Origin of the sequence: Streptomyces sp. NRRL F-2580, from assembly GCF_000720115.1 — a bacterium.
Taxonomy (GTDB): domain Bacteria; phylum Actinomycetota; class Actinomycetes; order Streptomycetales; family Streptomycetaceae; genus Streptomyces.
The window spans coordinates 172,134-228,483 of sequence record NZ_JOIR01000014.1 but is presented as its reverse complement, the minus strand read 5'-3'; the positions used below and the strand labels follow the sequence as shown (position 1 = coordinate 228,483).

At 72.3% G+C, this 56,350-nt stretch carries 54 protein-coding genes and 1 pseudogene (2 of these 55 only partly in view); 34 read left to right on the top strand and 21 right to left on the bottom strand.

Annotated elements, in window-relative coordinates; genetic code table 11:
• From IF88_RS40500 to IF88_RS0118480, 4 genes are all read left to right on the top strand, one after another.
• Positions 1-89, top strand: the end of a protein-coding gene (locus tag IF88_RS40500) for a hypothetical protein (RefSeq protein WP_158754449.1). It extends 430 nt beyond the left edge of the window; only the last 89 of its 519 coding nucleotides appear in the window; the start codon falls outside the window, past its left edge; its stop codon occupies positions 87-89.
• A gap of 184 nt (positions 90-273) precedes the next feature.
• Complete coding sequence (locus tag IF88_RS0118490) at positions 274-786, top strand: MarR family winged helix-turn-helix transcriptional regulator (RefSeq protein WP_051837103.1); 513 nt, start codon at positions 274-276, stop codon at positions 784-786.
• Positions 783-1,634 (top strand): alpha/beta fold hydrolase, encoded by an 852-nt coding sequence (locus IF88_RS0118485; RefSeq protein WP_037806229.1) that lies wholly within the window; start codon positions 783-785, stop codon positions 1,632-1,634. Before IF88_RS0118490 ends, IF88_RS0118485 begins: the two co-directional genes overlap by 4 nt.
• A 96-nt stretch (positions 1,635-1,730) precedes the next feature.
• Positions 1,731-2,012: an alpha/beta hydrolase gene (locus IF88_RS0118480; protein ID WP_158754447.1), complete on the top strand. Its 282-nt coding sequence runs from the start codon at positions 1,731-1,733 to the stop codon at positions 2,010-2,012.
• A gap of 12 nt (positions 2,013-2,024) precedes the next feature.
• Here the strand turns inward: IF88_RS0118480 and IF88_RS0118475 are convergent, their stop codons facing one another.
• Entirely contained in the window at positions 2,025-2,456 is a 432-nt protein-coding gene (locus IF88_RS0118475) for a TetR family transcriptional regulator C-terminal domain-containing protein (protein WP_158754445.1), read from the bottom strand.
• A 171-nt stretch (positions 2,457-2,627) separates the two neighbouring features.
• Between IF88_RS0118475 and IF88_RS0118470 the strand changes: the two genes are divergently transcribed.
• Positions 2,628-2,873: a WhiB family transcriptional regulator gene (locus IF88_RS0118470; RefSeq protein WP_030712993.1), complete on the top strand. Its 246-nt coding sequence runs from the start codon at positions 2,628-2,630 to the stop codon at positions 2,871-2,873.
• Here IF88_RS0118470 and IF88_RS0118465 read toward each other — a convergent pair whose 3' ends face one another.
• From IF88_RS0118465 to IF88_RS0118435, 7 genes are all read right to left on the bottom strand, one after another.
• The gene (locus tag IF88_RS0118465) at positions 2,874-3,452 is read right to left on the bottom strand and encodes a hypothetical protein (RefSeq protein ID WP_030712990.1); all 579 of its coding nucleotides are present in this window, start codon (positions 3,450-3,452) and stop codon (positions 2,874-2,876) included.
• Complete coding sequence (locus IF88_RS0118460) at positions 3,449-4,078, bottom strand: hypothetical protein (RefSeq protein ID WP_030712987.1); 630 nt, start codon at positions 4,076-4,078, stop codon at positions 3,449-3,451. The genes IF88_RS0118465 and IF88_RS0118460 overlap by 4 nt, the downstream gene beginning before the upstream one ends.
• Positions 4,078-5,211, bottom strand: a complete 1,134-nt coding sequence (locus tag IF88_RS0118455; protein WP_030712983.1) for a hypothetical protein — start codon at positions 5,209-5,211, stop codon at positions 4,078-4,080. The genes IF88_RS0118460 and IF88_RS0118455 overlap by 1 nt, the downstream gene beginning before the upstream one ends.
• A complete protein-coding gene (locus IF88_RS0118450) occupies positions 5,204-5,506 on the bottom strand; it encodes a hypothetical protein (protein ID WP_030712980.1) in 303 nt (100 codons plus the stop codon). The genes IF88_RS0118455 and IF88_RS0118450 overlap by 8 nt, the downstream gene beginning before the upstream one ends.
• A gap of 84 nt (positions 5,507-5,590) precedes the next feature.
• On the bottom strand, positions 5,591-6,562 hold the full coding sequence (locus IF88_RS0118445; RefSeq protein ID WP_030712977.1) for an acyl-ACP desaturase: 972 nt from the start codon (positions 6,560-6,562) through the stop codon (positions 5,591-5,593).
• 275 nt (positions 6,563-6,837) lie between these two features.
• Positions 6,838-8,478, bottom strand: coding sequence for an ABC-F family ATP-binding cassette domain-containing protein (locus tag IF88_RS0118440; protein WP_030712974.1), 1,641 nt, complete (start codon positions 8,476-8,478; stop codon positions 6,838-6,840).
• 205 nt (positions 8,479-8,683) lie between these two features.
• Positions 8,684-9,100: an SsgA family sporulation/cell division regulator gene (locus IF88_RS0118435; protein ID WP_030712971.1), complete on the bottom strand. Its 417-nt coding sequence runs from the start codon at positions 9,098-9,100 to the stop codon at positions 8,684-8,686.
• 428 nt (positions 9,101-9,528) lie between these two features.
• On the opposite strand from IF88_RS0118435, the gene IF88_RS0118430 reads away from it, so the two are divergent.
• On the top strand, positions 9,529-10,662 hold the full coding sequence (locus tag IF88_RS0118430) for a WD40/YVTN/BNR-like repeat-containing protein (RefSeq protein ID WP_030712967.1): 1,134 nt from the start codon (positions 9,529-9,531) through the stop codon (positions 10,660-10,662).
• Positions 10,663-10,919: 257 nt separating this feature from the next.
• Here the strand turns inward: IF88_RS0118430 and IF88_RS0118425 are convergent, their stop codons facing one another.
• Positions 10,920-11,219, bottom strand: coding sequence for a YciI family protein (locus IF88_RS0118425; RefSeq protein ID WP_030712964.1), 300 nt, complete (start codon positions 11,217-11,219; stop codon positions 10,920-10,922).
• A 26-nt stretch (positions 11,220-11,245) separates the two neighbouring features.
• On the opposite strand from IF88_RS0118425, the gene IF88_RS0118420 reads away from it, so the two are divergent.
• Positions 11,246-11,926 carry an endonuclease V gene (locus tag IF88_RS0118420; RefSeq protein ID WP_030712962.1) on the top strand — a complete coding sequence of 227 codons (681 nt, stop codon included), beginning with the start codon at positions 11,246-11,248 and terminating at the stop codon, positions 11,924-11,926.
• A gap of 24 nt (positions 11,927-11,950) precedes the next feature.
• On the opposite strand, the gene IF88_RS0118415 is transcribed toward IF88_RS0118420, so the two are convergent.
• Together IF88_RS0118415 and IF88_RS42145 are read right to left on the bottom strand one after the other, a co-directional pair.
• A complete protein-coding gene (locus tag IF88_RS0118415; protein ID WP_030712960.1) occupies positions 11,951-13,150 on the bottom strand; it encodes a saccharopine dehydrogenase family protein in 1,200 nt (399 codons plus the stop codon).
• 225 nt (positions 13,151-13,375) lie between these two features.
• The gene (locus tag IF88_RS42145) at positions 13,376-14,989 is read right to left on the bottom strand and encodes a PKD domain-containing protein (protein WP_051837100.1); all 1,614 of its coding nucleotides are present in this window, start codon (positions 14,987-14,989) and stop codon (positions 13,376-13,378) included.
• A gap of 349 nt (positions 14,990-15,338) precedes the next feature.
• Here IF88_RS42145 and IF88_RS0118400 point away from each other — a divergent pair, with 349 nt between their 5' ends.
• Genes IF88_RS0118400 through IF88_RS0118380 form a run of 5 tightly spaced genes read left to right on the top strand, consistent with a single transcriptional unit; the run spans position 15,339 to position 22,156 of the window.
• Positions 15,339-16,490, top strand: a complete 1,152-nt coding sequence (locus tag IF88_RS0118400) for a CaiB/BaiF CoA transferase family protein (protein ID WP_051837099.1) — start codon at positions 15,339-15,341, stop codon at positions 16,488-16,490.
• Positions 16,490-17,515, top strand: a complete 1,026-nt coding sequence (locus tag IF88_RS0118395; RefSeq protein WP_030712955.1) for an LLM class F420-dependent oxidoreductase — start codon at positions 16,490-16,492, stop codon at positions 17,513-17,515. Before IF88_RS0118400 ends, IF88_RS0118395 begins: the two co-directional genes overlap by 1 nt.
• An 11-nt stretch (positions 17,516-17,526) precedes the next feature.
• A complete protein-coding gene (locus IF88_RS0118390; protein WP_030712946.1) occupies positions 17,527-18,669 on the top strand; it encodes an acyl-CoA dehydrogenase family protein in 1,143 nt (380 codons plus the stop codon).
• 47 nt (positions 18,670-18,716) lie between these two features.
• Positions 18,717-19,931, top strand: coding sequence for an acetyl-CoA C-acetyltransferase (locus IF88_RS0118385; protein ID WP_030712943.1), 1,215 nt, complete (start codon positions 18,717-18,719; stop codon positions 19,929-19,931).
• 53 nt (positions 19,932-19,984) lie between these two features.
• Positions 19,985-22,156 (top strand): 3-hydroxyacyl-CoA dehydrogenase NAD-binding domain-containing protein, encoded by a 2,172-nt coding sequence (locus IF88_RS0118380; protein ID WP_030712940.1) that lies wholly within the window; start codon positions 19,985-19,987, stop codon positions 22,154-22,156.
• 49 nt (positions 22,157-22,205) lie between these two features.
• Here the strand turns inward: IF88_RS0118380 and IF88_RS0118375 are convergent, their stop codons facing one another.
• Both IF88_RS0118375 and IF88_RS0118370 read right to left on the bottom strand, forming a co-directional pair.
• The gene (locus IF88_RS0118375) at positions 22,206-22,880 is read right to left on the bottom strand and encodes a maltokinase N-terminal cap-like domain-containing protein (protein WP_030712938.1); all 675 of its coding nucleotides are present in this window, start codon (positions 22,878-22,880) and stop codon (positions 22,206-22,208) included.
• An 11-nt stretch (positions 22,881-22,891) separates the two neighbouring features.
• A complete protein-coding gene (locus IF88_RS0118370) occupies positions 22,892-23,620 on the bottom strand; it encodes a MerR family transcriptional regulator (protein ID WP_030712935.1) in 729 nt (242 codons plus the stop codon).
• An 85-nt stretch (positions 23,621-23,705) separates the two neighbouring features.
• Here IF88_RS0118370 and IF88_RS0118365 point away from each other — a divergent pair, with 85 nt between their 5' ends.
• Complete coding sequence (locus IF88_RS0118365; protein WP_030712933.1) at positions 23,706-25,547, top strand: AMP-dependent synthetase/ligase; 1,842 nt, start codon at positions 23,706-23,708, stop codon at positions 25,545-25,547.
• A 56-nt stretch (positions 25,548-25,603) separates the two neighbouring features.
• Here the strand turns inward: IF88_RS0118365 and sph are convergent, their stop codons facing one another.
• Positions 25,604-26,593, bottom strand: a complete 990-nt coding sequence (sph, locus tag IF88_RS0118360; protein WP_030712931.1) for a sphingomyelin phosphodiesterase — start codon at positions 26,591-26,593, stop codon at positions 25,604-25,606.
• Positions 26,594-26,721: 128 nt separating this feature from the next.
• Here sph and IF88_RS0118355 point away from each other — a divergent pair, with 128 nt between their 5' ends.
• Positions 26,722-27,618: an oxygenase MpaB family protein gene (locus tag IF88_RS0118355; protein ID WP_030712929.1), complete on the top strand. Its 897-nt coding sequence runs from the start codon at positions 26,722-26,724 to the stop codon at positions 27,616-27,618.
• A 6-nt stretch (positions 27,619-27,624) separates the two neighbouring features.
• Here IF88_RS0118355 and IF88_RS0118350 read toward each other — a convergent pair whose 3' ends face one another.
• The 3 genes from IF88_RS0118350 to IF88_RS0118340 form a co-directional block, all read right to left on the bottom strand.
• Complete coding sequence (locus IF88_RS0118350; protein ID WP_030712923.1) at positions 27,625-29,160, bottom strand: M1 family metallopeptidase; 1,536 nt, start codon at positions 29,158-29,160, stop codon at positions 27,625-27,627.
• A gap of 397 nt (positions 29,161-29,557) precedes the next feature.
• On the bottom strand, positions 29,558-31,183 hold the full coding sequence (locus IF88_RS0118345) for a PQQ-binding-like beta-propeller repeat protein (RefSeq protein ID WP_030712921.1): 1,626 nt from the start codon (positions 31,181-31,183) through the stop codon (positions 29,558-29,560).
• Positions 31,184-31,309: 126 nt separating this feature from the next.
• Positions 31,310-32,344 carry a PucR family transcriptional regulator gene (locus IF88_RS0118340; RefSeq protein WP_030712919.1) on the bottom strand — a complete coding sequence of 345 codons (1,035 nt, stop codon included), beginning with the start codon at positions 32,342-32,344 and terminating at the stop codon, positions 31,310-31,312.
• Positions 32,345-32,452: 108 nt separating this feature from the next.
• Here IF88_RS0118340 and IF88_RS0118335 point away from each other — a divergent pair, with 108 nt between their 5' ends.
• The 8 genes from IF88_RS0118335 (at position 32,453) to IF88_RS46570 (ending at position 41,404) form a co-directional block, all read left to right on the top strand.
• Positions 32,453-33,349 carry an alpha/beta hydrolase gene (locus tag IF88_RS0118335; RefSeq protein ID WP_030712917.1) on the top strand — a complete coding sequence of 299 codons (897 nt, stop codon included), beginning with the start codon at positions 32,453-32,455 and terminating at the stop codon, positions 33,347-33,349.
• A gap of 41 nt (positions 33,350-33,390) precedes the next feature.
• On the top strand, positions 33,391-34,626 hold the full coding sequence (locus IF88_RS0118330) for a serine hydrolase domain-containing protein (protein WP_420710986.1): 1,236 nt from the start codon (positions 33,391-33,393) through the stop codon (positions 34,624-34,626).
• A gap of 60 nt (positions 34,627-34,686) precedes the next feature.
• The gene (locus IF88_RS0118325; RefSeq protein ID WP_030712913.1) at positions 34,687-35,550 is read left to right on the top strand and encodes an SCO6745 family protein; all 864 of its coding nucleotides are present in this window, start codon (positions 34,687-34,689) and stop codon (positions 35,548-35,550) included.
• 84 nt (positions 35,551-35,634) lie between these two features.
• Positions 35,635-38,124, top strand: coding sequence for a Tex family protein (locus tag IF88_RS0118320; RefSeq protein WP_030712911.1), 2,490 nt, complete (start codon positions 35,635-35,637; stop codon positions 38,122-38,124).
• A 271-nt stretch (positions 38,125-38,395) separates the two neighbouring features.
• On the top strand, positions 38,396-38,896 hold the full coding sequence (locus IF88_RS0118315; protein ID WP_030712909.1) for an ImmA/IrrE family metallo-endopeptidase: 501 nt from the start codon (positions 38,396-38,398) through the stop codon (positions 38,894-38,896).
• Complete coding sequence (locus tag IF88_RS0118310) at positions 38,886-40,076, top strand: MAB_1171c family putative transporter (protein WP_030712903.1); 1,191 nt, start codon at positions 38,886-38,888, stop codon at positions 40,074-40,076. The genes IF88_RS0118315 and IF88_RS0118310 overlap by 11 nt, the downstream gene beginning before the upstream one ends.
• A gap of 7 nt (positions 40,077-40,083) precedes the next feature.
• Complete coding sequence (locus tag IF88_RS0118305; RefSeq protein WP_037806222.1) at positions 40,084-40,875, top strand: SDR family NAD(P)-dependent oxidoreductase; 792 nt, start codon at positions 40,084-40,086, stop codon at positions 40,873-40,875.
• Positions 40,876-40,882: 7 nt separating this feature from the next.
• The gene (locus IF88_RS46570) at positions 40,883-41,404 is read left to right on the top strand and encodes a hypothetical protein (RefSeq protein WP_030712899.1); all 522 of its coding nucleotides are present in this window, start codon (positions 40,883-40,885) and stop codon (positions 41,402-41,404) included.
• On the opposite strand, the gene IF88_RS0118295 is transcribed toward IF88_RS46570, so the two are convergent.
• Positions 41,391-43,028, bottom strand: a complete 1,638-nt coding sequence (locus tag IF88_RS0118295) for an ABC-F family ATP-binding cassette domain-containing protein (protein ID WP_030712896.1) — start codon at positions 43,026-43,028, stop codon at positions 41,391-41,393. The two genes, IF88_RS46570 and IF88_RS0118295, sit on opposite strands and share 14 nt — an antisense overlap.
• Positions 43,029-43,129: 101 nt before the next feature.
• Between IF88_RS0118295 and IF88_RS0118290 the strand changes: the two genes are divergently transcribed.
• A complete protein-coding gene (locus IF88_RS0118290; protein ID WP_030712893.1) occupies positions 43,130-44,098 on the top strand; it encodes a GlxA family transcriptional regulator in 969 nt (322 codons plus the stop codon).
• Positions 44,099-44,151: 53 nt separating this feature from the next.
• A complete protein-coding gene (locus IF88_RS0118285) occupies positions 44,152-44,781 on the top strand; it encodes a DJ-1/PfpI family protein (RefSeq protein ID WP_030712890.1) in 630 nt (209 codons plus the stop codon).
• Between the two features lie 17 nt (positions 44,782-44,798).
• On the opposite strand, the gene IF88_RS0118280 is transcribed toward IF88_RS0118285, so the two are convergent.
• Positions 44,799-45,551, bottom strand: coding sequence for an enoyl-CoA hydratase/isomerase family protein (locus IF88_RS0118280; protein WP_030712881.1), 753 nt, complete (start codon positions 45,549-45,551; stop codon positions 44,799-44,801).
• Between the two features lie 189 nt (positions 45,552-45,740).
• Between IF88_RS0118280 and IF88_RS0118275 the strand changes: the two genes are divergently transcribed.
• The gene (locus IF88_RS0118275; RefSeq protein ID WP_051837098.1) at positions 45,741-45,932 is read left to right on the top strand and encodes a hypothetical protein; all 192 of its coding nucleotides are present in this window, start codon (positions 45,741-45,743) and stop codon (positions 45,930-45,932) included.
• A 130-nt stretch (positions 45,933-46,062) separates the two neighbouring features.
• Complete coding sequence (locus IF88_RS0118270; protein WP_051837113.1) at positions 46,063-46,557, top strand: ATP-binding protein; 495 nt, start codon at positions 46,063-46,065, stop codon at positions 46,555-46,557.
• Between the two features lie 72 nt (positions 46,558-46,629).
• Here IF88_RS0118270 and idi read toward each other — a convergent pair whose 3' ends face one another.
• Entirely contained in the window at positions 46,630-47,229 is a 600-nt protein-coding gene (idi, locus tag IF88_RS0118265) for an isopentenyl-diphosphate Delta-isomerase (RefSeq protein ID WP_030712872.1), read from the bottom strand.
• Positions 47,230-47,449: 220 nt separating this feature from the next.
• Positions 47,450-48,202 (bottom strand): annotated as a pseudogene (locus tag IF88_RS40495) (class I SAM-dependent methyltransferase); the annotation flags it as partial.
• A gap of 480 nt (positions 48,203-48,682) precedes the next feature.
• Here IF88_RS40495 and IF88_RS0118255 point away from each other — a divergent pair.
• From IF88_RS0118255 to hpnC, 8 genes are all read left to right on the top strand, one after another.
• Entirely contained in the window at positions 48,683-50,494 is a 1,812-nt protein-coding gene (locus tag IF88_RS0118255; RefSeq protein WP_030712870.1) for a DUF5941 domain-containing protein, read from the top strand.
• Complete coding sequence (locus tag IF88_RS0118250; protein WP_030712867.1) at positions 50,491-51,243, top strand: sugar phosphate nucleotidyltransferase; 753 nt, start codon at positions 50,491-50,493, stop codon at positions 51,241-51,243. Before IF88_RS0118255 ends, IF88_RS0118250 begins: the two co-directional genes overlap by 4 nt.
• Positions 51,231-52,292 (top strand): iron-containing alcohol dehydrogenase family protein, encoded by a 1,062-nt coding sequence (locus tag IF88_RS0118245; protein WP_030712866.1) that lies wholly within the window; start codon positions 51,231-51,233, stop codon positions 52,290-52,292. The genes IF88_RS0118250 and IF88_RS0118245 overlap by 13 nt, the downstream gene beginning before the upstream one ends.
• On the top strand, positions 52,270-53,049 hold the full coding sequence (locus tag IF88_RS0118240) for a CDP-alcohol phosphatidyltransferase family protein (RefSeq protein WP_051837097.1): 780 nt from the start codon (positions 52,270-52,272) through the stop codon (positions 53,047-53,049). Before IF88_RS0118245 ends, IF88_RS0118240 begins: the two co-directional genes overlap by 23 nt.
• A gap of 8 nt (positions 53,050-53,057) precedes the next feature.
• Positions 53,058-53,930 (top strand): glycosyltransferase family 2 protein, encoded by an 873-nt coding sequence (locus IF88_RS0118235; protein ID WP_420710989.1) that lies wholly within the window; start codon positions 53,058-53,060, stop codon positions 53,928-53,930.
• Positions 53,931-54,024: 94 nt separating this feature from the next.
• Positions 54,025-54,954 (top strand): ABC transporter permease, encoded by a 930-nt coding sequence (locus IF88_RS0118230; RefSeq protein ID WP_030712863.1) that lies wholly within the window; start codon positions 54,025-54,027, stop codon positions 54,952-54,954.
• A complete protein-coding gene (locus IF88_RS0118225; protein ID WP_030712860.1) occupies positions 54,947-55,729 on the top strand; it encodes an ABC transporter ATP-binding protein in 783 nt (260 codons plus the stop codon). Before IF88_RS0118230 ends, IF88_RS0118225 begins: the two co-directional genes overlap by 8 nt.
• 364 nt (positions 55,730-56,093) lie before the next feature.
• Positions 56,094-56,350, top strand: partial view of a squalene synthase HpnC gene (hpnC, locus tag IF88_RS0118220; RefSeq protein ID WP_199808093.1) — the start only. Its footprint extends 673 nt past the window's final position; 257 of the gene's 930 nt are visible here — the first part of the coding sequence; its start codon is at positions 56,094-56,096; the stop codon falls past the right edge of the window.

The window sequence follows — 56,350 nt, the reverse complement described above, 5'->3', positions numbered from 1 at the left end:
GCCAGGGCGATACGGATGCGGATCATGGCAGGAGTCCTTTGCTGGTCGGAGCGTTCGGGTGGCCCGAACCGGTCTGCATCCCGCGGTGATGCGTTCTCGGTTCCTCCAGCCGGTCGGTGTTCCCTGCCGGCGATCACTACTTTCGCCGCTGGTCAGGGGCGTTGGAAGAGCTTCCGGGTGGACCGAATGGGCCGTGACCCTTTCCGTCCATCGCCCCTGCAGTGGGCGGTTCACCCGTGGCCATATCGACATCTAAGCTGTCATGATGACATCATGAGTGTCAGTCAGCGCACGAAGGATGAGCCCCCGTTGGGGCCTCTGCTGTACGAGGTGATCCGCAGCCTGTGGCCGCTGCACCGCACGGTCGTGCGTGCCGTGGAGCGGGAGCTGAGGGGGACGGGGATGACAGCTGGGCAGCATGCGGTGGTGGACGAACTGCGCAGGGGCGGCCCCCGAACGGTTCCTCAACTGGCCCGCCTGCTGGGCCTGGACCGGCAGCCGGTCCAGCGTCTGGTGAACGATGCGACAGCTTTGGGGCTGGCTGAGAGCGCCCCGAACCCGGAGCACCGGCGCTCGCGCCTGATCCGGCTCACCCCGAAAGGGGAAGCCACCATCAGGGACATCCAGGAAGCCGAGGAAACCGAACTGCGGCGCCGACTGTCCGATCTCACCGCCGGTGATGTCTCGACGGCCCTGCACGTACTCCGTCGCCTTGGCGAGGAGTTCAAGGACCTCGCACAGGATGCCCCGCCGCACCCCACGGATCGAGGAGACGACACACCATGACGCAGGCGCGGACACACGCCGTCGCAGCCGCCACCGTGCCCGTCGAGGCGGGCGGGCTCTTCTACGAGTCGGCCGGCGAAGGACCCCCCGTGGTACTGCTCCACGGCGGCATGCTCGACCTGAACATGTGGGACGAACAGTTCTGGTGGCTCGCGGGCCAGGGGTACCGCGTCATCCGCTACGACGCCCGCGGCCACGGGCGCTCCTCCACCGTGGCTGGGGACTACGCCCACCATGACGATCTACACGCCCTGCTCACCCACCTCGATGTCCCGTGCGCCACGCTCATCGGGCTTTCCCTCGGGGCGCGGACCGCCATCGATACGGCGCTGGTTCATCCGGAGTCGGTGTCGGCGCTGGTCCTTGCCTCGCCCGGGGTCAGCGGCCGGCCCTTCGCCGACCCCTACGTCGCGCACCACACCGCACTACAGATGGCCGCGATGGGCGACTCGGACGGCGGAGCGCAGCGGTTCGTGGAGCACTTTCTCCGGATGTGGGTGGACGGGCCGTACCGAGAGCCGTCCCAGGTCAGCCGCACACTGCGCGAGCGGATGCATGCGTCGGCGTCCGCCAATGTCGTCCGGCACGCCCGCGGGCTCGGGGCGGGGATACCGAGAGAAATCGGAGCAGCGGACCGGCTGACCTCCATCGGCGTCCCCACCCTGGTTCTCGACGGAGAACTCGACAGCAGTGACATCTCGTCGAACACCCAGGCCATCGCCTACACCGTTCCCGATGCCAGGCACCAACGGTTCGCCTCGGCAGGCCACATGGTCAACCTCGAGAGCACGGCGCTCTTCAACCTCGCCGTCAAATCCTTCCTTGCGTCCACAACTGACCTCAACTGAGCACGTTCACCTGTACCGGCGTGAACACATGTGGGTGTACGCCGAGATGCCGTGCACCAGCAGGTCGGAGTGTCCGGCAACGGGTCAGGGGCACCGGTGCCGGGACGTAACGGCCGCAAACCCGCGAGCCCCCGCGCCCCGGACCTCACGGGCGCCCGCCGTCACACGGACATGCGGGCGCCGATCCTGCTCGTTCACGACACGGACGACGACGTGGCCGCCCCCTCCCAGGCCCGCGCGTTCGCCGACGCCTACGGCCCGCAGGCCCGTCTGATCGAGACCACTGGCCTGGGCCATCGCCGCATCCTGGCCGACCCCGAAGTCATCGCGAGCGCGGTCGAGTTCGTGATGTCCGAAACCTTGGCGCGTCGGGTGTGAGGAGCGGCGGCGTCAGGAAGGTGAGCCGAAGGCGGGCGGCCGTTCCGGGAGCTCGTCCGGAGCGGCCGCCGCCGCACGCAGCCGGCCAAGGATCCCCCGGCCGGCCCGCTCGTACGCCATCGGGTCCCCGTGCAGCACGGAACGCGCGTTGGCCAGCTCCATCAGGGCGGTCACCTCGCAGGCGAGCTGCGGCACGTCCGCCGCCCCGGCCTCGTTCCGGAACCCGCCGGCGAGCCGCGCCTCTTCGAGCACCCGCTCCACGTCACGCGACCAGTCGGACAGAGCCTCGGCGATCTCGTCGCGTACGGGGCCGGGGCGCGCGTCGTACTCCACGGAGACGGAGTAGAAGAAGCACCCCCCGGGGAAGACGCGGCGCCCGGAGTAGTCGAGCCAGGCCCCGCACAGCCACCACACCTTGGCGAGACCGGCCGCTTCCGCGCGCACGGGCCCCACGAAACGATTGGCCGCGTCTGGTTGCCGCTCTCCACGCGTCCGTCAGCCATGGGCCCATCCCACCGAACGCCCGGTCGTTCATTTAGTGGGGAGGGGGAGATCCGCCGGGGTGTTGATCAGGCGTTGATCGGACGTCCATCCGTGGCGGTCAGTATCTGCGGCATGTCGATGAACACCACTGAAGCAGCCACTGACACCGCCTGGTACGAACTCGCCCTGTGCGCCCAGACGGGTCCGGGCTTCTTCTTTCCGGAGCCGGGCTCTTCGCTGCGCGACGCGAAGCGGTTGTGCGGGGCGTGCGAGGGGCGGGCGGCGTGCCTGGAGTACGCCTTGGCCAATGACGAGCGCTTCGGCGTCTGGGGCGGGCTCTCGGAAGCCGAGCGCCTCGCCCTCCGCCCCCGCCGCTGATCAGGTCCGCGTTCCTTTGCCGTTTCGCCCCATCAACCCGGCCCGCCGGGCCAGCTCGTCATCGCCCCCGACCCACCCCTCGCCGGGCACCCTGTCGGACACGACCCGTACCGGACGGTGCCCACCCACGGGCGACGCGACTCCTCCGAAGCGAGGGTCCCCGGCGAACCAGATCGTTCCGTTGCCTCCGTCGTCCCGGTCTGTGAGTTGAACAGGGAAGGGGAACATGCGCAGCGCGGGCGAGAAGTCCTGTGCGAAGGCGACCGCGATGAGCGAAGGACGCTGCGCAACGTGCCGGCAGGGCAGCTCGCGCCAGGGGTACGCCTGGAGCACGGAAGCGACACGCCGCCGGGTGCAGTAGGCGATGACGACCACAGGTAGGAACGGGACGATGATGATGATCACGGCGCTGAGCGGGAAAACCGCTCGGGTGATCACGTGTAGTCGAAGGCCTGCCGACAGGATGACGAAGGTGGACGTCAAACCCACCAGCCAGGCGCCACGGCGGAAGGCCAACCGCCTGTAGCCGGCCGCCGTCGGGGGGTGGTCCCACGCTACTTTGGTGACCGGGGCAGTCACAGCAGCACCTCCAGAATGCGTGATGTGGCTGCCGGAGGCGGGGGACTGGCTTCGGGGTCCGGGTCGGGGTCGGAGAAGGCGATCGTGTAGGTGATGGCCTCCAGAATGCTGGTGTAGGCCTCGCTGTTGCCGATCGCAGCGCTGGTCAGGTCCAGGATGAGAACGCGCCGTCCTTGTGCGTGCGCGGTGATCGCCCTGGCCTGAAACAGTCGGTTGTCCGCTCCGGGCAGTGAAATCAGTCCAGCGACCAGGTAGCAGGGCAGCGACGAAGGCAGCTCGATGACCGTGCGCGTCGCATCGCACCAGAGTGCGGAGCGAGAGATGGCCAGGGATGTCTGCGCGACGGCCACACCGGAGTTCGGGTGTTGGGCAGGACGAACGGTCAGTGAGAAGAAGGACGTCGACACACCGAGGACGTCGTCAGGGTGCAGGCCGATCGACGTGTGCACGACGTGATGGCCTGAGAGGCCGTCCAGCCCACCCATGAGCCGTGTGACGTCGGTCCTTGCTTCCGCGCTCTCGAGAGCATCCGCCATGCACTCCAGGGCGTGCCTGTCGTCAGAGCTGACGGTGTGGAAGCCGGGTGGGAGCTGAAACCACAGCGGTGGCACCGTCTCGTCGTTCATCAAGGCCTCATCGCCGTCCATACGCTGGCCGTTTTCGCGGCGGCGGAAGGGCCGTCGTCCAAAACCCCGCGGGCACCATCCACAGCGGTCGAGGCGTGCTCGACGGAATCGCTGTCCGATAGATAGCCGGCGCTCGCCGTCACCGCCCCGAGAGTCGGTGCGGCCAGGCCCACGGACTTGGTGACGGTCGGGTTCGTGCTCCGGACCGTCCAAGTGATCAATGGGTTGTCGACTTCCTGCATGGCGAGGCCCGTTGACCATGTCGTGCTGCGGAAGGAGGTGGTGCCTGCGCTGAGGCCGGTCAGGGCGCTGGCTTCGGGGGCGGCGGTCATGGCCGCGCGGGCGGCGAGGGTGCCGGCCTTGGCGCCCGAGGCGACCGCGGCCACGCCCGGGACCGTGCCGGCGGCGTCGCCCAGGAGGGTCACGCCGCTCTTCCAGAAGTCCGCGTCGAACTCGCCCTTCGTGGCGCCGTCCAGCAGCGGTTTGCGGAACTTCGGGTCCGCCAGGTGCACGGTCAGGGCCGCCAGGGACAGGCCGCCCGCGACCAGCATCACCGCCAGGCCCGCGGGCGGGCAGAACAGTGCCACGCCCGCACCGATCGCGCCCAGGATCGCCGACGCGTTCGACAAGGCGTCGCCAGGGTCTTCCGTGATCTTGTGCCAGATCGAGGACAGCAGGCCCGGTTCCTTCGGGGCCAGGCGGTCCGTCGCCGCGTTCAGGGTGCGGGCGACGCGACTCGCCGCCGCCGCGTGTTCGGCGGCGAGTTCGCGGGCCAGGCGGCGGGCGTCGGAGAGGTCCTGCTCCGTCTTGGCCGCGGCGGCCCGGGCCTCGTACCGGGCGGCCAGCGCGCGGTGCGCGACCAGGGTGTCGTGCCAGCCGGTGAGCCGGCGGGCGGCCTCCGCGAGGGAGGTGTGGGCCGCGCCCAGGTAGCGGGGGAGCTCCTGCGAGAGGGAGGCGCGGAAGGCGGTCGCGGCCTCGCCCTGCCACTGCGCGCTGTGGGAGACGAGGTCCTTCACGACGCGCGAGGCCTCCCCGAGGGACTGCGCCGACGCGCCGAGCTTCTTCGTCAGCGCCAGGACCGCGGCCGGATCACCGGGCGCGGGGTCGAAGCCCAGCGCCGCGTGGTCAGCCATGCGCGGCCGCCACCCGGCGGAAGGCCGCGCGGACGGCCTCCTCCAGCTCCGCGTACTGCGCGGCGCTGCGGTCCACGCCCTCCCGTACGGTCTTGACGCGCTTGGTCAGCTCACGCGTGCCGTGGGCCCAGCGTTCCTGGAAGCCGTCGCACGCCGCGTCGAGGTCGGCCGTGCCCAGCTGGTCGGCCCGTACGTGGTCCAGCGCGCGCCGTGCCTCCCGCAGGGAGACCAGCGAGGAGTCCAGGGCGCGCGTCAGACGGGTCAGCTGGTCGATGTCCACCTGGAGCGAGGTCATGACGCGAAACCCTGGCAGAGCAATGCTCTGCCAGGGCAATCGGCGTCACTCGCCAGAGGGAGCGGAAACCGGTCAGGCCTGGGGTCAGCCCTTGCGGGCCGCGATGCGGGCCGCGCGGGCGGCCAGGCGCTCGTCGAACTTGCGGGCCTCGCTGTCCAGGCCGTTCATGAACAAGCCGAGCTCCTCCTGGGCCTTCTGGCCCTCGGGGCCGAGGCCGTTGATGTCCATGATCTTCAGGAAGCGGATCACGGGGCTCAGTACGTCGTCGTGGTGGATCCGCAGGTTGTAGACCCCGCCGATCGCCATCTGCGCGGCCATCCGCTCGAAGCCGGGCATGCCGTGTCCGGGCATCCGGAAGTTGACCACGACGTCCCGCACGGCCTCCATGGTCAGGTCCGGGGCGAGCTCGAAGGCCGCTCCCAGCAGGTTGCGGTAGAAGATCATGTGCAGGTTCTCGTCCTGCGCGATGCGCGCCAGCATCCGGTCGCAGACCGGGTCACCGGACTGGTGGCCGGTGTTGCGGTGCGAGATGCGGGTGGCGAGCTCCTGGAAGGCCACGTACGCCACCGAGTGGAGCATGGAGTGGCGGTTGTCGGACTCGAACCCCTCCGACATGTGCTGCATGCGGAACGCTTCCAGCTTGTCCGGGTCCACGGCGCGCGAGGCCAGCAGGTAGTCGCGCATCACGATGCCGTGGCGGCCCTCCTCGGCCGTCCAGCGGTGCACCCAGGTGCCCCAGGCGCCGTTGCGCCCGAAGAGGCTGGCGATCTCGTGGTGGTAGCTGGGGAGGTTGTCCTCGGTCAGCAGGTTCACGACCAGCGCGATCTTGCCGATGTCGGTGACCTTGGACTGCTGCGGGTCCCAGGCTTCGCCGTCCTCGAAGAAGCCCGGGAAGTTCCGGCCGTCGCTCCACGGGACGTACTCGTGGGGCATCCAGTCCTTGGTGACCTTCAGATGGCGGTTGAGCTCCTTTTCGACCACCTCTTCCAGCGCGAACAGCAGCTTGGCGTCGGTCCACGCCTCCGAGCTGCCGAGGTGGGGAGAGGTGATCGTCACGGGTACTCCTGGGTGCAAAGCGAATTACCTACGGTTCCGTAGCCTACGGAGTCGTAGGTTAAACGCGACATCAAGGCCAGCCAACCCCCGGGCAGGTGTATGTCCAGTTACATCCAGTTATCTGTGCAGTTTACGGGGGGTGTGAGGGGCGTCTGGGGACGCAAAATGACGCCGTCAGGGGGATCGAAACTTTTACCCTTGACGGCCGGAACGGGTTCCGCTTCGCCGCCGCCCGCCGCGTCGGACGTCCGCGGGCGGCGGCGATACGGGCTCGCTCACCCGTGCCAGAGGGTCTCCCGGACCTCCTCGGCCGTGGTCGGCCGCAGTTCCCCGTCCAGCAGCAGCCACCGGGTGATGCCGATCGACTCCAGGAACGGCACGTCGTGGCTCGCCACCACCAGGGCGCCCTCGTAGGACTCCAGCGCCCCGGTCAGCTGCCGCACGCTCGCGAGGTCGAGATTGTTCGTCGGCTCGTCGAGCATGAGCAGCTGCGGGGCGGGCTCCGCCAGCAGCAGCGCCGCCAGCGCCGCCCGGAACCGTTCGCCGCCCGACAGGGTGCCGGCCGGCCGGTCCGCCCGGGCGCCCCGGAAGAGGAAGTGCGCGAGCCGTGCCCGGACCAGGTTGTTCGTGGCCTGCGGGGCGAACCGCGCCACGTTCTCCACGACCGACCGGCTCTCGTCGAGCACGTCCAGCCGCTGGGGCAGGAACCGCGTGGTCACATGCGTCACCGCCGCCCCGGACTCGGGCGCGAGCTGCCCCGCGACCGTGCGCAGCAGCGTGGTCTTCCCCGAGCCGTTGCGGCCCACCAGGGCGATCCGCTCCGGCCCCCGCAGCTCCCACTCGCCCGGTACGCGGGCCCCGTGGACCAGGCGCAGATCGCTCAGGGTCAGCACGCGGCGTCCCGGTGGGACCTGGGTGGCGGGCAGCTTGATCCGGATCTCGTCGTCGTCGCGCACCGCCTCCACCGCCTGGTCGAGCCGCTCCTTCGCCTGCGCCAGCTTCTCGGTGTGCATGATCCGGTGCTTGCCGGCCGACTCCTGCGCCGCCCGTTTGCGCGCGCCCATCACGATCTTCGGCTCGCGCTTGTTCTCGAACATCTTCTGGCCGTACCGCTTGCGGCGCGCCAATTTGACCTGCGCGTCGGCCAGTTCGCGCTTCTGTCGCTGTACGTCGTTCTCCGCGACCCGGACCATCCGCTCGGCCGCGTCCTGTTCGGCGGCGAGCATCTCCTCGTAGTCCGTGAAGTTCCCTCCGTACCACCGGACTTCGCCGTCGCGCAGATCGGCGATCTGGTCGACCCGTTCCAGCAGTTCCCGGTCGTGGCTGACCACGAGCATCACCCCGGACCAGGACTCGACCGCCGCGTACAGCCGGCCCCGGGCCCGCAGGTCCAGGTTGTTGGTGGGCTCGTCCAGCAGCAGGACGTCGGGCCGCGCGAGCAGCAGGGCGGCCAGCCGCAGCAGCACGGACTCGCCGCCCGAGAGCTCGCCGACGGTGCGGTCCAGGGCGATCCCGGCGAGACCGAGCTGGTCGAGCGCGGCCAACGCCCGCTCCTCCACGTCCCAGTCGTCGCCGACCGCGGTGAAGTTCGCCTCGGTGGCCTCGCCCGCCTCGATGGCGTGGAGGGCGGTGCGGACGGCGCGGATGCCGAGCGCCTCGTCCACGCGCAGCGCGGTGTCGAGGGTGACCGTCTGGGGAAGGTAGCCGACCGAGCCGGAGACGGACGACTGCCCGCCCGACGGGGTCAGTTCACCGGCGATCAGCTTGAGCAGGGTGGACTTCCCACAGCCGTTCAGGCCGATCAGACCGGTGCGGCCGGGGCCGACGGCGAGCTGGAACCCGTCGAAGACGGGAGTGCCGTCGGGCCAGTCGAAGGACAGGGCGGAGCAGGTGATGAAAGCAGGGGCGTGGCTCATGGAGGCCTCCAGGTTGCGTGAGTGGTGCGTGCAACGCGGGGAGACAGCCGACGCTCAGCCGGTGACGACGGGGGTCACGGTGGTCGGTGGTCGGTGTCTCGGACCTCAGAAGAGCAATGTCCTGCTCCGTTTCGACGGCAATGTGTCGTCAACGAAGCTACGGGCGGCCGGAGCCGCCCGCAATCGAATAACCGGCGGGCCGGGTTCAGCAGGTGTCGCGCATCAGCTCGGCCAGGCTGTGGTCCATGTCGAGGTACAGGTGCTCCAGGCCCGGCGGTACCAGGGTCGCCGCCCGCTCCAGGAAGTGGTGCAGCTCGGCCGTCAGCATCAGCACGATCGCGACGCCCTCCGCCGCGTGGAACTCGATCGTCGTCCGGTCACCGTCGTACGGGCGCACCCGTACGTCGCCGCGGCCCGACGGGCGGTCCAGCCCGGACTCCAGCAGCTCGCGCGAGAAGGTCCACGAAACCTCGATCCCCTCCAGCGTCGCCGGGGCGGGGAAGGCCATCCGCACGGCGAACGGATCCGCACGGTCGTAGCAGAGGGTGACGGGAACGGTCTCGACCTTCGGCGCGGTGGCGACCAGACGGGCCTGTGCGGCCTGCTCGATGACAGTGATCAAGGCTCACTCCCTTGCGGCGGATCTGCTGCCGGGCTTTGGGGTGGAGTCCGGCAACCCGATAGACGCCGGAATCGGCAAATCCGTGCATGGGCAGTTGCGTGAGCTGTGTCACCGATTGGCCTGAACCCATCTGTGTGATCGCACAGAGTGACCGTGAGAGGGAAGCAGCCCGAAGGACGGCCAGTGGTTCCGGCGGGACCCGGACGGGCCGCAGAAGGGCTGGTTACCGCTCACTCCACAGGCCCAAAGCACGGCCCGGGACACGCTGCGCACCGTCCCGTCCGCCGCGATCGCACCGGCTCGCCGCGCACCCCGCACCGGCTCGCCGCGCACCCCGCACCGGCTCGCCGCGCACCCCGCACCGGCTCGCGGCGCACCCGGGGAGGCACTCTGGACGGCGAAACCGGGGTGCGTTAGCTTCCGGCGCCATGAGACTTCTGGATGTGGGAGCGGGCCTGTGCGCGGCAGCCCTGGTGGTGGGGGCGCTGGCCGCCCCCGCTCAGGCCGGGACGGCCCCGGGGAACCCGGCGGGGGAGCCCTCCGAACCATCCGCCGGGGCCCCGGTGGCGCAGGACTTACGGGGCGCGGGCTGGGGGCTGAAGGAGACCGGGAAGACCGCACGCTTCCGGGGGCTCGCGGCGGTCAGCCGGAGCACGGCCTGGGTGGCCGGTTCCCAGGGCACCGTGCTGCGCACCGTGGACGGCGGCCGCAGCTGGCAGGACGTCTCGCCGCCCGGCGCGGTCGCCGAGGGGCTGGAGCTGCGCGACATCGAGGCCTTCGACGCGCGGCGCGCGGTGGCCCTGTCCATCGGGGAGGGCGAAGCCTCCAGGGTGCTGCGCACCGAGGACGGCGGCGCGACCTGGACCGAGACCTTCCGCAACCCCGACCCGCGCGCCTTCTACGACTGCCTGACCTTCTTCGACGCCCGGCACGGACTGGCGATGAGCGATCCGGTGGACGGCAGGTTCCGGATCCTGTCCACGGACGACGGCGGGCGGAACTGGCGGGTCCTGCCCGCCTCGGGGATGCCCGAGGCGCTGCCGGGCGAGGCGGGCTTCGCCGCGAGCGGCCAGTGCCTGGTCAGCGCGGGCCCGCGCGACGTCTGGCTGGCCACCGGCGGCGGGGCGAACGCGCGGGTCCTGCATTCCGCGGACCGCGGTCTGACCTGGCGGGTCGCCGAATCCACCGTCCCGGCGGGCGACCCGGCGCGCGGGGTCTTCGCCCTCGCCTTCCGCGACCGTACGAGGGGACTCGCGGTCGGCGGCGACTACCGCACCGGGCAGGCCTCCCCGCAGGCCGCGGCCGTCTCCTCCGACGGGGGACGCAGCTGGCGGCAGGCGGCGGCCCCGCCGCCGGCGTACCGCTCGGGTGCGGCCTGGTTCCCGTACGGCCGGGGGACGGCCCTCGCGGTGGGACCGACGGGCACGGACGTGACCACGGACGGCGGCCGCAGCTGGCGGCCGCTGGAGCCGGGCTCCTTCGACACGGTCGACTGCGCGGCGGACACCGGGTGCTGGGCGGCGGGGGAGAAGGGCCGGGTGGCGCGGCTGGAGCGCCGCTGACCGGCCGCGCCCTCCACCGGGCGCGCCCTCCACCGGCCGCACCGTCGCGCCGGCAGCCGCACCGCCGCGCCGACGAGATCCGGAAGAGACGGCCTCAGGGCTGTCCCGTAATCCCCGGCGGGCGCACGACGCCGGCTACGGCACCTCGCTGCGTTGTCGGAACGCCCGAATACGCCCAGTATGGGGGCGCCCCTCCGCCTTGCGATACACCGCATCTGACGCCGTGCGCTGATCCACCGGGGATTACGGGACAGCCCTTAGACCACCGGGTTCTCCCGCACCGTGGCCAGGTCCGCCGAGGTCTTCGTGGCGAGGAACTCGGTGATGCGGTAGGTGCAGACGCCCGCCACCGTGAAGGGGTCCTCGGCCGCGATGCTCTCGATCTCGGCCCGGGACACCCCGCCCGCCAGGATCACGCCCCCGTCGCGCGGGACCTTGCGGCCCGACGCGAGGAAGACGCCCGCGGCGTAGTGGCCGTCCAGCCAGGCGATGTGGGCGTCCAGCTCCTCCTCGACGGCCTCGATGGGTGCGGTGTAGGTGAGCTCCATGACGAACATGATCGTCAGGCTACTCTCGCTCCATCATGACGAGTGTGAAGACCCCTGCCGATGAGGCCGAAGCCCGGGCGATACAGGACGAACTGCGCCATCAGGTCGTGCTCACCGAGCCCGGCCCGCCACCCGGCCACGGGCTGGTCACAGGGGTGGACGTGGCCTACGACGACGAGCGCGACCTGGTCGCCGCCGCGGCCGTGGTGCTCGACGCCGCCACCCTGGAGGTCGTGGAGGAGGCCACCGCCGTCGGGCACGTCAGCTTCCCGTACGTGCCCGGGCTGCTGGCCTTCCGCGAGCTGCCGACCGTACTGGCCGCCCTGGACGCCCTGACCACCGGGCCCGGCCTCGTCGTCTGCGACGGCTACGGCCTCGCCCACCCGCGCGGCTTCGGCCTCGCCTGCCACCTCGGCGTGGTCACCGGGCTCCCGACGATCGGCGTCGCGAAGAACCCGTTCACCTTCACCCACGAGGAACCGGGCGCCCGGCGGGGCGACGCCGCCGCGCTGCTCGCGGCCGACGGGGCCGAGGTCGGGCGGGCGCTGCGGACGCAGGACGGGATCAAGCCGGTCTACGTCTCCGTCGGGCACCGGGTCTCGCTGGACAACGCCTGCGCGCACGCCCTGGCCCTGAGCCCCCGCTTCCGGATCCCCGAGACCACCCGGCACGCCGACTCCCTGTGCCGCCGCGCCCTGCGCGCGGCCACCGCCTGAGTCACCGCCGGGCCACCGCGCGCGTCAGCGGGAGTCGGCCACCCGGAAGGTGATCCCCGCCTTCCGCAGGCGGTCGACGAGGGCGTCGCCCATCGCCACGGCCGTCGTCAGCTGTCCGGCGGCGTCCGGCAGGGCGTCGTAGGCCAGGCACAGCGCCGACTCCGCCAGCATCTTCGCCGTCTCGCCGTAGCCCGGGTCGCCGCCCGACACCTCGGTGAGCACCCGGCGGCCGCCGCCCTCGCCCACGAACCGCAGGCTGAACCAGCTGCGCGCGCGCCGTTCCGCGTCCGGCCCGGAGCCCGGCTCCCAGCGGTTCATCAGCCACTGCCGGGCCGGCGGCACCTGGGCCAGGGCCACCGTCGCGCCCAGCGCCGCCGTACCGCCGACCGCGACCGGGAGGTGCTTGACGGAGGCGTAGTGCCGGTAGCGGAAGTCCGGGCCGTACCGCTCCAGGGCGGCCGCCGACCGGGCCACGATCCGCGGGTCGAGGGTGGGCAGCGGCAGCGCCCAGGTGCCGGTCTCCCGGCTGAACCGCGGCGCGCCCGCCGGCCCGCGGGCCCGCCGCCCCAGCAGCCGGGGCTCGTGCAGCCGGCGCCGGCGGGCGGCCGCCAGGGTCTGGGGGCCGCGGGACAGCGCGGTCAGCGCGGAAGCCAGGGTCCCGCCGGAGAAGAGGGCGTTGGACCGGACGAACCCGTCGACCGTCAGCGGCACCCCCTCCGGCAGCTGCCGGACCGTGAAGTACGCCCCGAGGTCGGCGGGGATCGAGTCGAAGCCGCAGGCGTGGACGAGGCGCGCACCGGTCTCCCGGGCCCGCGCGTCGTGCTCCACGTACATCCGGTCCACGAACTCCGGCTCGCCGGTGAGGTCCACGTAGTCCGTGCCCGTGCGGGCGCAGGCGGCCACGAGGTCGGCCCCGTACCAGACGTACGGTCCCACGGTCGTGGCCAGCACCCGCGTGGACGCGGCCAGCTCGCGCAGGGCCCCGGCGTCGGCGGCGTCCGCCCGCAGCAGCGGCAGCGCCGCGCACGCCGGATCGATCGCGGCCAGCCGCTCGCGCAGCCGCCCCAGCTTCGCGAGGTCCCGGCCGGCGAGGGCCCACCGGCAGCCGGCGGGCGCGTGGGCGGCCAGGTACTCGGCGGTGAGCGCCCCCACGAACCCGGTGGCGCCGAAGAGCACGATGTCGTAGGCCCGTTCCGGCCGGTCCTGCGGGACCCGTGCGTTCATGAGCGCTCCTCCCAGGTGGGTGTCCGTGTGACGGTGTGACGGTGTGACGGTGTGACGGTGTGTCGGCGGTGCGGGTGGTGTCGGTCGTGCCGGTGGCCGAGGCTAGCGTGACGCCCCGCGGTCCGCGCGGGCAGGTGTGGCGGGAACCGCCCCTGATACGCGCAGCGCCCCGGGAACGGCCTTGCGGCCGCGCCCGGGGCGCTGCGAGAGCCACCTGCCGGTGGATCAGCCCTGCTGGTACAGGCCGAAGAGGTCGACGACGAGGTCGATGTCCTCCCAGCCCTGGTTCCAGAAGTCGACGATGCCGTTGCTCCCGGTGCTCGCCTGGACCAGGTTCGGGACGGTGTCGCCCTTCGTCCAGTTCAGGTTCGAGGAGTTGGGCGGCGTCGGCCAGAAGTCGGCGCCGTTGTCGTAGTCGTCCATCGAGTTCGGGTCCGGGGTGACCGTGAGGAACCCGTCGCCGTTCGTGTTGGTGACCGTGGAGTTCATCACGAAGCCCGTGATGCTCGGCGCGTTGTACGAGAGCGGCATGTAGACGTAGCTACGGGCGCCCAGCGGGCCCCAGCCCCAGGTCGCCGCGTCGCGGGTGTCGAGCAGACGCTCCGGCTCGAGCGGCACGAAGGCGCTCGTGCTGTCCTTGCTGTAGAAGCCCACGACGTCGACGACGACGTCGGTGCCCGCCCAGGCGCCGTTGAAGACGCTGATCTTGCCGTCCGCACCGACGGGCACGATCACCGAGTTGGCGATCGTCTGACCGGGGGTGAAGTTCAGGTTGGACGCGGTCGGGGTGGCGCCGCCGCCCGGGAAGACCGACAGGTGGCCGGCCTCCTTCGGGTTGGTGACCGTCACGTTGAGCGCCACGGCGGTGATGCCCTGGGGCACGCCGCGCAGGCCGCTGATCTGGGTGGAGAAGGTCTTGCGCCCGCCGAGCTGGCCCTTGACCGTGCCGAGGCCCTCGCGGGTGTCGACGAAGCGGGACGGGGTGATCGGGGTGTAGCCGCTGGACTGGGTGGAGCTGAAGTAGCCCGTGACGTCCGCGATCAGGTCGACCGACTGGCCGCCTCGGTTCGCCAGCTCGACGTAGCCGCTCTTGCCGACGGGCACGATGACCAGGTTCGGGACGGTCTGGCCGGCCTTGAAGTTGACGTTCGAGGTGGTCGGACGCTCGGTGCCCTCGGGGAACGCCGTGATGTGTCCGGCGCTCGTGGTGTTGGTCACCGTGATGTTGAGGACGACGGCGGTGACCCCGGCGGGGATCGTGCCGTTGCCGCCGACCTTCACGCGGGTCGAGCTGTACGGGGCGACCTTGCCCTTGACCGCGCCGGTCCCGTCGCGGGTGTCCAGCAGGCGGGTGGGCGCGTACGGGGTGAAGTCGGAGCCCTGGGTGACGAACGCGACCTCGTTCACGGCCGAGACGGCGTTGGCGGTGTCCTTGACGGTGACCTTGACCGTGTAGGAGCCGACCTCGGCGTAGGTGTGGTCCGTGGTCAGGGTCGTGTCGCCGGACGCGCTCAGCACGTCCGTCTTGCCGTCGCCCCAGGCGATGGTGACCTCGAGCGCGCTGGGGGCGCTCGTGATGACGGTGTCCAGCTCGACCCCGTGCGCCGTGGTGCCGTACGCGTACACGCCGACCGCGAGGTCGGGGTTGGCGGCGACGGACTGCGCCTGGGGGGCGGCGGCCGCCCCGGCCTTCGCGGCGGGCAGGGCCTTGCGGACCGAGCGCTCGGCGGGGCTGGTGAAGGCGTGACCCTTCGACTTGGAACCCTTGGTCTTGCCCAGGTCCAGGTCGGGAACGGTCGCACCGTGAGCGTCGGGCTGAGCCGGGTCGGCGTGCGCCACGCCCGGGATGAGACCAACGCCTGCTGCGATTGCGGCAGCGGAAATTACAAGTCGGCGACTGCGCACCGGCCCCCCATTATTTCTGGTTGAACGCTTGAACAAGTTCGAAATCGTGTTCAGAGTACACAGCCCCACGGCGATTGATCAGGGGGGTGGCGCTACATCTTGGCCTCGCTTTCGCCGATCCAAACACCAGGCGCCGACGGATACCGGCCCAACGCCGCCCGGGGGCTTGTGCTCGGTGGAACACGTTCCTAGCATCACCGGTGTTACATCAGTTGTGTCACACAGCCGCACACCACGGACACCATCCACGGACACCATCCACACGTCAGACGCTGGGGGCTCGATGGCAGTGACAGGCAACGGCGGCGGGGAAGCGCGCGGGCGGGGCCCGCTCGCCGGGCTGCGCGTGGTCGAGCTGGCGGGCATCGGCCCCGGACCGTTCGCCGCCATGCTCCTGGCCGACCTGGGCGCGGACGTCGTACGCGTGGACCGGCCCGGCGGCGGCGGGCTCGCGGTCGATCCGGCCTACGACCTCACCAACCGCGGCAAGCGCTCCGTCCTGGTCGACCTGAAGTCCGTCGACGGGCCCGCCCGCGTCCTGGACCTGGTCGAGCGGGCGGACGTCCTCGTCGAGGGGTTCCGCCCCGGGGTCGCAGAGCGGCTCGGCGTGGGCCCCGCCGACTGCCACGCCCGCAACCCGAGGCTCGTCTACGGGCGGATGACCGGCTGGGGCCAGCAGGGCCCGCTCGCGCAGACCGCGGGGCACGACATCGCGTACATCGCCGTCACCGGCGCCCTCGGCATGATCGGCAACCCGGGGGAGCCCCCGGCCGTCCCCGCCAACCTGGTCGGGGACTACGCGGGCGGCTCGCTCTACCTGGTGATCGGCGTCCTCGCCGCCCTCCAGCACGCCCGGACCACCGGCACCGGCCAGGTCGTCGACGCGGCCATCGTCGACGGCACCGCCCACCTCACCGCCATGATCCACGGGATGATGGCGGCCGGCGGCTGGCAGGACCGCCGCGGGGCCAACCTGCTCGACGGCGGCTGCCCCTTCTACGGCACCTACGAGACCTCCGACGGCGGGTACATGGCGGTCGGCGCGCTGGAGCAGCAGTTCTACGACACCTTCGTGGAGCTCCTCGGCATCGCGGACCGGGCCCCGGCCCGCAAGGACCTCGCCCGCTGGGGCGAGCTGCGCGAGGTGGTCGCCGCACGCTTCAGGACCCGTACGCGCGAGGAGTGGACGGCGGTCTTCGAGGGCACCGACGCCTGCGTGGCGCCCGTGCTCTCGCTGCGCGAGGCCCCGCACCACCCGCACCTGGCCGCCCGCGGCACCTTCACCGACTTCGGCGGGATCACCCAGCCCGCGCCGGCGCCCCGCTTCTCCGCGACCCCGGCCGCCGTCACCGGCGGCCCGGCCCGGCCGGGGGCGCACACCGAATCCGTGGCCGCCGACTGGGACGTACCGGCCCTGCTCCCGAAGGACGCCTGATGGAACTGTCGATGATGCTCGACTACGCCGGTGACCCGCGGCAGGCGGCGGACCGGGCGGCCGAGCTGGAGGCCGCCGGGCTCGACGCCGTGTGGGTGGCCGAGGCCTGGGGCTTCGACTCCCCGACGATCATGGGCTACCTGGCCGCCCGCACCGAGCGCATGAAGATCGGCTCGGCCATCCTCAACGTCTACTCGCGCACCCCCGGCCTCATCGCCCAGACCGCCGCCGGCCTGGACGCGCTCTCCGGCGGCCGGGCCCTGCTCGGCCTCGGCGCCTCCGGCCCGCAGGTCGTCGAGGGCTGGCACGGGAAGCCGTACGACAAGCCGCTCGGCCGCACCCGCGAGACCGTCGAGCTCTGCCGCAGGATCTGGCGCCGCGAGACGATCGACCACCACGGCATCACCGACATGCCGCTGCCCCCGGAGCGCGGCAGCGGGCTCGGCAAGCCCCTGAAGATCCTCACCCGGCCGGTGCGCGACGCGATCCCCGTCTACATCGCCTCCCTCGGCCCGGCCAACGTGCGGATGACCGCCGAGATCGCGGACGGCTGGCTGCCGACCCTCTTCATCCCGGAGAAGGCCGGCGCGGTGTGGGGCGGGCCCCTCGCCGAGGGCGCGGCCAAGCGGGCGCCGGAGCTCGGCCCGCTCCGGACCGTCGCCGGGGGCCTGCTCGCCATCGGCGAGGACGCGGCCGCCGTACGGGACATGGCGCGCCCGCAGATCGCCCTGTACGTCGGCGGCATGGGCGCGGTGGGCAAGAACTTCTACAACGACCTCGCCGTGGCCTATGGCTACGAGGAGGAGGCCCGGAAGATCCAGGAGCTCTACCTCTCCGGACGCAAGCGCGACGCGGCCGCCGCCGTACCGGACGAGTTCTGCGAGCTGATGACCCTGTGCGGGCCCGAGGGCTACGTGCGCGAGCGCGTCGAGGCCTTCCGGGAGGCGGGCGTCACCATGCTCAACGTCACGCCCGTCGGGCCCGAGCCGGCCCGGCTGATCGAAACCGTCAAGAACTGGCTTTAGGGAGCCGACCGATGAAACGCCAGATCTTCGACGCCGACCACGAGGCGTTCCGCGAGACCGTGCGCACCTTCCTCACCAAGGAGGTGCTGCCGCACTACGAGCAGTGGGAGAAGGACGGCATCGTCAGCCGCGAGGCCTGGCGGGCCGCGGGCCGGCAGGGGCTGCTGGGCCTCGCCGTCCCCGAGGAGTACGGCGGGGGCGGGAACACCGACTTCCGCTACGCCGCCGTGATCGCGGAGGAGTTCACCCGCGCGGGCGCCCCGGGGCTGGCCATCGGCCTGCACAACGACATCATCGGCCCGTACCTGACCTCGCTCGCCACCGAGGAGCAGAAGCGCCGCTGGCTGCCCGGATTCTGCTCCGGGGAGACCATCACCGCCATCGCGATGACCGAGCCGGGGGCGGGCTCCGACCTCCAGGGGATCCGGACCACCGCCGAGGACCGCGGCGACCACTGGGTGCTGAACGGCTCCAAGACCTTCATCTCCAACGGCATCCTCGCCGACCTGGTGATCGTGGTCGCCAAGACCACCCCCGAGGGCGGGGCGCACGGACTGTCGCTGCTGGTCGTCGAGCGCGGCGCGGAGGGCTTCGAGCGCGGCCGCAACCTCGACAAGATCGGCCAGAAGTCCCAGGACACCGCCGAGCTGTTCTTCCACGACGTCCGCGTCCCGAAGGGGAACCTGCTCGGCGAGCTGAACGGGGCCTTCGTCCACCTGATGACGAATCTCGCGCAGGAGCGGATGGGCATCGCGATGGCCGGCATCGCGGCCGCCGAGCACCTGCTGGAGATCACCACGCGGTACGTGAAGGAGCGCGAGGCCTTCGGCCGTCCGCTGTCCAAGCTCCAGCACATCCGCTTCGAGATCGCGGAGATGGCCACCGAGGTCGCGGTCACCCGGACCTTCCTCGACCGGTGCATCACCGAGCACTCGAACGGCGAACTGGACCACGTGCACGCCTCGATGGCCAAGTGGTGGGCCACCGAGCTGCAGAAGCGCGTGGCCGACCGCTGTCTGCAACTCCACGGCGGCTACGGATACATGACCGAGTACCGGGTCGCGCGGGCCTTCACCGACGGCCGCATCCAGACCATCTACGGCGGCACGACCGAGATCATGAAAGAGATCATCGGCCGTTCCCTCCTCGGCTGAACCTCCCCGGAACCCTTCCGCCCAGAACACTCCGAAAGGCTTGACCAGTGAGCACCGAAGCTTACGTATACGACGCGATCCGCACCCCGCGCGGCCGCGGCAAGGCCAATGGCTCCCTGCACGGCACCAAGCCGATCGATCTGGTCGTCGGACTCATCGACGCCCTGCGCGAGCGCAACCCCGGCCTGGACCCCGCCACCATCGACGACATCGTGCTCGGCGTCGTCGGCCCGGTCGGCGACCAGGGCTCCGACATCGCCCGGATCGCGGCCATCGCCGCGGGCCTCCCGGACACCGTGGCCGGCGTACAGGAGAACCGCTTCTGCGCCTCCGGCCTGGAGGCTGTCAACCTGGCGGCCGCCAAAGTCCGTTCCGGCTGGGAGGACCTGGTCCTCGCGGGCGGCGTGGAGTCCATGTCCCGCGTCCCGATGGCCTCGGACGGCGGCGCCTGGTTCAACGACCCGATGACGAACTGGGACGTCAACTTCGTCCCGCAGGGCATCGGCGCCGACCTGATCGCCACCATCGAGGGATTCTCCCGGCGCGACGTGGACGAGTACGCCGCCCTGTCGCAGGAGCGCGCCGCCGCCGCGATCAAGGACGGCCGCTTCGCGAAGTCGGTCGTCCCGGTCACCGACCGCAACGGCCTGGTCGTCCTGGACCACGACGAGTTCGTCCGCCCCGGCACCACCGCCGACACCCTCGCCAAGCTGAAGCCGTCCTTCGCGGACATCGGCGAGCTCGGCGGCTTCAACGCCGTCGCGCTGCAGAAGTACCACTGGGTCGAGAAGATCGACCACGTCCACCACGCGGGCAACTCCTCCGGCATCGTCGACGGCGCCTCCCTCGTCGCGATCGGCTCCCGCGAGGCGGGCGAGCGCAACGGCCTCACCCCGCGCGCCCGGATCGTCTCGGCCGCCGTGTCCGGCTCCGAGCCCACCATCATGCTCACCGGCCCCGCCCCCGCCACCCGCAAGGCCCTCGCCAAGGCGGGCCTGACCATCGACGACATCGACCTGGTCGAGATCAACGAGGCGTTCGCCGGCGTCGTGCTGCGCTTCGTCAAGGACATGGGCCTGTCCCTCGACAAGGTCAACGTCAACGGCGGCGCCATCGCGCTCGGCCACCCGCTCGGCGCCACCGGCGCGATGATCCTCGGCACGATCGTCGACGAGCTGGAGCGCCAGGACAAGCGCTACGGCCTCGTCACCCTCTGCGTCGGCGGCGGCATGGGCGTCGCCACCATCGTCGAGCGACTCTGAACCGTCCTGTCCCCAGACCCTCCTCCGCACGGACCGACACGAAAGCAGTGACCATGAGCGAGTCCACCACGATCCGCTGGGAACAGGACGAGACCGGCGTCGTCACCCTCGTCCTCGACGACCCGGACCAGTCCGCGAACACGATGAACCAGGCCTTCAAGGACTCCATCGCCGCGATCGCCGACCGCGCCGAGGCCGAGAAGGACTCCATCCGCGGCATCATCTTCACCTCCGCCAAGAAGACCTTCTTCGCTGGCGGCGACCTCAAGGACATGATCCGGCTGCGCCCCGAGCACGCGCAGCTCGCCTTCGACACCGGGACCGAGATCAAGCGCTCGCTGCGCCGCATCGAGACCCTCGGCAAGCCCGTTGTCGCCGCCATCAACGGCGCGGCCCTGGGCGGCGGTTACGAGATCTGCCTCGCCTCCCACCACCGCGTGGCCCTCGACGCCCCCGGCTCCAAGATCGGACTGCCCGAGGTCACCCTCGGCCTCCTCCCGGCCGGCGGCGGCGTCACCCGCACCGTCCGCCTCATGGGCATCGCCGACGCGCTGCTCAAGGTGCTGCTCCAGGGCACCCAGTACAACCCGAAGCGCGCCCTGGAGAACGGCCTGGTCCACGAACTGGCCGAGACCCCCGAGGACATGCTCGCCAAGGCCCGCGCCTTCATCGACGCGAACCCCGAGTCGAAGCAGCCCTGGGACGTACCCGGCTACAAGATCCCGGGCGGTACGCCGTCCAACCCGAGGTTCGCCGCGAACCTCCCGGCCTTCCCGGCCAACCTGAAGAAGCAGCTGAACGGGGCCCCGTACCCGGCCCCGCGCAACATCCTGGCCTGCGCCGTCGAGGGCGCCCAGGTGGACTTCGAGACCGCGCTGACCATCGAGGCCCGCTACTTCACCGAGCTCGTCACCGGCCAGACCGCGAAGAACATGATCCAGGCGTTCTTCTTCGACCTCCAGGCCGTCAACGCGGGCCGCAGCCGTCCGCAGGGGATCGAGCCGCGCACGGTGCGCAAGGTCGCCGTCCTCGGCGCCGGCATGATGGGCGCGGGCATCGCGTACTCCTGCGCCCGCGCGGGCATCGAGGTGGTGCTGAAGGACGTCAGCGCCGAGGCCGCCGCCAAGGGCAAGGCGTACTCCGAGAAGCTCCTCGACAAGGCCGTCTCCCGCGGCCGGAGCACCGAGGCCCAGCGCGCCGAGCTGCTCGCCCGGATCACCCCGACCGCGGACGCCGCCGACCTGGCGGGCTGCGACGCCGTCATCGAGGCCGTCTTCGAGGACACCGCCCTCAAGCACAAGGTGTTCCAGGAGATCCAGGGCGTCGTCGCGCCCGACGCGCTGCTGTGCTCCAACACCTCCACCCTGCCGATCTCCGGCCTCGCGGAGGGCGTGAAGCGGCCCGCCGACTTCATCGGGCTGCACTTCTTCTCGCCCGTCGACAAGATGCCGCTCGTCGAGATCATCAAGGGGGAGCAGACCGGCGACGAGGCCATCGCCCGCGCCTTCGACCTGGTCCGCCAGATCAACAAGACCCCGATCGTGGTCAACGACTCGCGCGGCTTCTTCACCTCGCGCGTCATCGGCCAGTTCATCAACGAGGGCGTGGCCATGGTCGGCGAGGGCATCGAGCCCGCCTCGATCGAGCAGGCCGCCGCCCAGGCCGGCTACCCGGCCAAGGTGCTCTCGCTGATGGACGAGCTCACCCTCACCCTGCCGCGCAAGATCCGCAACGAGACCCGCAAGGCCTTCGAGGCCGAGGGCCGGGCCTGGACCGAGCACCCCGCCGACACCGTCATCGACCGGATGGTCGACGAGTTCGGCCGCCCGGGCCGCAGCGGCGGGGCCGGCTTCTACACGTACGACGAGGCGGGCAAGCGCGCCGGCATCTGGCCGGGCCTGCGCGAGCACTTCGCCAAGCCGGACGCCGGGATCCCCTTCGAGGACATGAAGGAGCGGATGCTCTTCTCCGAGGCCGTGGACACCGTCCGCTGCCTCGACGAGGGCGTCCTCACCTCGATCGCCGACGCCAACATCGGCTCCGTCATGGGCATCGGCTTCCCGGCCTGGACCGGCGGCGTGATCCAGTACATCAACGGCTACGAGGGCGGTCTGCCGGGCTTCGTCGCCCGCGCCCGCGAGCTCGCCGAGAAGTACGGCGAGCGCTTCACCCCGCCCGCCTCCCTCGTGGAGAAGGCCGAGCGCGGCGAGACGTACGGCGACTGATCCCGGCCGCCCCGGCCCCGCCCGCGAGCGGGCCCGGGGCGGCCACCGCCTACCGGCCGGAGTCGGCGAGGAAGGCGAACGTCGTACGCGCCTCGGCGCCGTCCGGGGCGGACCAGCGGGCCAGCACCCGCCCGCGGACGCGGTCCGCGGCGGGGGCGGGCCCCGTACGCAGCTCCCGGGCCATGGTCAGGGACAGTACGGGCCGCTCCAGCCCCACCGGGCCCACCGTGACGACGGTGCCGTCGGCGGTGTCCGTCACGAGCCCGGGACCGGTCAGGCCCGCCGGTACCCCGGCCCCCTCGGAACGGATCTCGACCGTCGGGTCGGGAACACCGCTCTCGCTCTGGTTCTGCGCCGCGCCGCGGCCCGCCAGCAGCGCGAGCAACTGCTCGACCAGGACCGGGTCGTGGGCCCCGTCGTAGATCCAGCGGCGGCCCAGCACCCCGTGCTCGGAGGTGCCGATCAGGCCCTCTCCCGCGCCCTCCAGGGGCGCTCCGCGGTAGGTGAGCGGGACCTGGTAGGTGACGGGCGTGTCTCCCGAGGTGTCGGTGACCACCATGAACTCGATGCCCACCTCGCCCTCGGGGTCGTCGAGCCGGAAGCCGCCGGCCTTGGCGAGAGCGGCAGGTCCCTTCGCGCCCCGGTACCAGGGCCGCGACGGGAGCCAGTCGGCGAGGAGTTCGAGTTTGCCGGGCGACATCGTGGTGCGGTGAATGACTGCCATGTGCCCTGAACCTACCCGGATCCGGAGGCGAACGCCGCCCGCAACTCCTCGCGCAGGGACCGCTGGAAGGCCGTCACCAGGGCCTGGACCACCATCGGCTGCATGTGCGCCGACAGCGCCTTCATCGACTCCACCCGCTCCGGATCGCTCTCGTCCCGCGTGAACGGGCCCCACACCTCGTCCCGGAACAGCGCCGTCAGCTCGTGCGCGGCCGACCTGGCGTGCTCCATCAGCACCCTGCGCGCCGCCAGGATCGTCTCGTGCGCGATCGGCACGTCGAGCAGCGCGACCCCCAGCCGCAGCAGCCCCACGTCCACCCGGAACCCGTCACCGGAGGAGGCGAGCACGTTCATCGCCGTCAGCCGCCGCACGTCGGTGTCCGACAGGGCCCGCCCGGCCCGCTTCTCCAGCTCCTCGCGCGAGACCTCCCGGGCCGCGTCCGGAGCCCAACTGGCCACCATCGCCCGGTGGATCGCCAGGTCGTGGGCGCTCAGGTCGTCGGGCAGCGCGTCCAGATAGCGCTCGATGGCGGACAGGGTCATGCCCTGGTGCTGCAGCTCCTCGATCAGGGCCAGCCGGGACAGGTGCTCCGGCCCGTAGTGGCCCACCCGACGAGGGCCGATCACGGGAGGGGGCAAAAGCCCGCGGGTGCTGTAGAACCGTACGGTGCGCACGGTGACACCCGCCCTGGCCGCCAGCTCGTCGACGGTGAGCATCGGCTCGGTTGCCTGGTCGGCCATCGTCTGCGCCTCGCTCTCTGCTCCACAGCTTGGGTTCAACAGTATTGCTGTCGCACCAACGATGTGAAACGGCCAGGAGCTGCCCATGACCACGAACCTGCGACTGCCCGGACGACCCGAAGAGATCACCCTCCCCGCCCTGCTGGCCCGCAACGCCGCCGAGCACGGGGAACTGCCCGCCCTCTCGTGGCGCGCCGGCCCCGGCTCCGCCGACTGGGCGACCCTCACCTGGAGCGAGGTCCGCCGCAAGGTGGCCGTCCTCGCCTCCGGATACGCCGCCCTCGGGGTCGAGCGCGGCGAGCACGTCCTGATGATGATGGGCAACCGCCCCGAGCACTGGCTCAGCGACCTCGCCCTCGTCCACCTCGGCGCCGTGCCCGTCACCGTGTACGGGACCTCCGCGCCCGAGCAGATCGCCCACATCGCGCGCCACAGCCGGGCCAGGGTCGCCGTCGTCGAGGGCGCCCGCGAACTCCTGCGCTGGGAGCCGCTGCTGGCCGACGCGACCGTTCCGCTGGAGCGCCTCGTCGTGGCCGAGGCGGCCGACGCGGGCGGGCACTCCACGTACGGCTCCCTGCACGCGAGCGGGGCCCGGCTGCACCGCGCGGACGCCTTCGAGAAGGCCTGGCAGGAGACGCGCCCCGAGGACCCGCTGACCGTCGTCTACACCTCCGGGACCACCGGCGACCCCAAGGGCGTGCGGCTGACCCACCGCAACCTCATGCTCCAGGCGATCCGCCTCGACCGGCACGTGGACCTGCCCGAGCACGCCGAGCACCTCTGCTACCTGCCCTTCGCGCACATCGCCGAGCGGGTCCTCGGCATCTACCTGCCCCTGCTGCGGGCCGCGCACGTACGGCTGTGCGCCGACCCCACCGCCGTGGCGGGGGCGGTCCGCGAACTGCACCCGGTGCAGTTCTTCGGCGTGCCCCGCGTGTGGGAGAAGCTCGCCGCCTCGGTCCGCGCGGTCCTCGCGCAGCTGCCCGAGCCACAGCGCACGGCCATCGAGGCCGCGAACGACCTGGCCCGCGCCCGGGCCGGTCACCGGGAGCGCGGCGAGGAGGTCCCGGCCGCGCTCGAAGCGTCGTACGCCCGGGCGAAGGAGCAGGTGCTGGACCCGCTGCTGCGGCTGGCCGGGCTGGACCGGCTGGTCTGGACGGCCAGCGCCACCGCGCCGATGCCGATCGACGTGGTCCGCTTCTGGGCCGGCTGGGGCATCACGATCATGGACGCCTGGGGGCTCACCGAGACGGCGGGCGTGTGCACGGTCAACAGCCCGGACCGCTTCCGGCTCGGCTCGGTGGGCCGCCCGATCGAGGGGCTGGAGCTGAGGCTCGCCGAGGACGGGGAGATCCTCACCCGCGGCGCGACCGTCTTCGGCGGCTATCTGCGGCCGGACGGCACGGTGGAGAGCGCGTCCGACGAGGAGGGCTGGTTCCCCACCGGGGACGTGGGCCGGCTCGACGAGGACGGGTTCCTCTGGCTGACCGACCGCAAGAAGGAACTGATCATCACCTCGAACGGCAAGAACGTCTCGCCGGCGCTGGTGGAGAACAGGGTCAAGGAGCACCCCCTGATCGGCCAGGCCCTGGTCCACGGCGACGGCCGGTCGTACCTCGTCGCCCTGTTGGTCCTGGACCCCGAACTGGCCCCGGTCTGGGCCGCCGCCCGGGGCATCGAGGCCGCCTCCCCGGCCGGGCTCGCCGCGCACCCGGCCGTCCGGGAGGAGATCGCCCGCGCGGTCGAGGCGGCCAACGCCCGGCTCAACCGGACCGAGCAGATCAAGCGGTACCGGCTGCTGACCGGGGAGTGGGGGCCCGACAGCGGAGAGCTCACGCCCTCGCTCAAGCTCCGCCGCCGCGTGATCCGCGACAAGTACGGCGCACTGATCGACGGACTGTACGAGGAGCCGTACGCGGCCCCGTGACCGGTGGAGCCGACGCACCGCACCCGGGGGGACGGACCGGGTGCGGTGCGCGGCAGCTAGCGGCCGATCAGCGGGTAGTGGTCGGAGAGGTTGGTGTAGGTGTAGGAGGTTCCCCAGCTGGAGACCGTCCAGGGCGCCGACTGCTCCTTGACCACGTTGTTCTCCCAGCCCGCGGGACGGGCGTTGCCCTTGCGGTAGAGGACGTAGTCGAGGTCCTCGCGCGGGTCGGTCGGGTAGCGGTAGTTCGCTATCGAGTTCAGCGCGGTGTCGAAGGAGTACGGGTGGCCCGTGCGCGTGTCGGAGCCCGCCAGGTCGGCGTTGGCGAGCAGGGCGGCGTACTCGGGCGTGCGCGAGTCGACGTTCAGGTCGCCCGCCACGATGACCTGCTCGTTCGCCGGGATGTTCTTCCCGTCGAGGAAGGCGTCGATCGCGCGGAACTGGCGGGCGCGCATGTCCGCCGCCTCGCCCGCGCCGCAGCCCGAGTCGGTGGACTGGGCGTGCGTGCCGACCACGTGCACCTTCGTGCCGTTCACGTTCAGCACCACGTACGCGAAGCCCTTGTTGGACCACCAGTCGGCGCCGCAGGCGTCCTTGTAGACCACCTGTTCCTTGCGGACGATCGGCCACTTGCTGAGGATCGTGACGCCGCCGTCCTCCGGGGTGGTGGAGGAGTAGGCGCCGCCCGTGGCGTCCCAGCCGCTCTTGCTGCGGCCGACGACCGGGGTCTGGTACGGGTACTGCGCGGCCGAGTTGGCCTTCAGCGCGTCCGACGCGCCGTTGTCGAAGGCCTCCTGGAGCACGACCACGTCGTGGCCCTGGTAGAAGGAGACCTTGGGGATCTCCGCGGCCCGGTGGTCCTGGCCCCAGTTCGGGTACAGGCTCTTGCTCATCAGGAACACGTTGTACGACAGGACGCTGAGCCGCGGGGCGGCGGCGCCTTCCGCGGCCGAGGCGGCGGGCGCGGAGGTGGCGGCCAGGGCGCCGGCGGCGACCGCCGCTACGGCCGCCGCGGCGGCACGGTGGCGACGGGGGGAGTTCTGCGGCATGGGGGACTCCATCATTCCTGCGGGAAGATCGGCTCCGTCATCCAAGCAGTCGCGGTTACCTCTGGGTAACACCCGTGCAGCGACTTTCTGTCCGGCTCGGGGCCATCTGGCTCTCGCATACTGGTGACATGGAAAGCACGGCAGCCCACGCGTCCGAAAGCCGCCCCGCGCGCCCCCGCACCGACCCCGAGCCGCCGCCCCCGGGCGGGGTGCTGTGGACCATCGCCGGCGACGTCCGGGCCCTGCTGATGCTGCCCGCCGCCTTCACCCTGCAGGTCGCCCACCCCGCGATCGGGGCCGGTGTCGACCAGTACTCCGTCTTCCGCACCGACCCCTGGGGCCGCGGCGAGCGCTCGCTGCGCTCGGTCCAGCTGTGGGTGTACGGCGGGGCGGAAGCCGCCGAGGAGGGCCGCCGGGTCCGCCGCCTGCACAAGGAGATCCAGGGCACCGACACCCGCGGCCGCCGCTACCACTCCCTCGACCCCGCCTGCTACTCCTGGGTGCACGCCACCGGCTTCCCCGTCTACCTGTACGCCGGGCGCTACCTGCTGCGCCGCTTCACCCCCGCCCAGGAGCGGCAGCTCTACCGGGAGTGGCTGCAGGTGGGCCGGATCCTCGGCATCCACGACCGGGACATGCCGCAGAGCGTCGAGGAGTACTGGACGTACTGGGGCCGGATGCTGGCCGAGGAGATAGAGCCCACCAAGGTCGCCCGTGAGCTGATCGCCACCGATGTGCCGCTGCCCCGCCCCGAGGCCGGTTCCCCGGCCGTACGCCTGCTGCTGCGGCTGACCTGGCCCGCCCTGCGGGCGGCGTTCCTGCACCTGCGGGCCTTCGTCACCGTCGGGTACATGCCGCCCGAGGCGCGGGCCGCCCTCGGGCTGGAGTGGAGCCCGGCCCAGGAGCGCAGGCTCCGCGGGTTCAGCACGGCCCTGCGGCTCCTCGTACCGCTGCTGCCGGAGCGGCTGCGGTACCTGCCCATCGCGCGGGCGGCGCGAGCCCGATGGCGCGCCGCCGCCCGCTGACGGGACTCAGTGCTCGTCGTGCGTGTGGACCGTGTTCGTCTCCGCGATCTTCTTCCAGGACTTCGGCTCCGCGGCGGGCTTCGCCGGCTTCGCGGGAGCGGCCTGCTGTGAGCGGCCGGCCGCGGGCTTGCCGGCCGCCGGGTTCAGGGCCGACGCGTCGGGCTTGCCCGGGGTGTAGAGCCAGGTCTCGAACAGCTGGGCCAGCGGCTTGGCCGAGACCTTCTCCGCGTAGCGCACGAAGTCCCCGACCTTGGCGTTGCCGTAGGCCCGCTCGGTCGGCCACCCCTTGAGGATCTGGAAGAACTTCTCGTCGCCGATCTCGTTGCGCAGCGCCTGCAGGGCGATGCCGCCGCGGTCGTAGACGGCCCCGTGGAACTGGTTCTCCGGACCCGGGTCACCCGGCTTGACCTGCCAGAACGCGTCCTCGGCCGGGCGCAGGGCGTAGGCCCAGTCGGCGAGCTCCTGCGCGGTGCCCTCGCCCTCCTTCTCCGACCACAGCCACTGGCTGTAGCGGGCGAAGCCCTCGTTGATCCAGATGTCCTTCCAGCCCTCGACGGACACGCTGTCGCCGTACCACTGGTGGGCCAGCTCGTGCACGACCACCGAGACGTTGGCGCCGTTCTGGAACTGGCGCGGGCCGTAGAACGGCCGGGTCTGCGTCTCCAGCGCGTAGCCGGCGTTCACGTTCGGCACGTAACCGCCCAGCGCGTTGAAGGGGTACGGGCCGAAGACCCCCTCCAGCCACTCGGTGACCTCGCCGGTGCGCTCCACGCTCGCGCGCGCCGCGCCCGCGTTGTCGCCGAGGTCCTTGCTGTAGGCGTTGACGATCGGCAGCCCGCTCGCGGTCGTGTCGGTGGTGATGTCGAACTTGCCGACGGCCAGGGTGGCGAGGTAGGTGGCCTGCGGCTTGTTGGACCGCCAGTTGTACCGGGTCCAGCCGAGGCGCGAGGTCTGCGACTGGAGCACGCCGTTGCTGATGGCCTGGGTGCCGTCGGGGACGTTGACGGAGACGTCGAAGGTGGCCTTGTCCAGCGGGTGGTCGTTGCTCGGGAACCACCAGGCCGCCGAGTCGGGCTCCTGCGCCGCCACACCGCCGTCGGGCGTGCGCTGCCAGGCCGTCCAGCCGTCCACCTTGAACTCGGAGGGCTTCCCGGCGTACTTGACGACGACGGTCAGCGGGGTGTTGCGGGCCAGCGGCTTCGCCGGGGTGACCTCCAGCTCGTGGGAGCCGGACGTGGCGAACTTCGCCTTGGTGCCGTTGACGCGGATCTCGCTGACCTGGAGGCCGAAGTCGAGGTTGAAGCGGGACAGGTCCTGCTTGGCGGTGGCGAGGAGGGTGGCGGTGCCTTCGAGCAGGTCCGTCTTGGGCTGGTACTGCAGGCGCAGGTCGTAGTGGGACACGTCGTATCCGCCGTTGCCGCTGGCCGGGTAATAGGGGTCGCCGATACCCGGGGCACCCGGACCGGCACTCGCCGCCGACGCCGGGATCACCAGCAGCAGGGAAGCGGCGAGCACGCTCGGGGCGATGACTTTGCGGTGCACGAATGACTCCAAGTGGTAGGGGAGGCAGGTCGGTTCCAGGTCTTGTGGCTCGACCGTATTCACCCGTGATCGCTCACGTCATGTCCATGGCCCCTGCTGTCACACGATCGCCATTCGGCCGTCACGGTAGGGCGGACACGGCGGGGTGTGCGCCGGGGACGCAGCGCGCCGGGCGCACTCCGCCGACGGCCCGGCGCGGCCCGCCCGGGCCCCGCCCGGGGCCCGTGACCTGCGGCGCAGCCGCCGTCCCACGGCCCCGCCGGAGCGCGGGCGAGCGAGGCCGGGACGCGCGCCGAGGACGGGCAGCGCCTCGCCCGGGAGCCGTCCCGGGCGCGCGGGATCGGCCGAATCGGGCCTGACGCACCGGGCCTGACGCACCGGCGGAAGGCCTTCGCCGTCATGGGCGGGGTGCGGGTGGGGTGGGGACGAGGTGCAGGATCCGTCCGTCGGCGGTCCCGGCGTACAGTCCGCCGCCGGGTGCGGGTGCGGGTGCCACCACCAGCGACAGCGCGACGGTGGGGAGACCGTGGACCCGCAGCTCCGTACGCCGGCGCACCGAGCCGTCGGCGGCGTCCAGCGTCACCAGGGTGGCGTCGTTCCGGGCGACGTGCACCAGCTCCCCGTCGGTGTCCAGGGCGGTGGCGGGCGAGTCGGCCCGGTACCGCCACAGCACGCTCCCGTCGGTCAGGGAGCGCCGCACGACGTACGACTCGTCACTTCGGCCGCCCGTGCCCGCGTACACGAGGGACTGCCCGGTCTCGGCCGCCGGACCGCTCGCGTGCGGCCCCCCGGGCTCCGGCGCGTGCGGGAAGAGCCGGCGGAGCGTGCCGTCCGGGCCGACGGTCGTGACCCACTTGTCGTGGTACGGCCTGCGGGGGTCGAAACCCACCAGCAGGTACGGCCGGGTGGCGTGGCGGACCTGGAAGTCGTGGAGGAAGCCCGTGCCCGAGGGGCCGTCCACCGGGCCGTCGGGGCCCGGGGAGAGAAGGGTCCACGGAACGCCCCGGTACTGCTCCACCGGCCGCAGGAACGTACGGTCGCCGCCGGCGACCAGGGTCACGGGGTGGTCCACCGGCACGGTCTCCAGGACGCTGCCGTCGTCGGCCGAGAGCCGGGCGACCCGCGGAGCGGGGTGCTCCGCGCGGTGGGGCGGGCGCAGCCGTTCCGCGTTGGCCCAGACCGAGGCCCGGACCGAGGCCGCGCCGGGGACCGCGTCCGGGGCTCGGTCCGGGACGAGGAGCAGCCCGCGGCCGCCTTCCGCGTCCGGGACCGCCCACTGCCGTTCCCCCGAGGGGAGCCACGCCTCGGCGAGGACACCGTCCAGGGCCGCCAGGACCCGTCCGTCCGGCAGAGCCTCGACCGCGCCCACCCGGGTCCGCGGGGTCCACTCCCGGCCGGCCCGGGCCGCGAGGCCGCGGAGGATCCGGCGGGCGTCCGGGCCGGGGTCCGCGCGGTCGAACTCCGCCGCGGGGGCGTTCAGTTCCGCCGCGGCGACGCCCTGGTGCCCGACACGGGCCCAGTCGGGGCGCTCGATCACGGCGGTGTGCGCCTGCCGGTGCGCGCCCGGGTCCTGCCAGTCGTCGCAGGGCGCCAGGGTGAGGCGCAGTGCGGTCGGGCTCTGCCATTCCACGCGGACCACCTCGCGCGGGTACGGGAGTACGGACACGGCCTCACCGGTGTCCAGGCGGACCAGCAGCAGTTCGCCCGTGAAGGAGTAGCCGCCGTCGTACCCCCCGGTGCCGACGGCCAGCAGGGGCAGCACGGGGTGGAAGGCCAGGCAGTTCACCTCTTCGCGGGACGGCACCAGGTGCCGGCACCGCAGGCCGTCCCGCTCGTACACGCCGATCCGGTGCTCGATCCACCGCCGGTCGCCGCTGCCGCGGCCGTTCCACTGCAGCCGGCCCACGTGACCGCCCACGGCGACCAGGTCCGAACGGTCGTCGGCGACGGCCGCCCTCGGCCTGCCGATCTCGGCGAACGGCCCATCGCCGAACACGCGCCGGACGGTCGGTACGGCAGTCATACGGGGAGCCTCCGGGAACGGCACACAGGGACGCCGTCCCGGACCGGCACGGCGGTCGTCCATCGTCGCGACCCGCGCCCCCGGAAACCAAACGGGTTTCACCGCCCGGCGCGGAGCGGGGGCGGTTCAGTCGTCGAGCAGGCGCCAAGTGGTGAGGGCGAGGGTGGCCCGCAGGAGGGCGGTGGGGTTGGTCAGGTCGAGGCCCAGGGCCTTCCCGATCTGGTCGATCCGGCGGGCGACGCTGCTGTGGTGGAGGTGGAGGAGGTCGGCGGCCCGGCGCAGGGAGCCGGTGGCGCAGTAGGCGTCGAGCGTCGCCAGGTCCTCCGGGTGGGCGGCCACGCGGGCGACCGCGGCCACGTCGGTGTTCGCGCGCGCCGCGGCCCGGGGTACGTCGGCCAGCAGGGCCAGCGCGCCCAGGTCCTCGTGGCGGACGACGGGTTCGCGCGCGGTGGTGAAGCGCAGGGCGGTGCGGGCCTGCCGCCAGGAGCGGTCGGGGCTGCCGGCGGCGCCGATGCCCGCGCGCACGTCCGCCGGAAAGCGGGCCGGGTCGACGGCGGCGGCCAGGACGACGCCCACGTCGCCGACCGTCGCCGCCTTCACCGGGCGGGCCGGGCACGCCAGGGCGCCGATCCGGTCGAGCGGCAGCCGCGACCGCACGGCGACGGCGCGGACCGGCTGGTCGGCGGCGAAACCCAGCAGCCGCAGCGCCCGGGCCCGGCCCGCCTCGTCGCCGTCGGAGCTGATCGCCAGCTCGACGAGCGCGGGGTCGGCCATGGTGGTGGGGGCCGGGCCGTACCGTTCGACGACCGCGGCCGCGGCGAGGGCGAGCCGGTCCAGGAGCACGTCGTCGAGCGGGTTCGGCGGGCCGGGGCGCTCCAGCCACACCGTGCCGACCTCCTCCTCGTCCAGGGTGATCGGCGCCGTGGAGGACGCGGCGGGCGGCGGGGCGGACACCTGTCCGCCGTCGGGCGCGACGCGGACCACCCGCCCCGTGCCATGCAGCCGGAACCCCGCCACGCATTCGGCCAGGCCCGCCGAGGCCCGGGCGAGCGCCGGGAGGTCCACGCGCCGGCGCATCAGCGTGTCGTAGAACGCGACGACGCGGATCGCACCCTCGGCGTACGAATCAAGTCCCGACAGCCGAACGGCCAGTGCCTCCATGGCGCAAGGATAGGCAGCGGCCGGTGCGCCGTTCGGCGCGCGATCGGGGCCGGACGCGCGACGGACGGCGGACGACCCGCCCGGGTGCGGGCCGTGAGGATGGGCGTCATGGATCCCGAACTCGAAGTATTCGTCCCGTTGCTCGCTCCGCTGGACCTGAGCGACCCGGTCACCGCACGCAAGGAGTTCGCCGAGCGCGCCGCCGCAGCGCCGGCGCCGGACACCTCGGACATGGAGGTCGAGGACCGCACGGTGTCCGCCGACCCGGACGTGCCGGTGCGGATCTACCGTCCGCACCGGGCGCAAGGAGCCGTCGTCTGGCTGCACGGCGGCGGTGGGGTCTTCGGCGACCTGGACACCGAGCATCCCTGGGCCGCCCGGATCGCGGGCCTCTCCGGGGCGGTGGTGATCTCGGTGGGCTACCGTCTGGCGCCCGAGCACCCGTTCCCGGCCGCCCTGGACGACGCCTACGCCGTACTGGACTGGACGGCCGGGCACGCGGACGAACTCGGCGTCGACCCGGCGCGGATCGCGGTCGGCGGACACAGCGCCGGTGCGAACCTCGCCGCCGCGACCGCGCTGCGGGCCCGTGACGAGCAGGGGCCCGCGATCCGCTTCCAACTGCTCAACCAGCCGGGACTGGACGACCGCCAGGAGACGTGGTCGGCGCGGAACTTCACCGACACCCCCTGGTTCAACCGCGACCAGATCGCCGCGGCCTGGCGGCACTACCTGGGCTCCCGGCCCGCCACCCCGTACGCGGCCCCGGCGCGGGCCGCCGACCTGTCCGGCCTGCCACCCGCGTACATCGCCACCGCGGAGTTCGACCCGAACCGCGACGAGGACATCGACTACGCGCGGCGCCTCCTGCAGGCGGGCGTGTCCGTGGAACTGCACCAGTGGCCCGGCACCTTCCACGGCTCCCAGGCGATCCTGTCCGCCGAGGTCTCGCAGCGGCAGAACGCCGAGCTCGCCGCGGCGCTGCGGCGCGCCCTCGCCGCATGAGCCGCGGACACCAACTCACCGATGACGAAAGGACGGACGTGTTGAAGATCCGACTGGCGGTATGCGCGAGCATGGCCGCACTGAGCCTCTGTGCGGGCACGGCGTCGGCGGCTCCCGCGAGCCCGTCGACCGCTTTCGATCCCGCGGAGCTGGAGTCCGCCCTGGACGGTGTCCACCAGGCGGGAGTCCCGGGAGTGTACGCCGAGGTGCGCGACGGCGGCCGGACATGGCGCGGAGCCTCCGGGGTCGCCGACATCAGGACCGGCCGTCCCGTCAGGCCCGACATGCGCCAGCGCGTCGGCAGCATCACCAAGACCTTCACCGCCGCGGCGGTCATGCAGCAGGTCGAGCAGGGCCGGATCCGGCTCGACGCGCCGATCGGCGACCACCTGCCGCAGCTGGTACCGGGGGAACGCGGCAGGAAGATCACGGTCCGGATGCTGCTCAACAACACCAGCGGCCTTCCCGACTACATCCGCGAGGCGTTCCCTTCGCTGAAGGACATGTCGCCCAAGAGCCTGGACGACAACCGCTTCAGGCGGTTCCACCCGGCCGAGCTGATCGCGATGGGCGTCAACGCGCCTCCCGCGAGCGAGCCCGGAGCCACTCCGGGGGTGTACTCCAACACCAACTACCTGCTCCTCGGCCAGCTCCTGGAGCAGGTGACCGGTACCACGGCCGAGGAGTACATCACCCGGAACGTCATCGAGCGCGCCGGGCTCCGGCACACCGGATTTCCCACCGGGCCGCGCATCGAGGGACCGCACTCGCGGATGTACGAGGCCCTGTGGGGCCTGAACGACCCGCCGCGCGACTACAGCGTCTACGACATGTCCTGGACGGGGACGGGGGCTGCCCTCGTATCGACCATGGACGATCTCAACCGCTTCTACGCCAAGCTGCTCGACGGGAAGATCGTCAGCCGGTCCTCGCTTGCCCAGATGCAGCGCACGGTCCCGGTGGTCGCCCTGGACGGATCGACGATCCAATACGGCCTGGGTCTGCACAAGGTCGTCATCCGGGACTGCGGCACTTTCTGGGGCCACGACGGCACGGTCTGGGGCGCCGGCACGATCTCCCTGACCCGGGCCGACGGCGGGCGACAGATGTCCGTCGCGGTCAACCTCCAGAGGTGGAAGGGGCCGGACGGCCCCGGGGAGCCGCAGCACCACCCCGTCGACGACGCGCTGAAGGCCCTGTACGGGCAGGCGATGTGCGGTGACGCGGACGCCGGGGTGCGGCCGGCCGGGGACGCGGGGGAGGCGTCCACGTGGTGAGACGCGCACCACGGGCCGTCGCCCTACCCGGCGTACCGAACAGTCGGTAGCGTGCGGCGCATGACCTTTCCCTTGCTCGCCGCCCGTCGCTGCTGGCACGCCGCGATCAACCCGCTGCACGCCACCGTGTACTTCTCGCCGGAGATCGCCAAGGAATTCGCCGCCCTCGGCGTCACCGACCCGGTAGCCGTCAACCTCGCCCACCGGTCGGCCGCGATGGGCGCCGTCGGGGCGGGCGCGGTCACCGCCACCTTCTACAACTACCGCCACGACCTGGTCGCCCGGCACCTGCCCGCCGTCTGGGAGACCACCACCCCCGAGGAGGCCCTGGCCGCCCGGCTGCGGGCCGCCGACGGCTCCCTGCGCCGGCTCCTCGGCGCCGAGGCCATAGCCTCGCCCGAACTCGCCGAGGCCGCCGACCTGGCGATGCGCGCCACCGAGGGCTGCACCCGGCACGCCCGCACCCTCTACGCGGCCCACGCCGACCTCCCCGTACCGCAGGAGCCGCACCTGCGGCTGTGGCACGCCACCACCCTGCTGCGCGAGCACCGCGGCGACGGCCACCTCGCCGCCCTGCTCCTGGCGGGCCTGGACCCGGTCGAGGCACTGGTCAGCCACACCGCCACCGGCAAGGGCATGACCCCGAAGTGGCTCAAGGGCATGCGCGGCTGGGGGCAGGAGGACCTGGACGCCGCGGCCGACCGGCTGCGCGAGCGCGGCGTGCTCGACGCCGCCGGCGAGCTGACCGCGCAGGGCGTCGCCCTGCGCGAGCGGCTGGAGGACGACACCGACCGCCTCGACGCCGCCCCGTACGAGCACCTCGGCGAGGACGGCGTGGCCCGCCTGACCGAGCTCGGCGGCGCCCTCGTGATCAAGGCGGTGACCGCCGGGGCCTTCCCCGCGGACCTCATGGGCAAGGGCTGACGGACAGGGCTCCCGCCGTCCGTCACCGCCACCTGCCACAATTGGCAGCCTTCCAGTGCAAACGAAGGCAGGCGGGACCCGATCGTGACGATGTCCATCGAAGGCAGGATCGCCGAGGAGCTCGGCGTACGGGAGCGGCAGGTGAAGGCCGCCGTCGAGCTGCTCGACGGCGGCTCCACCGTGCCGTTCATCGCGCGCTACCGCAAGGAAGCGACGGAGATGCTCGACGACGCCCAGCTGCGCACCCTCGAGGAGCGGCTGCGGTATCTGCGCGAGCTGGAGGACCGGCGCGCGGCGATCCTCGACTCCGTGCGGGAGCAGGGCAAGCTCGACGCCGAGCTGGAGGCCCGGATCAACGCGGCCGACACCAAGGCCCGGCTGGAGGACATCTACCTCCCCTTCAAGCCCAAGCGGCGCACCAAGGCGCAGATCGCCCGCGAGGCCGGGCTGGAGCCGCTGGCGGACGGCCTGCTGGCCGACCCGTCCGTGGAACCGGCCGCCGCGGCCGCCGCGTTCGTCGACGCCGACAAGGGCGTCGCCGACCCGGCAGCCGCCCTCGAAGGCGCCCGCGCCATCCTCACCGAGCGGTTCGGCGAGGACGCCGACCTGATCGGCGAACTGCGCGAGCGCATGTGGGGCCGCGGCCGGCTCGCCGCGAAGGTCCGCGAGGGCAAGGAGGAGGCGGGCGCCAAGTTCGCCGACTACTTCGACTTCGCCGAGCCGTTCACCGCGCTGCCCTCGCACCGCGTCCTCGCCATGCTGCGCGGCGAGAAGGAGGACGTCCTCGACCTCAACCTGGAGCCCGAGGCCCCCGAAGACGCGGCGACCGCCGGCCCGTCCACGTACGAGGGCATGATCGCCCGCCGCTTCGGGGTCGCGGACCGCGGCCGGCCGGGCGACAAGTGGCTGGGCGACACCGTCCGGTGGGCCTGGCGTACGAAGATCCAGGTGCACCTCGGCATCGACCTGCGGATGCGGCTGCGCCAGGCCGCCGAGGACGAGGCCGTACGGGTCTTCGCGTCCAACCTGCGCGACCTGCTGCTCGCGGCGCCCGCCGGCACCCGGGCCACGCTCGGCCTGGACCCGGGCTTCCGTACCGGCGTGAAGGTCGCCGTCGTGGACGCCACCGGCAAGGTCGTGGCCACGGACGTGATCTACCCGCACGTGCCCGCCAACAAGTGGGACGAGTCCCTCGCCAAGCTGGCCCGCCTCGCGAAGGAGCACGCGGTCGAGCTGGTCGCCATCGGCAACGGCACCGCCTCCCGCGAGACCGACAAGCTCGCCGGGGACCTCATCACGCGCCACCCCGAACTGGAGCTCACCAAGGTGATGGTCTCGGAGGCGGGCGCCTCCGTGTACTCGGCCTCGGCCTTCGCCTCCCAGGAACTCCCCGGCATGGACGTGTCGCTGCGCGGTGCCGTCTCCATCGCCCGCCGCCTGCAGGACCCGCTCGCCGAACTGGTCAAGATCGACCCGAAGTCGATCGGGGTCGGCCAGTACCAGCACGACCTGTCCGAGGTGAAGCTCTCGCGCTCGCTCGACGCGGTCGTCGAGGACTGCGTGAACGGCGTCGGCGTGGACGTCAACACGGCCTCCGCGCCCCTGCTTTCGCGCGTGTCGGGCATCAGCGGCGGCCTCGCCGAGAACATCGTGGCCCACCGCGACGCCAACGGCCCCTTCCGCAGCCGCAAGGGGCTCAAGGACGTGGCCCGCCTCGGCCCGAAGGCGTACGAGCAGTGCGCGGGCTTCCTGCGCATCCGCGGCGGGGACGACCCGCTGGACGGCTCGGCCGTGCACCCCGAGGCCTACCCGGTCGTGCGGGCCATGGGCAAGACGGCGGGCGGCGAGGTGGCGGCCCTGATCGGCAACACCTCCGTGCTGCGCTCCCTGCGCCCCGAGCAGTTCGTCACCGAGGCCTTCGGCCTGCCCACGGTCACCGACATCCTGCGCGAGCTGGAGAAGCCGGGCCGCGACCCGCGCCCCGCCTTCAAGACGGCCACCTTCAAGGAGGGCGTGGAGAAGATCGGCGACCTGGCCCCCGGGATGATCCTGGAGGGAGTGGTCACCAATGTGGCCGCCTTCGGTGCCTTCATCGACATCGGCGTCCACCAGGACGGCCTGGCACACGTCTCGGCGCTGTCGAAGAACTTCGTCAAGGACCCGCGGGACGTGGTCAAGCCGGGCGACATCGTCCGCGTGAAGGTCATGGACGTGGACATCCCGCGCAAGCGGATCTCGCTCACCCTGCGCCTAGAGGACGAGGCCGGGGCCGAGCGCGGCGCGGGCGCCCCCAGGCAGCGCGAGGACCGGCGGGGCGGCGGCTCCGGCGGCGGCCGTCCCCCGCAGCAGCGGGGCGCAGGCGGCGGCACCCGAGAGGGTGGCCGCAACCAGGGCGAGCGCGGCCAGGGCGGCCAAGGCGGCCAGGGCCAGCGCCAGGGTCAAGGAGGCCAGGGCCAGGCCGGTCAGGGCCGGCGCCAGGGCGGCGGTGGCGCCCCCGCACCCGCGAACAGCGCGATGGCGGACGCGCTGCGCCGCGCGGGCCTCACGGCCCCCGAGGAGCGCCGCAAGCGGTAGGCGCCGTCAAGGGCGGCTTGCAGCCACCCGGCGCGTCAGGGTCCTCGTACGCGGTGGCCGAATAGCTTCCCCACCTGGGGACTTGTCTTGCCAACTCGCGTACAAGATCTGTAGGCATGGTGGAACGCCCGTTCGTCATCCGGCGGACGGGCTTCCGTGTTTCCCCCTCAGGACCGCATTCCCCGAGGCCGCCTTGAAGGCACAGGACGTCATGCCCATGCCCATACACGCCTACCGACGCTGCCCCGGAAAGGGTCCGAAGAGGGATCACATGCCCCACCGGCAACTCAGCATTCGCAAACGGTGCGAGAACATTCTCGGCCATCTGGATCTGACCCACCCCTTCTCCCTCGACGTGCTGGTCAACCGGATCGCCGAGCAGCGGGGCCGCCCCATCCGCCTCCACCCGCTCCCGAAGGAGGCGGCGGAGTCCGGGGTCTGCGGTCTGTGGGTGGGCACGGCCAGCGTCGACTACGTCTTCTACGAGGCGCAGACCACCCCGTTGCACCGGGAGCACATCGTCCTCCACGAGCTCGGCCACATCCTCTTCGGGCACAACTCGTTGGAGGGCGAGGAGACCGACGGCGAGGCCCCCACCGTGCTCGGGCGCACCAACTACACCACCCGCCAGGAGCAGGAGGCGGAGATGCTCGCCAGCATGATCCGCATCCGCACGGCGAACGCCGGCCCGCGCCGGGCCGGCCGGGACCGCGGCACCCTGGCCCGGCTGGAGTCGGCCATGGGCTACGAGCGGGGCAACGATGGCAGCTGACCTCACCGCCTTCGGCGACTGGCTCGCCGTCCCCAGCGTGGTGTGCCTGTGGGCCGCGGTCCTGCTCCGCGCCCCCGGCGCCCTGCGCTCCCCCCAGCAGCGCGGCCTGTGGCTGGCCGTCGCCACCGCCGCCGCCGCGATGACCCTGAACCTCCCGGACGTCGTCACCTACGCGATGAACCGCGGCGCCGGCTACGCTCACACCATCGGCCTCGTCCGCAACCTCATCGGCGTACTGTCGGCGGGCGCCGTGCTCTACTTCGTCGCCGCCGCCACCCGCGGCCGCCGGCTCCAACTCGGCTCCTGGATCGCCACCCTGGCATGGCTGGGCGCACTCCTGGCCCTGGACGCTGCCGCCCCCGGCCACGGCACCCACACCATGCCGCCGGTCGGCGACCCGGTGCCCTCCCTCGCGTACTGGCTGGTCCTGATCTCCGCGCACGTCATCGCCAACACCGTCTGCGTGGCCCTGTGCTGGCGCTACAGCCGGCGCACCGAGAGCCGGGGCCTTGCCGCCGGACTGCGCCTGTTCGGCCTCGGCACCGCGCTCGCCGGACTGTTCTGGCTGGCCTACCTGCTCAAGGCCCTGTTCGGCAGCACCTGGGCGATGCCCGCCCTCCCGCTGCTGATGAACCTGCACGGCCTGCTGCGCGCCGCCGCGATCCTCGTGCCCACCCTGTTCACCCTCCGCCGCACCGCCGCCGACAGCGCCACCGCCTGGCGGCTGTGGCCGCTCTGGCGCGACCTGGTCGAAGCGGTCCCGCACGTGGCCCTGAACAAGCCGCGCGCCGGCCGGGTGGTGGAGCTGCTGTGGCCGCCGGTCCCGCGCAACCTGCTCGTCTACCGCAAGGTCATCGAGACGCGCGACGCGATCCTGATCCTGGGGGAGTACGTGGCCCCGGGCGCGCTGGAGAGGGCCCGCGGCCAGGCCGCCGGACAGGGGATTCCCGAGCAGCGGGCCGGCGCGGCCGCGCTGGCCCGCGTACTGAAGGAGGCGCGGCAGGCGAAGCTCGACGGACGGCCCGGGCAGCCGGGCGAGGCCGCCGCGCTGGAGCTGCCCGCCTCGATCCACACCTCGCAGGAGGGCGGGGACCTGGCGGACGAGGCCCGGTTCCTCGTCGACGTGGCCCAGGCCTACGCCTCTCCCGCCGGCACCACGTCCGTCAGCACAAGGAAGTGAACCCGTCTTGACCACCGCAGGAACCACCGTACTGATCACCGGGGCCAGCGCCGGACTGGGCGCGGCCTTCGCCCGCGGCTTCGCGGCCAAGGGCTGCGACCTGGTCCTCGTCTCCCGCGACAAGGACCGGCTCGAAGCCGTCGCCGCCCAACTGGGCCGCGAGTACGGCACCGAGTGCGAGGTGCTGCCCGCCGACCTGCTGGACGCGGGGGACTGCGCGGCGGTCGCCGAGCGGCTCGCCGACCGGTCCCGGCCCGTGGACATGCTGGTCAACAACGCGGGCTTCGGACTGCCCGCGCCCTTCCCGTACAGCCCGGTCGAGGACGAGGAGCGGATGCTCGACCTGCTCGTGAAGGTCCCGCTGCGGCTCACCCACGCCGTCCTGCCGGGCCTGCGCGAACGCCGCCGGGGCGCGGTCCTCAACGTCTCCTCGGTCGCGGGGCTCCTGCCGACCGGCACGTACGGGGCCGCCAAGGCCTGGATCACCGCGTTCAGCGAGTCGCTGCGGGTGGACATGGCGCCGTACGGGGTCCGGGTGCTGGCCGTGGTCCCCGGCTTCACCCGCACCGAGTTCCAGGAGCGCGCCGGCATGGACGTCAGCGCGCTGCGCGACGCGGTCTGGCTGGAACCGGAGGCCGTGGTCGCCCAGGCCCTGAAGGACCTGGCCCTGCGCCGCCCGGTCAGCATCACCGGCCGCCGCTACCAGGCGTACGCCCTGGCGGTCCGGCACCTCCCGCGCGCCTTCGTGGCCCGGAAGCTGGCCCGCAGACGCCGGCCCCCGGCCGCGGCGGACACGTGAGCGCGCCGTGGAGCGGGCCCGCGCGGCCCTGCGGTCCGGTCTGCCGCCCGCCGAGGAACGGTGGGGCGACCTCGCCCCCGGCGATGAGGAATTCCTCGGGGAACCCCTCGACCTCGCCGCGGTGTTCGACGTCCATGTGACGCTGGACGAGCCGGGCGAGCACATCCGCGACCTGCCGGGCCGGTCCACGGGCCCGCCGGGCGGCATCGGCAGCGGGGCCGCCTTCAGCGTCGGCCGCAAGCCGCAAGCCGCAAGCCGCAAGCCGCAAGCCGCAAGCCGCAAGCCGGACACCGGCCGCCTGCCCGCAGCGTACGCCGTACTCGTCGGCCTGCCGGTCCGCGAGCGCGGCGCCCCGGTGCGCTACCGGGCGGAGCCGGACACGGCCGACGAGCTGCTCGCCGCCTGGCTGCCGCCCGAGGACGAGGCCGCCGCCGCTCCGGTCCGCGAGGCCCGCGAACGCTGCGCCCGGCGTGACACCACCGGCAGTCGGCCCGGGCCGTCACCTCGGAGACGGCCTAGAGCTCGGTGACCTTGCCGTCCTCGACCCGGAGGCGGCGGGTCACGTGCACCGCGTCGAGCATGCGGCGGTCGTGGGTGACCAGGAGGAGGGTGCCCTCGTAGGCGTCGAGGGCGGACTCCAGCTGCTCGATCGCCGGGAGGTCGAGGTGGTTGGTGGGCTCGTCCAGGACCAGCAGGTTCACCCCGCGGCCCTGGAGCAGCGCCAGCGCGGCACGGGTGCGCTCGCCGGGGGAGAGGGTGGCCGCCGGGCGCAGCACGTGGGCCGCCTTGAGGCCGAACTTGGCCAGCAGGGTACGCACTTCGGCCGGCTCGGTCTCCGGGACCGCCGCACAGAAGGCCTCCAGCAGCGGCTCGTCGCCGAGGAACAGGCCGCGGGCCTGGTCCACCTCGCCGACCAGGACGCCGGAGCCGAGGGTCGCGGAGCCCGAGTCCGGGGCCAGCCGGCCCAGCAGGACGGCGAGGAGGGTGGACTTGCCGGCGCCGTTGGCCCCGGTGATCGCCACCCGGTCCGCCCAGTCGATCTGCAGGCTGGCCGGGCCGAAGGTGAAGTCGCCCCGCTTGACGGCCGCTTCGCGCAGGGTGGCCACCACCGAGCCGGAGCGCGGGGCCGCCGCGATCTCCATGTGCAGCTCCCACTCCTTGCGGGGCTCGTCCACGACCTCCAGCCGCTCGATCGCCCGCTGCGTCTGGCGGGCCTTGGCGGCCTGCTTCTCGCTGGACTCGCCGCGCAGGTTCTTGCCGATCTTGTCGTTGTCGGAGGCCTTGCGGCGGGCGTTGCGCACGCCCTTGTCCATCCAGTTGCGCTGCATCTGGGCGCGGCCCTCCAGGGCCGACTTCTTGCCCGCGTACTCCTCGAACTCCTCGCGGGCGTGGTCGCGGGCGCGCTCGCGCTCCTCCAGGTACGCGTCGTAGCCGCCGCCGTAGAGGTTGATCTGCTGCTGGGCCAGGTCCAGTTCGAGGACCTTGGTGACGGTCCGGGTCAGGAACTCTCGGTCGTGGCTGATGACGACCGTGCCCGCGCGCAGCCCCTTCACGAACCGCTCCAGCCGCTCCAGGCCGTCCAGGTCCAGGTCGTTGGTGGGCTCGTCGAGGAGGAAGACGTCGTAGCGGGACAGCAGCAGCGAGGCGAGGCCCGCGCGGGCCGCCTGACCGCCCGAGAGCGCCGTCATGGGCAGGTCCAGGCCCACCGTGAGGCCGAGCTCGGCGGCGACCTCCTCGGCCCGCTCCTCGAGATCGGCGCCGCCGAGGTCCAGCCACCGGTCCAGCGCGGTCGCGTACGCATCGTCCGCGCCCGGCGTCCCGTCCACCAGCCCCTGCGTCGCCGCGTCCAGCTCCGCCTGCGCGGCGGCCACACCCGTACGGCGCGCCAGGAAGTCGCGGACCGACTCGGCGGGCCGGCGCTCCGGCTCCTGCGGGAGGTGGCCGACGGCGGCGGTCGGCGGGGAGAGCCGCAGCTCCCCGGTCTCGGGAGTGTCCAGCCCGGCGAGCAGGCGCAGCAGGGTGGACTTCCCGGCGCCGTTCACGCCGACGAGGCCGATGACGTCGCCGGGGGCGACGACGAGGTCGAGATCGGCGAAGAGCGTGCGCTCACCGTGCGCGGCGGTGAGCTTCTTGGCGACGAGGGTTGCAGTCATGATGTGCCGATCCTATCCGGCGGACGGCACCCCCCCGGATGGCCGTATAGGTGGGAAGCACGTCATTGCGGCCATCGGGGCCCGCGTCACACCATGGGGTCATGTCGTCGCGAAACGTGCTCGTCCTCCTCTACGACGGGGTGCAGAGTCTGGACGTGACCGGGCCGGTGGAGGTGTTCGCCGCCGTGGCCCGGTTCCCGGCGCTGCCCGCCTACACGATCGGAACGGTGTCTCCGGCTGGAGCGCCGGTCCGTACCAGCAGCGGGCTGACGCTGGTGCCGGACGCGGACCTGGAGAGCGCCCGGCCGGGCGCCGGGACCACGCTGCTGGTGCCCGGGGGCCGGTACACGGGCGACTTCGAGCCGCGGCTCACCGACTGGCTGCGCGCCCACGGGGGTGGCGCGGAGCGGCTGGTGTCCGTGTGCACGGGCGGGCTGCTGCTGGCCGAAGCCGGGCTGCTGGACGGGCGGCGGGCGACGACGCACTGGTACGTGTGCGAGCAGATGGCGCGCGACTACCCGGCCGTGGCGGTGGAGCCCGACCCCATCTACGTACGGGACGGACCGGTGGCCACCTCGGCCGGGGTCACGGCCGGGATCGACCTCGCGCTCGCGCTGGTGGAGGAGGACCACGGGAAGGACGTCGCGCTGACGATCGCCCGGCACCTGGTGGTGTTCCTGCACAGGCCGGGCAACCAGGCGCAGTTCAGCGCGCAGCTGGCGGCCCAGACGGCCCGGCGGGAGCCGCTGCGGGACGTGCAGCAGTGGATCACCGAGCACCCGGACGGCGACCTCAGCGTCGAGGCGCTCGCCGCGCGGGCCCGCCTCTCGCCGCGCCACTTCGCGCGGGCCTTCCAGACGGAGACGGGGGTGACCCCGGGGCGGTACGTGGAGCGGGTGCGCGTGGAACACGCCCGGCGCCTCCTGGAGGTGGGCTCCGCGGGCATCGCCCAGGTCGCCCGCGCCTGCGGGTACGGCACCCCGGAGGCCCTGCGCCGCGCCTTCGTGAGGACGCTCGGCCAGCCCCCGACGGAGTACCGCCGCCGCTTCGGCGCACCCCGGGCCGGCTAGCGCCGATGCGACAGCCAGAGAACGCCACACACATCGACCGCTCCGGAGGAGCCATGCAGATCGCCGTACTGCTCTACGACCGCTTCACCGCCCTCGACGCCATCGGGCCCTTCGACACCCTCGGCCGGCTGCCGGGCGCCGAGGTCGTGTTCGTGTCCGAGCGCCCCGGACCCGTGCGCACGGACAACGGCTCGCTCGCGCTCGTCGCCGACAAGGCGCTCGACGAGGTCACCCGGCCCGACATCGTGCTCGTGCCCGGCGGGCCGCACCCGGAGGTGGAGATGAAGAACCCCGCCGTCACGGAGTGGCTGCGGGCCGTCGACGCCACCAGCACGTGGACCACGTCCGTCTGCACCGGCTCGCTGCTGCTCGCCGCGGCCGGCCTGCTCGACGGGCGGCGGGCCGCAGGCCACTGGCTCTACCTCGACCAGCTGCCGCAGTTCGGGGCCGAGCCCACCGGAGAGCGGGTGGTCTTCGACGGGAAGTACGTCACCGCGGCCGGCGTGTCCTCCGGGATCGACATGGGCCTCGCCCTGCTCGGCAGGATCGCCGGGGACGAGGTCGCCCAGACCGTCCAGCTGATGACCGAGTACGACCCCCAGCCGCCCTACGACGCCGGTTCCCCGGAGAAGGCGCCCGCCGGGCTCGTCGCCCGGCTGCGAGCGAACAACCCCCTGGTGTAGGCCGGGCCGTCAGCGCCTCACGGCGTCCAGGTGAAGCGGGGCGCCCGGCGCTCCAGGAACGCGGCGACGCCCTCCGCGGCGTCGTCGCTCGCCGCCGCCCGGGCGTCCCAGTGCCCGTCCCGGTCCGTCCGGCCGTCCGCGAACTCCTTGGCCGCCGCCTGCGTCAGCTGCGAGCGCGAGGCCAGGATCCGGGTGAACTCGGCGACCCGCTTGTCCAGCTGCCCGGCCGGCAGCAGTTCGTTCAGGAACCCGGCGCGCAGCGCCTGGTCCGCGCCGATCAACTCCGCCGAGAAGAGGAGGTACTTGGCCCAGGCCGGGCCGACCAGGGAGGCGAGCCTGCGGGTGGAGGAGGCCGGGTAGACGATGCCCAGCTTCGCCGGGGTCACCCCGAACGACGCCCCCTCCTCCGCGAAGCGCAGGTCGCAGGCCGCAGCCAGCTGGCTCCCGCCGCCCACGCAGAACCCGCGGATCGCCGCCAGCGTCGGCTTCGGGAAGGCGGCCAGGGCCTCCTCCGCCGTCACGGCCAGGGCCCGCGGATCCTCGTCCCCGGTCAGCGAGGAGATGTCGGCGCCCGCGCAGAAGGTCGGTCCGGCACCGGTCAGGACGAGCGCCCGGACCGCGGGGTCGCCCGCGAGGGCCGTCAGCAGGTCGGGGAGCGCCCGCCACATGGCGGCGGTCATCGCGTTGCGCTTGGCGGGGTGCGAGATGACGACGGTGGCGACCCCGTCGGCGACCGTGTGCAGGAGGGTGGCGTCGAGGTCTGCGTCCATGCGCCGGATGCTATCCCGGGCGGTCATACCCATGATCAAGGGAGTCCGTCCGGGGGCGCGAGGAGGTGGCGCGTCCATGGGCACAGACCGTGCAGACCGTATCGGGGCCGGCCGGGGCCGCGGGCAGGGGCCTTCGGGGTCCTGCCGGGGGTCCTGATCCTCTCCAACCGGCCCGGCAACAGTCTGTACGTGATCGGAACCTTCTTCTCCCTCGCCCTCCTGTTCGACGGCCGGAGCCTGATCGCCCTGGGCAGGGGAGTCCGCCGCATCCTGGGCTTGGTCAGGGAAGACGAGGAGTCGCGGGGGACGGTCCCGGTGGACGGGGCCCGCGAGCCGGCCGCGAAGTGTCCGGCAGAAGATCAGGAACAGTCGAACAACTGACTCTGTCATACGCCAGTGGTCAGAATGTGTCCGAATGACGCTGACTTCTGGTCAGCAGTCCGGCCCGGACCTGCCCGTTCCCCACTCTTGACGCGTGGAGACGATCGAGCGTGAAGACGGGGGACGGAAGATGGATGTCAGCGGGAGTGTCCCGCCAGCCAGGGAGGGGGAGCCGGAGGCTCCGGCCGACCCCCTCGCGTACGAGGGCGTGTGGAGGTTCACGGCGCCCGCGGTAGAAGAATCCGTTCCGCAGGCCCGCCGGGCGGTCCGGGACCTGCTCGGGCGCCAAGGGGTGCCGGCCCACCAGGACCTCGTGTACTCCCTGCTCCTGATCGTCTCCGAACTGGTGACGAACTCGGTCCGGCACGCCGCCCTGCTCTCGCCGGAGGTCGCGGTCGAGGTCGCGATCGGCCGCGAGTGGGTACGGGTGGCGGTCGAGGACAACCACCCGTACCGGCCCAAGGCGCTGGAGGCCGACTTCGGCCAGACCGGCGGCCGGGGTCTGCTCCTCGTACGGGAGGTGACGCTGGAGGCCGGCGGGGTCTGCGACGTCGAGCACACCTCGACCGGCGGCAAGGTCATCTGGGCGGCCCTGCCGCTCGCCACCCCGCCGGCCGCCGGCTGAGCGGCGGACGAGCGGGACGGCGTACGGCTGTACGGCCCACAACGGGACGGCCTCGGCGGGACGGCGTCCGGGCTACCAGCCGGCCGCGTCGCCGGTCAGCTCGCGGATCGCGGGCCGCGCCGCGTCCAGCACGGTCATGAACCAGGCCGAGAACGGCACCTCGGCGTGCCGCTTGGCCAGCTCCTCGGCGGTGACGAAGGCAGTGGCCTCGACCTCCTCCGGATCCGGCCGCACGGCGGTCTGCGCGAGTCCCACGAACAGGTGATTGAACTCCTGCTCCACCAGGCCCGAAGCGGGGTCCGGGTGGTTGTAGCGCACCGTCCCCGCCTGCGCGAGCAGCGAGGGCGACAGCCCCAGCTCCTCGTGGGTCCGCCGGGCCGCGGCCGCGAACGGCGACTCCCCGGGATAGGGGTGACCGCAACAGGTGTTCGACCAGACGCCGGGGGAGTGGTACTTCCCGAGGGCCCGCTGCTGGAGCAGCAGACGGCCCTGCTCGTCGAAGAGGAACACCGAGAACGCCCGGTGCAGCTGCCCGGGCGCCTGGTGGGCGGAGAGCTTCTCCGCCGTGCCGATGGTGTTGCCGGACTCGTCGACCAGTTCGAGCATGATCGGTTCTTGAGTACCGGTGCCGTTGGACGCGCTGTTCGCGGCGGTGGCTGGTGTGGTCGGCATACCCATCCTTCGCTTCGGACTCCGGCCTTCAGTCTGCCGTACAAAAGAGGCTTGTCCCCACTTCGGAGATCCGCGCATGTCCGCCCCCCGTCGCGTGCTAGGCGACGAGGGGCGGATCACATCACGTGCGACATCACCTGGCGCCGCGCGGACGTCAGGCCCCGAACGGGGACTCCCGTACGGCGGCCACGTCGGCAGCGGTCTCCGGGCGGGTGGGTCAGGCGTCGCCGTCCCCGGCCGTCACCGGGCGCAGGACGTAACCCGTGTAGCCGTACTCGTGCCCGTGCCGCTCGCGTACGGCGAGCTCCTCGCGGGTCCCGGCCAGGGCCGCCGCCATCGCCGGGGCGTCGGCGCCGGCGCCGGACAGGGCACGGACCCGCTCGGCGAGCGGTTCGTAGTACTCGGCCCAGTCCGAGTCGGGCAGGTGGTGCACGCCGAGCACCCGGTACCCGGCGGCCTGGGCGGCCGCGAGGTTGCCGGCCGTGGTGCGCAGCGCGTAGTGCGGGTCCCAGAAGGCACGCGCGCCCGTGGACGGCTCGGGCACCGTCCACTGGCATTCGGTCAGGACGAGGGTGCCGCCCGGGGCGAGCAGCCGCTTCCACCGCGCGAGCGCGGCGTCGAAGCCGAGGATGTAGGCGGAGCCCTCCGCCCAGACGAGGTCGAAGGAACCGTCCTCGAAGTCCTCGCCGGTGAGTGCGCCCATGTCCGCCTCGACGGTGCGGACGCGGCCGGCGAGCCCGCGGGCCGCGGCGGCCCCGCGGAGCTCTTCGAGGAAGGGGGCGTACAGGTCGACGGCGGTCACCTCGGCGCCGGAGGCACCGCCCGCCTCTGCGGCGAGCAGCAGGGCGCTGCGGCCCGGACCGCAGCCCAGGTCGAGGACGCGCGGCCGCTCGGGCAGCGGTCCGCACAGGGACAGCAGCCGGCGGGTGCTCGCATCGGAGCCCGGAGCCTGCCGGGGCAGGCCGCGGTGCACGGCGAAGAAGGCCTCGGTGAAGGCGTCGCGGGTGAGGGCGTCGCCGGTAAAGGTGTCGCCGTCGGTGAAAACGTCGCTGTCGGTGGAGGTGCTGTTGTCGGTCAACGTGAACCCTTGGAACGGGGGCTCCGGCCGACGAGGCCCAGCTGTGTGATCAGGCCCGGCCGGATGCCCGGAGGAAAGGGGAAAGGGGGATGCACCGGAGTTCGCTGCGCATGGCCGCGACCACTACGACGGTCATCAACCCACCTCTTTCCACTCGACTCGTTCAGGGGCGTGTCCACCGTAACATCAGGGCCGTTTGTGGTACCGCGCCGTGATCACCGATGATGATCGCGACCCGGCCCGGGACCGCGATATTCGGCTTGTCGGGGCGTAAACGGGTGATGAACCCCTGCTTCCATTCATCCGATAGCCTCTGCCGACGTGCCGCCGCGTCACAGGCGACCGTCCGGAATCCGTTACAAGGAGTGAGTTCGTCTGCCGACCGTCATCCTCACCGGCCTGCCGGTCCCCGGATCACCGCTCTCGGACGAGCTGCGCTCCCTCGGCTTCGAGGTCCGCCCCGCCACCGGTCCCGAGGACGCCGCCGCCGCACTGGCCGCCGTACCCGCCGGCGAGCGGGTGGCCGTCGTGGACAGCGCCTTCGTCGGGCACGTGCACGCGCTGCGCCTCGCCCTGACCGATCCGCGCTTCGACGCCTGCGCCGTCCCCGGCGCTCTCGCCGTCCTGCCCGGCGCCCGTGACGCCCTCGACAAGGCCGCCGCTCTCGCCACCGGCGCCGGAGCCGACGGCGCCGGCCCGTACGCGGACCGGCTCGCCGCCTCGGTCGAGGCCGCCGGGACCGCCGTCCAGCGCCCCGAGCTCGGCACCCTCGTCGCCACGGTCCCCGCCGGTCCGGCGGACCGGGAAGCGGCGACCGCCGCCGTCGCCGCCGTCGACGACGAGGCCGTCCGCCTGCGGACCGCCGTGAAGTCCCGCGACGGCTTCTTCACCACCTTCTTCATCAGCCCGTACTCGCGCCACATCGCCCGCTGGTGCGCGCGCCGCGGACTCACCCCGAACCAGGTCACCACCGCCTCGCTGATCACCGCGCTGATCGCGGCCGGCTGCGCGGCCACGGGCGAGCGCTGGGGCTACGTGGCGGCCGGCGTACTGCTCCTCGTCTCCTTCGTCCTGGACTGCACCGACGGGCAGCTCGCCCGTTACTCGCTCCAGTACTCGACGATGGGCGCCTGGCTCGACGCCACCTTCGACCGCGCGAAGGAGTACTCCTTCTACGCGGGCCTCGCGCTCGGCGCCGCCCGGAACGGCGACGACGTCTGGGCCCTGGCGGTCGGCGCGATGATCCTCATGACCTGCCGGCACGTCGTGGACTTCTCCTTCAACGAGGCCAACCACGACGCCACCGCCGCTGGTGCATCTCCTTCCGGCAGCCCCACGGCGGCGCTCTCCGCCAAGCTCGACAACGTCGGCTGGACCGTGTGGGTCCGGCGGATGATCATCCTTCCGATCGGTGAGCGCTGGGCGATGATCGCGGTGCTGACCGCCCTCACCACCCCCCGGATCGTCTTCTACGCCCTCCTCGCCGGCTGCGCCTTCGGCGCGCTCTACACCACCGCCGGCCGGGTCCTGCGCTCCCTGACCCGCAAGGCCACCCGCACCGACCGCGCGGCCCAGGCCCTCGCCGACCTCTCCGACTCCGGCCCGCTCGCCGAGCTCCAGGGCCGGCTGCTGCGCGGCCGCGCCGGTTCCTTCGGATCCGTGTACGTGGCGGCCCTGGGCGCGGTGCTGATGATCGGAGCGGCCCTCTGGCTGCCGTTCGGCGACCCGCGGCTGATCGCCGTCGCCGTGATCTACGTCATGGCGTCCGGGCTGGCCGTCGCCGCGCCGCTCAAGGGCGCCCTGGACTGGCTGATCCCGCCGCTGTTCCGGGCCGCCGAGTACGTCACGGTCCTCGTGCTCGCCGCCAAGGCGGACGTCCCCGGAGCCCTTCCGGCGGCATTCGGCCTGATCGCGGCGGTCGCCTACCATCACTACGACACGGTGTACCGCATCCGCGGCGGCACCGGCGCGCCCCCGCACTGGCTGGTGCGGACGATCGGCGGCCACGAAGGCCGGGTCCTGCTGCTCACGGTCCTGGCGGCCGTCCTCGCCTCGCGCGAAGCGGACTTCCCCGTCGCGCTCACGGCCGCGGCCGTGTTCGTGGCACTCGTGGTGCTCGTCGAGAGCATCCGATTCTGGGTCTCCTCCGGAGCACCCGCCGTACATGACGAAGGAGAACCAGCATGATCGGCCTTGTACTCGCTGCCGGTGCCGGACGCCGTCTGCGTCCCTACACCGACACCCTGCCCAAGGCGCTCGTGCCGGTCGGCCCCGAGGGTGACGAGGAGAGCCTGACGGTCCTCGACCTGACGCTGGGCAACTTCGCCGAGGTCGGCCTGACCGAGGTCGCGATCGTCGTCGGCTACCGCAAGGAAGCCGTGTACGCGCGCCGGGAGGCCCTGGAGGCCAAGTACGGCGTCAAGATCACGCTGATCGACAACGACAAGGCCGAGGAGTGGAACAACGCCTACTCCCTCTGGTGCGCGCGTGACGTCCTCAAGCAGGGCGTGATCCTCGCCAACGGCGACACCGTCCACCCGGTCTCGGTCGAGAAGACCCTGCTCGCCGCCCGCGGCAACGGTCAGAAGATCATCCTCGCCCTCGACACGGTCAAGAACCTGGCCGACGAGGAGATGAAGGTCGTCACCGCCGAGGGCAAGGGCGTCCAGAAGATCACCAAGCTCATGGAGCCCTCCGACGCCACCGGCGAGTACATCGGTGTCACCCTCATCGAGCCCGAGGCCGCCGAGCAGCTCGCCGAGGCCCTGAAGACCACCTTCGAGCGCGACCCCGACCTCTACTACGAGGACGGCTACCAGCAGCTCGTCAACGACGGCTTCACCATCGACGTGGCCCCGATCGGCGACGTCAAGTGGGTCGAGATCGACAACCACGACGACCTCGCCAAGGGCCGGACGATCGCATGCCAGTACTGACGAGGCTCATCCCCTCGCCCGTCGTCGTCGACATCAGTCGCGGGGCGATGGACGACCTGGCGGGCCTCCTGGCCGACCAGCGGATCTCCGCTTCCGGCAAGCTGGCCATCGCGATCAGCGGAGGCTCCGGCGTGGCGCTGCGCGCCAAGCTGGAGCCCGTACTGCCGCACGCCGACTGGTACGCGGTCGTCGACGGCACCATCGACTCCGCGGTCAAGCTGGCCGACGACATAAAGGGCCGCCGCTACGACGCCGTCGTGGGCCTGGGCGGCGGCAAGATCATCGACGTGGCGAAGTACGCCGCGGCGCGGGTCGGCCTGCCCATGGTGGCCGTCGCCACCAACCTCTCCCACGACGGCATCTGCTCGCCGGTGTCCATCCTGGACAACGACAACGGCCGCGGTTCCTACGGCGTCCCGACCCCGATCGCCATGGTCATCGACCTCGACGTGATCAAGGAAGCACCGGTGCGGTTCATCCGCGCCGGCATCGGCGACGCCATCTCCAACATCTCGGCGATCGCCGACTGGGAGCTCTCGCACCGGATCACCGGCGAGCCCGTCGACGGCCTGGCCGCCGCCATGGCCCGTACCGCCGGCGAGTCCGTGCTGCGCCACCCCGGCGGCTGCGGCGACGACGAGTTCCTCACCGTGCTCTCCGAGGCCCTGGTCCTCTCCGGCATCGCCATGTCGATCAGCGGGGACTCCCGCCCGTCGTCCGGCGCCTGCCACGAGATCAGCCACGCCTTCGACCTGCTCCACCCGGGGCGCTCCGCGCTCCACGGCGAGCAGGTCGGCATCGGCGCCGCCTTCGCGATGCACCTGCGCGGGGCCGCCGAGCAGTCCGGCCTCTTCACCGAGGTGCTGCGCCGGCACGGTCTGCCGGTGGCGCCCGAGGAGATCGGTTTCAGCGTCGACGAGTTCGTCACGGCCGTCGAGTACGCCCCCCAGACCCGCCCGGGACGTTTCACGATCCTGGAACACCTCAACCTGTCCGCCGCCGAGATCAGGGACGCTTACGCCGACTATGCCAAGACCATCCGTAGCTGAACTCCGGCCCGTCGTGCACCCGGCGGGCGTCAAGGACCGGGTCAGCGGCGAGCACTGGGGCGGGCGCCTCTACATGCGCGAGATCTCCCTGCGCATCACCCGCCTCCTGGTCACCACCAAGGTCACGCCGAACCAGCTGACCTACGTGATGACCCTCGCCGGCGTGCTCGCCCTCCCGGCCCTGCTGGTGCCGGGCATCCTGGGCGCCGTCCTCGGCGTGGTCGCGGTCCAGCTCTACCTGCTGCTCGACTGCGTCGACGGCGAGGTCGCGCGCTGGAAGAAGCAGTTCTCGCTCTCCGGGGTGTACCTGGACCGCGTCGGCGCCTACCTGTGCGACGCGGCCGTCCTCGTGGGCTTCGGCCTGCGCGCGGCGGACCCGTGGGGCACCGGGCGGATCGACTGGCTCTGGGCCTTCCTGGGCACCCTCGCGGCGCTCGGCGCGATCCTGATCAAGGCCGAGACCGACCTGGTCGGCGTCGCCCGCCACCAGGCCGGCAAGCCGGTGGTCAAGGACGCGGCGGCCGAGCCGCGCTCGTCCGGCATGGCCCTCGCCCGCCGGGCCGCCGCCGCGCTCAAGTTCCACCGCCTGGTCCTCGGCATCGAGGCCTCGCTGCTCATCCTGGTGCTGGCCGTCCTGGACCAGATGCGCGGCGACCTGTACTGGTCCCGCGTCGGTGTGGCCGTCCTGGCCGGCATCGCGGTGCTGCAGACCGTGCTGCACCTGGTGTCGATCCTGGCCTCCAGCAGGCTCAAGTGACCGCCCCGATGCGGCTGGGCGCCGTGATCATCACCATGGGCAACCGGCCCGACGAGCTCAAGGCGCTCCTCGACTCGGTGGCCCGCCAGGAAGGCGACCCCGTCGAGGTCGTCGTCGTGGGCCAGGGCGTCGAGGTCACCGGCCTGCCCGAGGGTGTGCGCAGCATCACGCTGCCCGAGAACCTGGGCATCCCCGGCGGCCGCAACGTCGGCATCGAGGCCTTCGGCCCCGGCGGCGGCGAGGTGGACGCGCTGCTCTTCCTGGACGACGACGGGCTGCTGGAGCGCACCGACACCGCCGAGCTGTGCCGCCAGGCCTTCACGGAGGACCCCGGACTCGGGATCGTCAGCTTCCGGATCGCGGATCCGGACACCGGCGAGACCCAGCGCCGGCACGTACCGCGGCTGCGCGCCTCGGATCCGATGCGCTCCTCCCGCGTGACCACCTTCCTGGGCGGCGCCAACGCCGTCCGCACGAAGGTGTTCGAGCAGGTCGGAGCGTTGCCGGGAGAGTTCTTCTACGCGCACGAAGAGACCGATCTGGCCTGGCGGGCGCTCGACGCCGGGTGGCTGATCGACTACCGGGCGGACATGGTCCTGCTGCACCCGACCACTGCCCCCTCCCGGCACGCGGTCTACCACCGTATGGTGGCCCGTAACCGGGTGTGGCTCGCCCGCCGCAACCTGCCCGCTCCGCTGGTCCCGGTCTACCTGGGCGTCTGGCTCCTGCTGACGCTCGTACGCAGGCCCTCGGCGCCGGCGCTCAAGGCCTGGTTCGGCGGATTCCGTGAGGGATGGACCACTCCCTGCGGACCCCGCCGCCCCATGAGATGGCGTACGGTCTGGCGGTTGACCCGCCTGGGCCGACCACCTGTCATCTGACCAGCCCGCGTCTGGGAACATGGCGCGATCACGGGCCTCGCGCCACCAGCCTGATGCCCACCTGGCCGCATCTTGAAGACGAAAGTTTCAACTTGTGAGTGACACAACCCACGACGGCGCCCTCGCCACGAGCAGGCCGCCGTCCGACGACGCGGGGCTCAGCGCCGCGGAGCTCGCCAGGAAGTACGGCCTCTCCGTCAGCGGTGCCCGGCCCGGCCTGGGCGAGTACGTGCGCCAGCTCTGGGGACGGCGCCACTTCATCATGGCCTTCTCGCGGGCCAAGCTGGTCGCGCAGTACAGCCAGGCGAAGCTCGGCCAGGTCTGGCAGGTGGCGACCCCCCTGCTGAACGCGCTCGTCTACTGGCTGATCTTCGCGCTCATCCTCGAGGCGGACCGCGGCATGCCGCCGGGGGTCTACATCCCCTTCCTGGTGATCGGGATCTTCGTCTTCACCTTCACCCAGAGCTCGCTGATGGCGGGTGTCCGGGCGATCCCCGGGAACCTCGGCCTGGTCCGCGCGCTGCACTTCCCGCGCGCCTCCCTGCCGATCTCCTTCTCGATGCAGCAGCTCCAGCAGCTGCTGTACTCGATGATCGTCGTGGTCGTGATCGTCATGTGCTTCGGGAACTTCCCGCAGCCGTCCTGGCTGCTGGTCGTCCCGGTGCTGGTGCTGCAGTTCGTCTTCAACACCGGCCTCGCCATGGTCTTCGCGCGAGCGGGCTCCAAGACCCCCGACCTCGCGCAGCTGATGCCGTTCGTCACGCGGACGTGGATGTACGCCTCCGGCGTCATGTTCTCGATCAACACGATGCTCAAGGACAAGCCCCAGTGGATCGCCGACGTGCTCCAGTGGAACCCGGCGGCGATCTACATGGACCTGATCCGGTTCGCGCTGATCGACGGCTACGGCGCGGAGAACCTGCCGCCGCACGTCTGGGCGTTCGCGGTCGGCTGGGCGGCCCTGATCGGCCTCGGGGGATTCGTGTACTTCTGGAAGGCTGAGGAGCGTTACGGCCGTGGCTGAGAACTCCAAGGGGCGCGTCCCCACCGTCATCGCCGACGACGTCCACATCGTCTACCGGGTCAACACCGGCAGCTCCGGCAAGGGCAGCGCCACCGCGGCGCTGAGCAAGATAATCCGCCGGGGCAAGGGCGACGCCCCGGGCGTCCGCCGGGTCCACGCCGTGCGCGGCGTCTCCTTCACGGCGTACCGCGGCGAGGCGATCGGCCTGATCGGTTCCAACGGTTCCGGCAAGTCGACCCTGCTGCGCGCCATCGCGGGCCTGCTGCCCTGCGAGGCCGGCAAGGTCTACACCGACGGCCAGCCCTCGCTGCTGGGTGTCAACGCGGCGCTGATGAACGACCTCACCGGTGAGCGCAACATCGTCCTCGGCGGTCTCGCGATGGGCATGAGCCGCGAGCAGATCAAGGAGCGCTACCAGGGCATCGTCGACTTCTCGGGCATCAACGAGAAGGGCGACTTCATTTCCCTGCCGATGCGCACCTACTCCTCCGGCATGGCGGCGCGACTGCGCTTCTCCATCGCGGCGGCCAAGGACCACGACGTCCTGATGATCGACGAGGCCCTGGCCACCGGTGACCGCAGCTTCCAGGTGCGTTCGGAGAACCGCATCCGCGAACTGCGGGAGAAGGCCGGCACGGTCTTCCTCGTGAGCCACAACAACAAGTCCATCCGCGACACCTGTGACCGGGTGCTGTGGCTGGAAAAGGGCGAGCTCCTGATGGACGGGCCCACTGAGGAAGTCGTCTCGGCCTACGAGAAGGCCTCCAACGGCTGACCTCCGGGTCGCAGGGCGCCCCGCGCGGCGCTCGTCCGCTCCTTCCGAAGGCCCCCGCTGCCGTGCGTGGTGGGGGCCTTCGGCGTGCTTTCGCATTCCGCTGCGACATTCGACGCCGGAGCGAATACCCCAGAGGCCTCCGCGGCGTTCTACAGCGTAAGCTGAGGCGGTCCTGAATCGCGGCAAGAGGGGACGATTCCCCGCAGGTGAACGGCCCTGGGGCAGCCCCGGGGAAACCCCCGGCGGCGTGTCCGAAATAGGATGTATTGGGTCGGCAGTGTAGAACGGGAGATGTGACGGCAATGGCTACGGGAATTCTCCGGCCCCCACGCACGACGGCCGTCCCCGCCCCGGGCGGCGGGCGGTGACCGCGGCGCACGGCATCCGGCCCCTGTCCGACACGGTCCACGTGAGCGCCACCCTCGACAAGGCTGCCGCGGAGAACTTCCCCGTCGCCCCCGCCTTCCTCCCGCGCGCCTGGCGCGACGGGCTGACGGCCGTCTACGGGTACGCCCGCCTCGTCGACGACATCGGCGACGGCGATCTCGCACCCGGCGGACGCGACGCCGTACTCCTCGGCCTCGACCCGGCCGCGGCCGACGACCGGCTCGCCATGCTCGA

Bases quoted from the DNA above. Each gene is read 5' to 3' on its own strand.
- IF88_RS0118490 (WP_051837103.1), top strand. From the start codon at position 274: ATGAGTGTCAGTCAGCGCACGAAGGATGAGCCCCCGTTGGGGCCTCTG.
- IF88_RS0118485 (WP_037806229.1), top strand. From the start codon at position 783: ATGACGCAGGCGCGGACACACGCCGTCGCAGCCGCCACCGTGCCCGTC.
- IF88_RS0118470 (WP_030712993.1), top strand. From the start codon at position 2,628: ATGTCGATGAACACCACTGAAGCAGCCACTGACACCGCCTGGTACGAA.
- IF88_RS0118460 (WP_030712987.1), bottom strand. From the start codon at position 4,078: ATGAACGACGAGACGGTGCCACCGCTGTGGTTTCAGCTCCCACCCGGC.
- IF88_RS0118455 (WP_030712983.1), bottom strand. From the start codon at position 5,211: ATGGCTGACCACGCGGCGCTGGGCTTCGACCCCGCGCCCGGTGATCCG.
- IF88_RS0118450 (WP_030712980.1), bottom strand. From the start codon at position 5,506: ATGACCTCGCTCCAGGTGGACATCGACCAGCTGACCCGTCTGACGCGC.
- IF88_RS0118440 (WP_030712974.1), bottom strand. From the start codon at position 8,478: ATGAGCCACGCCCCTGCTTTCATCACCTGCTCCGCCCTGTCCTTCGAC.
- IF88_RS0118430 (WP_030712967.1), top strand. From the start codon at position 9,529: ATGAGACTTCTGGATGTGGGAGCGGGCCTGTGCGCGGCAGCCCTGGTG.
- IF88_RS0118425 (WP_030712964.1), bottom strand. From the start codon at position 11,219: ATGTTCGTCATGGAGCTCACCTACACCGCACCCATCGAGGCCGTCGAG.
- IF88_RS0118420 (WP_030712962.1), top strand. From the start codon at position 11,246: ATGACGAGTGTGAAGACCCCTGCCGATGAGGCCGAAGCCCGGGCGATA.
- IF88_RS0118415 (WP_030712960.1), bottom strand. From the start codon at position 13,150: ATGAACGCACGGGTCCCGCAGGACCGGCCGGAACGGGCCTACGACATC.
- IF88_RS0118400 (WP_051837099.1), top strand. From the start codon at position 15,339: ATGGCAGTGACAGGCAACGGCGGCGGGGAAGCGCGCGGGCGGGGCCCG.
- IF88_RS0118395 (WP_030712955.1), top strand. From the start codon at position 16,490: ATGGAACTGTCGATGATGCTCGACTACGCCGGTGACCCGCGGCAGGCG.
- IF88_RS0118390 (WP_030712946.1), top strand. From the start codon at position 17,527: ATGAAACGCCAGATCTTCGACGCCGACCACGAGGCGTTCCGCGAGACC.
- IF88_RS0118380 (WP_030712940.1), top strand. From the start codon at position 19,985: ATGAGCGAGTCCACCACGATCCGCTGGGAACAGGACGAGACCGGCGTC.
- IF88_RS0118375 (WP_030712938.1), bottom strand. From the start codon at position 22,880: ATGGCAGTCATTCACCGCACCACGATGTCGCCCGGCAAACTCGAACTC.
- IF88_RS0118370 (WP_030712935.1), bottom strand. From the start codon at position 23,620: ATGGCCGACCAGGCAACCGAGCCGATGCTCACCGTCGACGAGCTGGCG.
- IF88_RS0118365 (WP_030712933.1), top strand. From the start codon at position 23,706: ATGACCACGAACCTGCGACTGCCCGGACGACCCGAAGAGATCACCCTC.
- sph (WP_030712931.1), bottom strand. From the start codon at position 26,593: ATGCCGCAGAACTCCCCCCGTCGCCACCGTGCCGCCGCGGCGGCCGTA.
- IF88_RS0118355 (WP_030712929.1), top strand. From the start codon at position 26,722: ATGGAAAGCACGGCAGCCCACGCGTCCGAAAGCCGCCCCGCGCGCCCC.
- IF88_RS0118345 (WP_030712921.1), bottom strand. From the start codon at position 31,183: ATGACTGCCGTACCGACCGTCCGGCGCGTGTTCGGCGATGGGCCGTTC.
- IF88_RS0118340 (WP_030712919.1), bottom strand. From the start codon at position 32,344: ATGGAGGCACTGGCCGTTCGGCTGTCGGGACTTGATTCGTACGCCGAG.
- IF88_RS0118335 (WP_030712917.1), top strand. From the start codon at position 32,453: ATGGATCCCGAACTCGAAGTATTCGTCCCGTTGCTCGCTCCGCTGGAC.
- IF88_RS0118325 (WP_030712913.1), top strand. From the start codon at position 34,687: ATGACCTTTCCCTTGCTCGCCGCCCGTCGCTGCTGGCACGCCGCGATC.
- IF88_RS0118315 (WP_030712909.1), top strand. From the start codon at position 38,396: ATGCCCCACCGGCAACTCAGCATTCGCAAACGGTGCGAGAACATTCTC.
- IF88_RS0118310 (WP_030712903.1), top strand. From the start codon at position 38,886: ATGGCAGCTGACCTCACCGCCTTCGGCGACTGGCTCGCCGTCCCCAGC.
- IF88_RS0118295 (WP_030712896.1), bottom strand. From the start codon at position 43,028: ATGACTGCAACCCTCGTCGCCAAGAAGCTCACCGCCGCGCACGGTGAG.
- IF88_RS0118290 (WP_030712893.1), top strand. From the start codon at position 43,130: ATGTCGTCGCGAAACGTGCTCGTCCTCCTCTACGACGGGGTGCAGAGT.
- IF88_RS0118285 (WP_030712890.1), top strand. From the start codon at position 44,152: ATGCAGATCGCCGTACTGCTCTACGACCGCTTCACCGCCCTCGACGCC.
- IF88_RS0118280 (WP_030712881.1), bottom strand. From the start codon at position 45,551: ATGGACGCAGACCTCGACGCCACCCTCCTGCACACGGTCGCCGACGGG.
- IF88_RS0118270 (WP_051837113.1), top strand. From the start codon at position 46,063: ATGGATGTCAGCGGGAGTGTCCCGCCAGCCAGGGAGGGGGAGCCGGAG.
- idi (WP_030712872.1), bottom strand. From the start codon at position 47,229: ATGCCGACCACACCAGCCACCGCCGCGAACAGCGCGTCCAACGGCACC.
- IF88_RS0118250 (WP_030712867.1), top strand. From the start codon at position 50,491: ATGATCGGCCTTGTACTCGCTGCCGGTGCCGGACGCCGTCTGCGTCCC.
- IF88_RS0118245 (WP_030712866.1), top strand. From the start codon at position 51,231: ATGCCAGTACTGACGAGGCTCATCCCCTCGCCCGTCGTCGTCGACATC.
- IF88_RS0118240 (WP_051837097.1), top strand. From the start codon at position 52,270: ATGCCAAGACCATCCGTAGCTGAACTCCGGCCCGTCGTGCACCCGGCG.
- IF88_RS0118235 (WP_420710989.1), top strand. From the start codon at position 53,058: ATGCGGCTGGGCGCCGTGATCATCACCATGGGCAACCGGCCCGACGAG.